We start from the raw sequence: 56,565 nt of genomic DNA, 5'->3' as shown, positions 1-56,565 counted from the left end.
CTGTCGGCCTGGTAATAGGCCAGCGCCAGCCCGTGCCAGCCCTCGGCAAACGCAGGAGCATGATCGGTCAACGCGGTAAAATGCTCGATGGCCGTCTTGACGTCATTGATTTCAAGCGCGTCGCGCCCGCGTTTCAGCAGCAGGTCCACCGCTGCCGATCCGCTTTTCGACCATTCCAGCCGGATCTCCTTTTCCAGCCGGTCCGCCTCTTTCGCGTCCGCCTGAGCCAGATCACGCAGCAACATCTCGCTGCGGTCCGTTTGCTGTGCGCTTACGGTCAATGGCAGGGAAAAGAGGACAAGGGCGAAAAGTGCCGCCACGGTAGATTTGTGTTTCATCTGCGCCATGCTCATAACTTGAGAACAGCTTAGCGCGGGCTGCGAAGAATACCACCCGCAGAGCACATCAAGTGAGGGAGAGCACAGATGAGTGATTACGTCAGCGAAGCGATCAAGGCCCTTAACGAAAAGATGGCAGGCGCCGATTATGATGGCACCGCAAAGTTCAACATCACGGATGAAGGCACGTTCATGCTTGATTCGACCGGTGCCCGTCCCGGCGACGAAGAGGCCGACGTGACGCTTTCGGCGGATGCCGACACCTTCCGCGCGATCTTTGACGGCGAGATGAACCCCACCAACGCCTTTATGTCCGGCAAGCTTGCGATCGACGGCGACATGGGCCAGGCGATGAAGCTCGCCTCGGTTCTCGGCTAGAGGTCCGGCGGCGTGGACCTCTCCCCCGCACCATTCCATGCCGATCTGGCGGAGGGCCCGGCGGGGGCCTGTGCGTACTGGATCCGCGCCGATGACGGGCTGCGCCTGCGTATCGGCCACTACCCGGCCACCGGGCCCGCGCGGGGGACGGTCCTGCTGTTCCCCGGACGCACCGAATACATCGAAAAATATGGTCGCACCGCCGCCGATCTGTCGCGCGCCGGGTACGACACCCTGACCATAGACTGGCGCGGTCAGGGGCTGGCAGACCGGATGCTGACGGATGCGCGCGTCGGACACATCACCCTGTTCACCGACTATCAGCGCGATGTGGCGGCACTGTGCGCCGCCGCCCGCACGCTTGAGTTGCCGCAACCGCTGCACCTTATCGCACACTCCATGGGTGGCTGCATCGGGTTGCGCGCGGTGATGGAGGGCCTTCCGGTCGCATCCTGCGTCTTTTCCGGCCCGATGTGGGGCATCCAGATGTCCCGTCCGATCCGGCCTGCCGCCTGGGCACTGGGTTGGGGCAGCGGTCGGCTTGGGCTGGGGCACATGTTCGCGCCCGGCACCAAACCCGCCAGCTATGTCACCAGCGAACCGTTCGAAGCCAATGTCCTGACCCGCGATCCCGACATGTATGCCTACATGCGCCGCCAGGTGGCCCAGGCACCCGACCTGGGGCTGGGCGGGCCGTCGCTGCAATGGCTGCATCAATCCTTGCAGGAATGCCGGGAGCTGGTCCGGCGCCCCTCGCCCGATCTGCCCTGTCTGACCTTTGTCGGCTCGAATGAACGCATAGTCGATATCGCCCGCATCCGCGACCGGATGCAGCGCTGGCCGCGAGGCACGCTCGAAGTGGTCGAGGGCGGCGAACACGAAGTTCTGATGGAGAGCCCGGAGATTCGCGCCCGGATCATGGCCGGGATCCTGGCGTTGTTCGACACAGCGTCACATCCTGTCAAACCGGCGCAGACCGCCTGATTCGGCGATGAGCTGACCGCGCCGTCAGGGATGCCCGGTCAGAGAACCCCGGCGGCGGCTGCGATGGCGCTGGCCGACGGTCCTGCACATCCTATATTCCCCCCATGCGCGATCCCGTCCTCACCTTCACCGAACGCGGCCTCTACTGCCCTGCCGGCGATTTCCATATCGATCCCTGGCGCCCGGTGGATCGCGCCTTGATCACGCACGGCCATGCCGACCACTCCCGGTCGGGTCACGGTCGTTACCTTGCTACCACCCAGGCGGCTCCGGTCATCCGACACCGGCTTGGCGCGATTGCGCTGGAAACCATCAACTACGGCGAGGTGCGGCGCATCGGATCCGCCGAGGTCTCGTTTCACCCGGCAGGACACATCCCCGGCTCGGCGCAGATCCGGGTGGCCGTCAACGGCGAGGTCTGGGTGGTCTCGGGCGACTACAAGATCACGCCCGACGGGCTGTCGGAACCTTTCGAGCCGGTGGCCTGTCACAGCTTCATCTCGGAATGCACTTTCGGGCTGCCGGTGTTCAAATGGCAGGACCAGGGCGCAGTGGCGCAGGAACTCAACGCCTGGTGGGCCGACAATGCCGCCCAGGGGCTGACCACCCTGCTGGGCGCCTATTCGCTTGGCAAGGCGCAGCGCATGATGTCGTTGCTTGATACCGGCATCGGCCCGATCCTGACCCACGGGGCGGTGGCCGCGACAAACGCCGTGCTGTGCGCCCAGGGCTACGCCTTGCCCGAGAGCACGCAGATCACACCGGATCTCAGGATCAAGGATCATCCCGGCGCAGTGGTGCTGGCACCGCCTGCGGCGCTTGGCACCCCCTGGGCGCGCAAGCTCGGCCCCGCGTCGACCGGTTTCGCCTCCGGCTGGATGCGGCTGCGCGGGGTGCGGCGGCGTCGCGCGGCGGACCGTGGCTTTGTCGTTTCGGACCATGCCGACTGGGACGGACTGCTGACAGCCATCCGCACAACCGGAGCGGAAAACATATACGTCACACATGGATACACCGAGATCTTCGCGCGGGCATTGCGTGAAATGGGCTGGAACGCGCAGGTTGTGCCGACCGAATTCGGTGGCGACGAGGATGACACGACGGCGGATTCGGCATGAGAGATTTTGCGACCCTGTTTGCCACTCTCGACCAGACCACAAAAACAACATTGAAAACTAAAGCCCTGGCTGAATACTTCACCCGCGCCGCCGACGAGGACAAGCTCTGGACCATCGCCCTGTTTTCCGGGCGTCGACCCAAACGCGCCGTCACCACAACGCAACTGCGCGAATGGGCGGCGGAAAGCGCCGGTGTGCCGCTTTGGCTGCTCGAGGAATCCTATCCGATCGTTGGCGACCTGGCCGAAACCATTGCCCTGATCCTGCCACCTGCGGAAACCTGCTCAGACCTTTCTTTATCTTATTGGATCAACTGGTTGCGCAGTCTTTCCAATGTATCACCCGAGGATCGGAAGATGCTGATCCTCACGGCCTGGAACCAGCTCGAGACCACAGAACGGTTTTTGTTCAACAAGCTGATCACCGGCGGTTTCCGGATCGGCATCAGCCAGAAGCTCATGACCCGTGCCCTGGCACAGGCCACCGGCCAGGACGAAGCCAGCCTGGCGCATCGGCTCATGGGGGGCTGGACACCGGAGAGCACGAGCTATCACGCGCTGATCGAGGCCGAGGACAAGGCCGCCGACCTCAGCCGCCCCTATCCGTTCTACCTCGCCCATCAACTGGATGACCTGCCGGAAAATCTGGGAAATCCGGTGGATTGGCAGGCAGAGTGGAAGTGGGACGGCATCCGTGGCCAGTTGATCCTGCGTGGCGGTGGACACCATGTCTGGTCGCGCGGCGAAGAACTGATCACCGACCGTTTTCCCGAACTCGCCCGCGCGCGTGACTTTCTGCCCGACGGCACCGTGCTCGACGGGGAAATTGTCACCTGGGACGGCACGCAGCCGATGTCCTTCAACACCCTGCAAAAGCGGATCGGCCGCAAGACCGTGCCCAAGAAGCTGCTGAAGGATGCACCGGTCATCCTGCTGGCCTATGACCTGCTCGAAGACAACGGTCACGACCTGCGCGACACGCCGTTGGCGCAGCGCCGCGCCCGGCTCGATGCCCTGCTGCAAGACCTGCCGTCCGAAGCCCCCGTGCGCCCCTCGCAGATCATCCCGTTCGACAGCTGGCAGGGCCTCACGCAGGTTCGCACCCGTTCCCGCGACATGCGGTCCGAAGGACTGATGCTGAAACGCCGCGACAGCCCCTATCTGGTGGGGCGCAAGAAAGGTGACTGGTGGAAATGGAAGCTTGATCCGCTGACCATCGACGCGGTGATGATCTATGCCCAGCAAGGCCACGGGCGGCGCGCCACCCTGTTCACCGACTTCACCTTTGCGGTCTGGCAGGGCAACGAGCTCGTCCCCTTCACCAAGGCCTACAGCGGCCTCACCGACGCCGAATTCAACAAGATCACCGCCTGGGTGCGCAAGAATACCCTGCAACGTTTTGGCCCGGTCCGTCAGGTGCGCCCCGAGCATGTCTTTGAAATCGCGTTCGAGGGTATATTCGAGTCGCCACGCCACAAATCCGGGGTCGCCCTGCGCTTTCCCCGCATGTCCCGTTGGCGGCAGGACAAACCGGTGCAGGAGGCCAATACGCTGGAGGATCTGCGCGCCATCCTGGCCGCACATGGCTGAGCCCCCTTGAACCCCGGGACCGCAAGCGCATAGCTATAGGCCAAACAAAGGAGTGAGTGATGACCCTGCCCCGCCCGACCTTCGACGCCAATGCCACCTCTGGCAAGACAGAGTTCGGTGACCTGCCGGAATGGGATCTGAGTGACCTCTACACCAGTCCGGACGCGCCCGAACTCAAGCGCGATCTCGACTGGCTGGAACAGGCCTGCGCCAGCTTCGCGGCCGACTATCAGGGCAAGCTGGGCACGTTGGACGCCGAGGGCTTTCTCACCGCCATCCACAGGCATGAAAAGATCGAAGGCATCGCCGGGCGCATCATGTCCTTTGCCGGACTGCGCTACTACCAGCTGACCACGGACAGCCGCCGGACCAAGTTCCTTTCGGATACACAGGAAAAGGTCACCATCTACACCACGCCGCTGGTGTTCTTCACGCTGGAACTGAACCGGCTGGACGATGCGGTGCTCGACGGCGTCTTTGCCGCCAGCGCCGCGCTTGCGCGTTACAAGCCAGCCTTCGACCGGATCCGCGCCATGAAACCCTACCAGCTGTCGGACGAGATGGAGAAGTTCCTGCACGACATGGGCGTTGTTGGCGACGCCTGGGAGCGGCTATTCGACGAAACCATCGCCGGGCTGGAGTTCGACATCGACGGTGATGCGCTGAACATCGAGGCGACGCTGAACTTTCTCACCGATCCTGACCGCAGCAAGCGCCAGGCCGCGGCCGAGGAGCTGGCCCGGGTCTTTGGCGCCAATATCCGCACCTTTGCCCGGGTGCACAACACCCAGGCCAAGGAAAAGGAAATCATGGACCGCTGGCGCGGGATGCCCACCGCGCAGACCGGTCGCCACCTGTCGAACGACGTCGAACCCGAGGTGGTCGAGGCGCTGCGCGACGCCGTGGTCGCCGCCTATCCGAAACTCTCGCATCGCTATTACAACCTGAAACGCAAATGGCTGGGTCTGGACGTGATGCAGGTCTGGGACCGCAACGCGCCGCTGCCGCTGGACGACCCCAAAACCGTGCGCTGGGACGACGCCCGCGCCACGGTGATGAATGCCTATGCCGAATTTGATCCCCGCATGGCCGAGATTGCCGAACCCTTTTTCACCAAGGGCTGGATCGACGCCGCGGTAAAGCCCGGCAAGGCACCGGGAGCATTTGCCCATCCCACGGTGACGGATGTGCACCCCTACGTGATGCTCAACTACCTTGGCAAACCGCGCGACGTGATGACGCTGGCGCACGAACTTGGCCACGGGGTGCATCAGGTTCTGGCGGCCGGTCAGGGGGAAATGCTGTCCTCCACGCCGCTGACGCTGGCCGAAACCGCGAGCGTGTTTGGCGAGATGCTGACCTTCCGCCGGATGCTGGACAACGCCAAATCCCAGGCTGAACGCAAGATCCTGCTGGCAGGCAAGGTCGAGGACATGATCAACACGGTGGTCCGCCAGATCGCCTTTTATGATTTTGAGTGCAAACTGCACGCAGCCCGGCGCGGCGGCGAGCTGACCCCCGAGGACATCAATGCCCTCTGGATGTCGGTGCAGGCGGAATCCCTGGGCGAGGCCTTCGAATTCATGCCGGGGTACGAGAGCTTCTGGGCCTACATCCCCCACTTCGTGCACTCGCCTTTCTACGTCTACGCCTATGCCTTTGGCGACGGGTTGGTGAACGCCTTGTACGCCGTGTACCAGGAGCAGCCCGAGGGATTTCAGGAGAAATACTTCGACATGCTCAAGGCCGGCGGATCCAAGCACCACAAGGCCCTGCTGGCACCGTTCGGTCTGGACGCGACGGACCCCAAGTTCTGGGACAAGGGCCTGTCGATGATCTCTGGGTTCATAGACGAGCTGGAGGCAATGGAGGAGTAATCCACATACCCTGATTGTCTCCACTCCCGGTCTGTCCGCTTGATTTTCATCCGGACAGACCGATTCGACATTCAACCGGGTATTCATTGATTTCCGGTCATTCAAATCACACGCCAATGGATTGTGCTATTGCCGCGATACAGCGTTAAATAATCAAACTCGCTCACCCCGGGAAAGAATCTCTTTTTCCCGCGTTTATTTTCTTGGTCTCGCGCGAATCCATTTGCCGAACAGCCATGGAGCAGTCCAGAATTTTTTGCATTCCAAGTTCAGTCAATTTCGATGTGAACGGTTGCTTTGGGAAAAACACCGAATGAAAACGGCGTTTTCGGGCGCCCTGGTGCTGTAGTCAGGGAACATCTTATTGTGACGTTGAAATCGCGCAAGAATAAATCTGGTGCCAACATGCGCCGCGACAGGGCAAAACGCTGCCTCGACAAGATTGCCATCACTTCAATTGCGAATCCTTCGAGCCCCGCCGGTTGATTCCCCCACGTTTCTTGAAGGCGCCATCCCGTGCCGAAGCACAGTCCACGCACAGCTTGACCCCCGGCACCGCCACGCGCCGGGCCTCGGGGATTGGCTCTTCACATTCCACACACAGCTCGGCGCTTTCGCCCTGCGGGCCGCGGCGGGCCTTCAGCCGAGCCAATTCATCCTGGATCGACGCTTCGATCTGTTCATTCACCGCGCCATCGCGCGACCATCCGCCTGCCATGACATCTCCTCCTCAGCCCCGAACATAGGTATCTGCCGCCGCTCCGACCAGTGGGGCGAGCTCACATTTCGTGGTGGCGATCGGTCGCGCTGCTGCTCTGGCGGGGGCGCCCGCCGCACGTTCAGTTCCGGTGTGTCGCCAGCAGGTCGGCTGCGGTGCGCAGGTCGTCGTCAAAGAGCGCGGTGGCCTGCTCGCGCTCCTGCGGATCGCGCAGGCGCAGCAGATACGAGGGATGCAGCGTGATCAGCACCGGCTGGCCGTTGGGCGCGTGTTCCACCCGACCGCGCCGGGACATCAGCGCGCCGCGCCGCCCGGTCAGGCTCTCCGCCGCCGTCGCCCCCATCGCCAGCACCAGCCGGGGTTTGACCTGCGCCAGTTCGGCGTCCAGCCACCAGCGGCACTGCGAAATCTCTCCGCTGTCCGGCCGCTGGTGAATGCGGCGTTTGCCGCGCGGCTGGAACTTGAAGTGCTTCACGGCATTGGTGACATAGGCTTGATCACGTCGCAGACCGACCCGACCTGCCACCTGGTCAAAGACCTGACCCGCCGGCCCGACAAAGGGTCTGCCCTGCAGATCCTCGTGATCGCCGGGTTGCTCGCCGACAATCATCAGCGCCGCATCCAACGGCCCCTCGCCCTTGACCGCCTGCGTCGCGCTGCGGTGCAACGGGCAGCGGGTGCAGGCGTCGATGGCGGCGGGCAGACCGTCCTGCGGTCCGTCCCAAGCGGACGTACAACCAGCCAGCTGCGCCTGCACCTGCGCCATGCGGGCGGGCGGCAGGGTCGGCGCCGCCTCGGCCATCGCCCGCGCCCGCGCCGGGGCCTGCGCAATGAGCTCGGGAATCGACGCGGCTTCGGGCAGGTTTTTCCAATATTTCCGGGGCATCTCGGATTGCATCGCCGCGACCTTCAGCCTCGCGGGATTGAAGATGTTGCGGAAATAGGTGATCCAGAGTTGTTCGCTGGCATCCTCGGGCAGATCCGGACGGGCCTGGCCCGCCTGAAAGGACACGGCGCCGTTTGCAAACACCGCCGTGATGTCCGGCGTCACGATCCGCCAGTCCATATCCCCGAACCGACGGGCAAAAAACCCGGCGGTCGGCTCGACCGTATGATGCGTGGGTTCGAACCATGCGGCGAAGGACCGTCTTGGCGCATCCGGCGCGCCGATCTCTCGAAATCGCACAAAGGCCTTCATCTTGTGCTGACAGCGGTGAACATTCTTTTCCATGCCCCGCAGGCGGGCCAGATCCGCATCCCCCCTGTCGGTCATAAGGTGCGGCGCGCCCCGCAGCCGCCACAGGAAGCCGTACAGCCGGGCAAAGCGTTCCGGATCGCGGTGCCAAACCACCGTTTCGGCCATGGCGATGAAACTGCGCGGCACCGTCACCGCGCCGGTACCCCGAGGTCGCTCTAAGTCCGCGAACAGGTGCGGGGCGGATCCGATTCCGCCCCAATGGATCTGATCGGGCGGCACGCCTGCGGCCAGAAACTGCCGGGCGGCCTCGCGCCAGGCCGCCGCGGCACCGATTGCCGGTATGCTCGCGTGGTGCATCAGAACAGGCTCAGCTGTTGCGGCGGCGGGGCAAACCGGGCGCGCAGGTTGGCGCTGTCGGTCAGGGCGCCCGGGCTCCATCCGCCGGCCGTGACAAAGCTGCGCGCCTTTTTCATCGCCGCGCCCATACGCCCCAGATCCTCGTACCGCAGGGTGCGATGACGCCGGGTTGTCAGAATGCGGTTGACCGTCTTGACCCCGAACCCCGGAACCCGCAGCAGCATCTCGCGACTGCCTCGGTTTACGTCGACGGGAAAGAAACCGCGATGCACCAGCGCCCAGGCCAGCTTTGGGTCCACCTCGAGATCAAGATTGCCGTCGGCGGTGACAGAGGTGATCTCGTCCAGCTGGAAATCATAGAACCGCAGCAGCCAGTCAGCCTGATACAGCCGGTGTTCCCGTTGCAGCGGCGGGCGGACAAGGGGCAGTCTGGAAGAGGAATCCGGGATCGGCGAGAAAGCCGAATAATACACGCGTTTCAGTTTGTAGCTGGAATACAGCCGCGTCGACTGCCCCAGCACCGTGGCGTCGTTCGACCCGTCCGCGCCGATGATCATCTGCGTCGACTGACCGGCCGGGGCAAAACGTGGCGGCCGCTTGCCGCCAAACGAGATTTCCCTGGCGGCCTCCTTGCGCAGACGCACATCCGCCATCGCCTTGCGGATCTGCGCGGGCTTCTTTTCCGGGGCATACTGCGCCACCGCGGCGTCGGTGGGCAGTTCGACATTGATGGACAGGCGATCGGCCAGCAGCCCCGCCTCGGCGATCAGTTCGGGTGCGGCATCGGGTATGGTCTTGAGATGGATGTAGCCGCGAAAGTTTTCTTCGTGCCGCAGTTTGCGCGCAATACGCACCATGTCCGACATGGTGGCATCCGGGGACCGGATCACGCCGGACGACAGGAACAGCCCCTCGATGTAGTTGCGCCGGTAGAATTCGACGGTGAGATTGACCACCTCGTCGACGCCAAAGCGGGCGCGGGCGACGTTGGAGGACACCCGGTTGATGCAATAACTGCAATCATAGATGCAGAAATTTGTCATGAGGATCTTCAGCAGACTGATGCAGCGCCCGTCCGGCGCATAGGCGTGGCATATGCCACTGCCCTCGTTTGATCCCAGTCCCGTGCCGTCACGGGAATCGCGTCTTGTCGAGCCGGACGAGGCACAGGACGCGTCATACTTTGCCGCATCGCTGAGAATCGCCAGTTTCTGTTCCAGAGTTTGCACTGCCATATGTTCACTTTACGTTCCACTTTCTCCGGGTGCATTAACATAGATTAAGCGTCGGCAATTTATCGCTGGCCGACCATTCCGTTTCGGGCTGGGCGACTGTGGTCCGCGCCCTTGCAAACCCATCACGCGGAACGGCTGCTTGCGCATGACGCGGCCCGGCAAGCGTGCAGCGCCCGGCAATTGCGGTTGGCACACATTTCCCACCGGCGCGGCACTCGCATGGGGGCAACTGCTGTTACAGAAGGCACCCAGTCCCGCACGTGCATATTGTTTTGCCAATCCATCAGGATTGTACCGCAGACTCCTTGAAATCGGATACGATGCAGAACACCCTGCCCGAGGATACGCTTTTCGAGAAATTCGTATCCGGGACAACAACATGACCGGCTGCGGGGATCGGATGCACAGTACAGGGGTAACCCATGACAAGCCTGACAACCCGAACAATCTGACAGACACAGTGCATTCTCTCTTGCGGCGGGCCATCATCGAGCAGGCCCTCAGACCGGGATTGCGGCTGCCCGAAGACACTGTCGGCGAACAGTTTGGCGTCAGCCGTACCATTGTGCGTCACGCGCTTGTCCGGCTCGAGAACGAGGGGCTGGTGACCACCCGCCGCAACCGCGGCGCCTTTGTTGCCCAACCCTCGCGCGACGAGGCACAGCAGATCTTTGAAGTGCGGCTCTGTCTCGAAAACGAGGTCATCCGCAAACTGTGCCACAAGATGCCCGCTTCTGGTTACGATCAGCTCGAGGCGCATGTACGCAGTGAACACAGGGCCCGCGGCAGGGACGGCCCGGTTTCGATCAGACTTGCGGGCGAATTCCACGTGCTGCTGGCGGAACTGACCGGCAACGCGGTGCTCGCCCGCTATGTGCGCGAGGTGGTGTCGCGCTGTTCACTGATCCTGTCGATGTACGCGCGCAGCCATTCGTCGGACTGCGCGGTGGACGACCATACGCAGATCATCGAAGCGATCCGCCGTGGCGACCACGACCGCGCGGTGACGATCATGGGTCATCACCTTGGCGCCGTTGAACAGCGGGCAGAGCTTGTCCCGCACGCCGACAACATCCGGTCGATCCTGTCACATTACGGAAAGGAGCTCGCGCAGTGAGCCAGACACACCACGAGTTCGATTTTGCCGCCCTGACCGCGCGCGAAGCCTACAAGGTCATGATCGGCACCATCGTTCCGCGCCCAATCGCCTGGGTCACGACGATTTCGCCCGATGGCGTGGTGAACGCGGCGCCCTATTCGTTCTTCAATTGCCTGTCGGCGGATCCGCCGATCCTTGCCCTTGGGGTCGAGAACAAGCCGGATCGCTCTTACAAGGACACCGCCTACAACATCCGGATGACCGAGTGTTTCACCGTCAACATCGTCGACCGGGCCAATGTCGAGGCGATGGCGATTACCGCAGCAGGGTTTTCCCCCGAGGTGGACGAATTGCAGATGGCCGGTCTGACCTCAGCCCCCGGGGTGCGGGTGGCCTGCCCGCGCATCGCCGAAGCGCCGGTGGCGTTCGAGTGCGAGCGTTACCTCGGGATCGCGGTAAGTTCCGAGCGCGAGATCATCCTGGGCCGCATCGTCATGGCCCATATCCGCGAAGACATCATCGACCCTGCCACGCATTATTCCGATCACGCCCGCCTTGATGCCATCGGCCGCATGGGAGGCAGCGGCTACGCCGGGACGCTGGACTATTTCGACTGGCCCACCCCGTCAGCCGAAGAGGTGCTGAGCCGCCCGCAGAAACGCTCTGCGAGCGGCGGCGGATAACCGGCCGGGCGCTGTTGGCAGCCTCAGGTCAATTTGCCACGCAATCCGCGAAATAATGCACCTGCCCATCCGCGCCGACCTCTTGCACCAACCCGTGAATGTCGGTCTCGAAGCCCGGGCATTCATGGGCAAATTCCCGGTTGAACTTCAGGTATTCCACGATCTTGCGATTGAACACCTCACCCGGAATCAGCAGCGGGATACCCGGCGGATACGGCGTGACCAGGCTGGTGGTGATGCGGCCCTCAAGATCGTCGATCGCCACCCGCTGGGTGGTGCGCTGGGCGATGTGCGAAAAGGCATCCGTCGGCTTCATCGCCGGCGTATGGTCACTGAGGTACATGTCGGTCGACAGGATCGCGACATCGTACTTGGCATAGAGCGTGTGGACATGCTGGCACAGGTCGCGCAGGCCCATCCGCTCGTATCGCGGATGTTTGGCGCAGAATTCCGGCATCGTCCGCCACATTGGCTGGTTCTTGCCGTAGTCATCCTTGAACTGCTGCAACGCCGTCAGCAGGGTGTTCCAACGGCCCTTGGTGATGCCGATGGTGAACATGATGAAAAAGCTGTAAAGCCCGGTCTTTTCCACCACCACGCCGTGTTCGGCCAGGTACTTGGTGACGATCGACGCGGGAATGCCGGACTCTTCAAATCGCCCGTCCAGGTTGAGACCCGGGGTGATGATCGTCGACTTGATCGGATCCAGCATGTTGAACCCCGGGGCGATATCGCCAAAGCCATGCCAGGACTCGGTGCCGTCGTTGGCCTGCAGACCCTCGGCATCGGTCTTGCCCAGCACCCAGTCCCGGGTATCGCCGATGCCCTCTTCGCCGGGTGCATCCGGCCCCCAGACCTGGAACCACCAGTCATCGGCGCCGAATTCGTCGTCGACCTTGCGCATCGCCCGACGGAAATCCAGCGCTTCGGCAATGCTTTCCTCGACCAGCGCGGTGCCGCCCGGAGGCTCCATCATCGCGGCCGCGACGTCGCAGCTGGCGATGATGCTGTACTGCGGGCTGGTCGAGGTGTGCATGAGGTAGGCTTCGTTGAAGAGATGCCGGTCCAGCCGGGTGTCCTGACTGTCCTGCACCAGAACGTGGCTGGCCTGACTGATGCCTGCCAGCAGCTTGTGAATCGACTGGGTGGCATAGGTCACCGAATGGCGCGGGCGTTCCCGTTTGCGGCCCATCGCATGAAAGCTGCTGTAGAACGGGTGAAAGGCGGCGTGCGGCAGCCAGGCTTCGTCGAAATGCAGGTTGTCGACATAGCCGTCGAGCTGATCCTTGATCGTCTCGGTATTGTACAGCACGCCGTCATAGGTCGACTGCGTCAGCGTCAGGATGCGCGGCTTGACCGTGTCGGCATCGACATGTGACAGCAACGGGTTGGCGCGGATCTTGGCCTTGATCGCGTCGATGTCGAACTCGCTGCGCGGGATTGGACCGATGATGCCGTAGTGGTTGCGGGTCGGTTTCAGGAACACCGGAATTGCGCCGGTCATGATGATGCTGTGCAGGATCGACTTGTGACAGTTGCGATCCACCACCACCACATCGCCGGGCGCCACCGTGTGGTGCCAGACCATCTTGTTGCTGGTGCTGGTGCCGTTGGTCACGAAAAAGCAGTGATCCGCGTTGAAGATCCGCGCGGCATTGCGTTCGGACGCCCCGATGGCGCCGTTGTGATCCAGCAACTGGCCCAGCTCTTCGACCGAGTTGCAGACATCGGCCCGCAGCATGTTCTCGCCGTAGAACTGGTGGTACATCTGCCCGATCGGGCTCTTGAGAAACGCCACGCCACCGGAATGTCCGGGGCAGTGCCACGAATAGGATCCATCCTCGGCATAATCCAGCAGTGCCTTGAAAAACGGCGGCTGGATGCCTTCCAGATAGCTCTTGGCCTCGCGGATGATATGACGCGCGACAAATTCCGGCGTATCCTCGAACATGTGGATAAAGCCATGCAGTTCGCGCAGGATATCATTGGGCAAGTGGCGGCTGGTCTTTGTTTCGCCGTAGATATAGATCGGCACGTCTTCGTTCTTGCGCCGCACTTCCTGGATAAAGCTGCGCAGCGTGACAACCGCCGGGTCAAGATCTGGACCGGGGCTGAATTCCTCGTCGTCGATCGACAGCACAAAGGCGCTGGCGCGCGACTGCTGCTGGGCAAACTGCGAAAGATCGCCGTAACTGGTGACGCCGAGCACCTCAAAGCCTTCGCGTTCAATCGCTTCGGCCATGGCGCGGATGCCCAGGCCCGAAGAGTTCTCGGAGCGGAAATCTTCATCGATGATGACGATGGGAAAGCGGAACTTCATGTCTTTCTCCTGACCGGTGAACAGCGGTGATCGGTGCGCGTCCTGTTCCGGGTCGTGCTGGTTTTGATCCGTTCCCGTTTCTTTCGTGTCGCCGGTGCGTCGTCAAGACCTGCTGCTGCGCTGCGGCCCGGCAATGACCTCGCCGCCCCCCGGTGTCCGACGGTTCGAGGCCACCGTTCCGGGTGCACGCGTGGAAAACCCGCGAACCGCGCACGACGGGTGCAACCCCTGACCTAGCGTCATGCGCGGAAACCTGCCGCACCGTTTGCCAGCCTCTTGCTTTTGTTTCGGAATCGTCAACAAATTGCCATGCTTTGTATCCAATTCAGAGCCCATAAAAAATAAACATTGAGGAACAGATGAGCGGGATTCTCGCCAAACCTAGCTTGCGCAGGCTGAGCGGCCTTTGCGTCGTGCTTCTTCTCGGCGCCGCCTGTTCAAGGCCGGTGCCGACTGTATCCACACAATCCCGTGCCGGACTTGACCCGGCGCGTCAGGCGCTTGCCATATCCGAAGCGAAGGCGCTGCGCGCCAAGGGCGAGCGTGTCTGGTGTGTGCCGTTTGCGCGCAATGCCAGCGGCGTCGACATTCGCGGCAACGCGGAAACCTGGTGGCACAAGGCGCGTGGCTACTATGACCGGGGCGAAGTGCCCTCGGTTGGGGCGGTGATGGCCTTTGCCGCCACCGGGAGCATGCCGATGGGGCATGTCGCGGTGGTGTCCGAAGTGGTCTCGCCCCGCGAAGTTCTGGTCGATCACGCCAACTGGAACCGCGATCAGGTGTCGTTGAAAATGCCGGTCATCGACGTCTCTGACCGCAACGACTGGTCCGAAGTGCGGGTAAAAAGCCAACCCGCCGCCTTTGGCAGTGTCTATCCGGTCAACGGGTTCATCTATCCCGCAGCCAGGTCCAACGGCCCGGTCTGACGCGGCAGACCCCTGCGAGCCGCAGGGGTCTTTGCACACCTGCGGTCTGTATCAGCCGCGTCCTGGGTCTCGGGACGGGTCAAGACACCGTATTGCGCATAATCCCGATAGAGCGCGCTGTACCGCAAGGTGAATCCCCGCGCCTGCGCAATCGCCTGCATCTCGGCCTGAAGATCCGCCCTGGGTGTAACGTGAAACCGCGCCAGCCAGAGCTGCAAGAGCCTGCGAAATCCGCCCGGCAGTCCGCTCTGCTGGCCGAAATCGACCACATGCAGCGCCCCGCCCGGCCGCAGCTGCCACGCCGCCTGCTGCAAAGCGCCCCGCCAGTCGGGAATCATCGACAGGCTGTAAGACAACACCACGCGGTCAAATCCACCCGGCCCGAACAACGCCGCGCCGTCGAAATCACAGGCGTCCGCCCGCGCCAGCGCCGCCTGCCCCCCCAGCCTGCCCTGCGCCGTCAGCAGCATCTCCTGCGAGATGTCCAGCCCGCAGAGCGCCCGGCCGGGATACCGGTGCGCGATCCGGGCCAGATTGCGCCCCGTGCCGCAGGCGATTTCTAGCACCCGACCCTGCTCTGGCGGATCCAGATCGGCGATCAGGCGGTCGCGCCCCAACAGGTAATACCGCCGGGTCAGATCATACACCCGGCGCTGATAGCGGTAGGTGTGGTCCATCCGCGCGGCATGGCTCATCGTGTCGCTCATGCCCCCTCTCCGCTGAACCGATACAGGTGGAATCCGCCATAAATCGCCGAACGGTCGTTCACAAAGCCACGCCGCGATGCGTCGGCGTCGTACTGCCAGCCCTGCAACAGCGCCGGTGACAGCCGCCCCGGCAGGATATCTGCGGCGCCGCCGGTGCGGAAAATCACCCGTGCTCCGGGTCGTGCGGTTCGGGTGATCTGCTGCCACAGCGCAGAGAGCTGGGTGTCGCTCATCCAGTCCTGGGCATCCAGCAGCACAAAGGCGTCCAGCGATCCCGCCTGCCGCTCGGCCAGAAGATCGGTCATCGACCGGTTGACCACATTCACGCGCCCAGCCCCGCTGGCCACCAGCGGAAAGTTCTGCACCTCCAGATAGGGCGGGACGGACACCGGCGCGTTGGTGTCATAGCGGCGGCCAAAGGCCTGCCAGGCAAAATAGTTTTCATGAATCGGAAAATCGCAGACCAGCTTGCGCACGCGCTCTTTCAGGACCGGCAGAATGTCACCGCTGCCATCGGCGGCCAGCTTGTCATACTGCGCAGGCGGAATGCCCAGCCCGAACAGCGCCGCGCGCCGCCGCGCCATCCAGCGCACCATTCGCGAGTCGAGCACCGGCAGAACGCGGGCGGTGTAGAACCGTTCCTGCTCTGCAAGGCTGCCCGCCGCCAGCAGCGGCGCAAAACGCAGCCCGCCCAGCCAGGACACAAGGTGCACGGCCCCGAGAAAGCGCCCCAGCACCCCGAACCGGTGAAACCCGCGTGCAAACATCGAGATCCGTCGCCGCCCCCACACCCTGCCCTCCCAGAAAGCCCGGCTTTGGGCGTCGAGATGCGGCGCCAGCAGCAGATCGTAGACCCGGATGTTGTCGCGGCGGTCGGCATGGCCGAAGAACGCGTAGAAATCCGCGTGTGTCAGGTGGCGTGCCGCCACCACCTTCAGCCGCCCGAGGGCGACATGCGCGGGTGACAGATCCACCGCCGTGACCGACCCGGGCTGCGCAATCAGATAGGACATGGCGTTGCACGACCCCGAGGCGATGCAGAACAGGTCTTCGCCCGGCCGCAGCGCAAGCGCTGCGAGGTCCACCACCGGATCCTCCCAGATCTGCGGGTAAACCAGCCCTTCGAACATGCGGGAAAACAGGCGTTCCAGCAGGCCGGTGCGGTTCAGGGCGCTGTTCTGGTGCACGGCGGCGCCCAGTTGGCGGGTGATGTCGGGAATATCGGTCATGTTGCTCGGGCCCCCTCTTTGTCCCTGTTGCGGGCTGCGGCGCGGCGCGCTGCGGCCTTGCGGCGGGCCTGCACGGCCTCGCGGGTCCGCATCGCGGCGGCCCAGTCGACCAGATGCAGCTGGCCGTCCGCGGATTCGACCACGGCGGTACAGCTTTCCACCCAGTCACCGGTATTGATATACGCCAGGCCGTGGATCTGGCGGATACAGGCACTGTGGATGTGGCCGCAGACAATGCCGTCGAACCCCTTGCGCCGCGCCTCGTCCGCCAGCACGTCCTCGTATTCGCTGATAAAGTTCACCGCCTGCTTGACCTGCAACTTTGCCCAGTTCGACAGCGACCAGTATTGCCCGCCCCATAGACGCCGGGCGCGGTTCAGCCAGGTGTTCAGCCAGAGCGCACCTTCGTAGGCCCGATCTCCCAGGTGGGCGAGCCATCTGGCATTCATCACGATCGCGTCGAACTGATCGCCATGGGTGACAAGCAGCCGACGGCCGTCGGCGGTGACGTGCGGCGCCGTCTCCATCACTTCGATACCGCCGAAATGGGTGCCAAGGTAGGCGCGCAGCCCTTCGTCATGATTGCCGGGGATGTAGTAGATCCTCACTCCGTCATGGGCGCGCGCCAGAAGTTCCTGCACCACGTCGTCATGGGCTTTCGGCCAGAACCAGCCGCGCCGCAGCCGCCAGGCATCGACGATGTCACCGACCAGATAGATCGTGTCCGCCCGGTTGTGCGCCAGGAAATCCAGCAGCATCCCGGCCTGGCATCCCGATGTCCCAAGATGAACGTCGGATAGGAAAATGGTCCGATGGCGCACAGATCCGTCCACGTCTTGTGTCTGTTGCGCCAGCGTTTAACGGACGCAGGACTCGGAATTGTGACACTGCGCGAAAGTTTCTTCCGTGCACTGGTCGATGACGCCGGTCCGGAACGGGGCGACGGGTCTGCGTCGTCAGCGCGGCAGATAGGTCAGGATGTCCCTGCCCTGCCCGGCCGCGAAATCGCGCGCCAGGGACTGCCAGTCGATCGCGGCGGCGCGGCTCCAGTCCACGCGGCTGCCCTGCGTCTCGGCACACGCGCTCGGCGCGGCGGCCAGCGGCTGCCTTGCATAGTCCACCACGCGACGCCCCTCTGCAAAATCTTCCAGCGACTGCTCCCAGCGGGCGTCCGGCCAAAGCAGGCTCAGACGCCGCGTGCGCGGGGCGTAGTCGGCTGTGAACAGCGTGCCGAACCCCTCGGAATGGCGGTCCTGAAACAGCGGTGGCAGCAGGAACGGCCGGTGCAGCGCGTCAGGCGTGGTGTTCAGCCCGCGCAGATGCGCGTGACGCGCAAAGGTCCGGGTGAACTGCGCCCGGTCGGGTGTGCTGCCGTCGCTTTGATGATTGGTGGCGACGGCACGCGGCATCTGCCGCAGCCCACCGCCGGGGGACAGTTCGACGCTCGCCGTGGCGCCGTCGGCATCGGCAAGCACGATGTTATAGGCCATGTGGGACGGCACCCTTGTCAGCACAGCCACCGCTGTACTCACCGTGTCGCAGGTTTCGAGCACATAGCGCAGGATTGTGGTGATGCCGAAGCCCCTGCCGGTCTCGGAGCGCCCGCCATAGGCCAGGGCCACGCTGAGACCTGCGTCGTTGATGCCGTCCGACAGCCCCCAGAGGAATTCCACCATCCCCATCACCGCCCGTCCGGTCCACTCGCTGCGCAGCAACAGTCCTTCGTTGAGGTCCGGGGACAGGTCGTAGTTGCGCACCAATCGCGCCTCGCCTTCAGCCGAAAGCGCGGCGAGGGAACAGCCGCCAAGGTATCTGGGCGGGCACCATGTCGACAGGAACCGTGCGGGACGATCGCCGCCGCCGACCAGCACGACAAGCTGATCATAGACCGGGGCAATCTCGGGCATGTGCTGAAGCAGCGCGGCACGGCACTCTGGTGCCGAGGGCCCGGAATCGCCGCCCCGCGAGCGGAACCACGCCTCGTAGGCCGGCCAGGAGCGGTTCCAGCGGGCGAGCCATTTCGGCCCGGGGCTGGCTTCGGCCACGGCGTCAAAGGTCAGGGACATCGGGGGGCTCATCGGGCAATTCCCTTGGTTTGCAGGAAAAACGCCAGCATCTCGGCGCTTGCGTCCGGGCCTGCCCCATCGGTGTAGGATCCGGCTGCCTGACCGCCGGACCAGGCATGTGCCAGCCCGTCGACAACCCAGTGGTCCAGCAGCACGCCGCCGCCCGCGCCGGTGACCGTCGCCCGTTTGAAGTCGCGCCCGCCCGTGCTGCCGCTGCTTTCCTCGTGGCGGCTCTGGGACAGGTCGCCGTTCCGGGCGCGCTGAAAGATCCGGGCACCGTTGACCGGATGCACGGTGGTGTCCGCCGTGCCGTGAAAGATGATCGTCGGAACAGTCGGCGACCCCGTGGCTGACGCCGTTGTGTCCGCCCCCGACCCCGCCATCGCCGCAAACGCCGAAGCAACGTCACGCGCCGCCCCCATGGGCAATCCGGAATGCGCCCCGACCGCGGCAAAGACATCCGGATAGGTCTCGCCCAGAATTACCGCCATGGCCGCGCCCGCAGACAGGCCCGCGACATAGGTTTGCTCCGCGGGGACGCCAAGCTGCTGCGCCACCTTTTGCGTCATCCCGGACAGGATCGCCGGCTCGCCGCGGTCGCGCCGCTGATCGCCGGGACTGAACCAGTTCCAGCAGGACTGCGCGTTGCTGCCGCGCGACTGTTCCGGATACAGCACCGCCAGTCGATGCCGGGCGGCCAGCGCATTCATCCCTGTGCCGGCCGCGAAATCTTCGGGCGTCTGCGTGCAGCCGTGCAGCATGACGATCAGGCCGGTCACCTGCTTGCCGTGGCTCTCGGGCACATACAGGCGGTAGTCGCGCTGCCCGGCGGCACAGGTGAAGGTGCCATGCTGCATGTCGGCGCTGGCGCCGCCCGGCGCAGGGCTCGGATGCCCGGCGCCAAGGCCCCGCTGCAGTTTCGCCATCATATCCTGCATCACGTTGCCCGCGGGGGCGGATGGTGCGACATCGCTTCCGCCGGACAGCCCGTGCTGCGCAAGGGTGCGCTGCACCAGATCGCGGGCCGCCGAAAGGCGGTGCGACCAGGTGTCGGTCGTCGCCCCGAGGGGCGTGTGGTCATCGAGCTTTTTCATTCTGGCGTCCTTGTGAACAGTTGCGCACCTTATTTGATGCGGTCGGCAAGTGCCGACTTGACGGCGGCGCTGGCCTGCAGCGCGCCCAGTACCGTGATCGATCCGATCGTTTCCAACGCCAGCTCCGGCGTCACGGCGGCGTCGATCCGTGCCAGCCCCACCACCCGGACATGCAGAACCTCGCCTGCCGCCTTCAGGGCTTCGAGATCCGCCACGCTGTAGTCGCGCAACCCCAGCTCCATCGTGTGGCGCTCGATCGATTGCGTCACCGTGGCGCCGTGGGTGTCGAGGTGGTTGCGGATCGCCGTGCGGATGAAATCGCTGCGGTTGGAATAGAACCCTTCCTGCACCAGCAGGTCGATCCGTCCCAGATCCACAAAGCCGAGGTTGATCGTGATCTTTTCGCTTTCGGGAACCCGGTCTCGCAGCTGCCGTATGTTGCTCATGGCGGTTACTCCATCTGTATGGATGGTATATGGATGCCAAGCGGCAGCTTACAACCCCTTTCTGCAATTGGAACCTTTGCGCCTGCAGAAAGATCCCGACAAAACGACCTGCACGCCTTTCATGCTGTCAATTTAGGCATGCAGGGGGCGGCGCGGGCCGTGTTCGATCACGGAACGACCATTTTCCGTCCGGGACGGGCGGCATGGTTCTGCCGAAGCGTGGCCGATTGAAAACAGGTGGTGGACCGTTGCGGCGCATCGGCATAGACAGCCGCAAAACGGCGGCAGACTCGAATCTGCCCCGAGGCCTCGTGCAGGAGCAACAGTAAACGTGCCACAGGATGTCACCCCGGAGGGGCGCGCAGAGTCGCGCACCCTCGTCAGGCCTATTCAGATTCGCGGGCGGTTTCTCACCGCCGTCGCGCTCAAGGTGGAAAGCGGCCCGCAGGACGCGGCGTTCTACGCCGCGCTGGACGATCTGCTGCGCCAGCGACCGCATTTTCTCGTCGATGCGCCGCTGGTGCTGGATCTCGAAGAAGCTGACGGAGCGATCGGCGCCGACGCGCTGAAACAGTTGGTCGCCGCCCTGAAACAGCGCAAATTTGCCGCCTTCGGCGTCCAGAATGCCAGCCCCGACCAACTGGCGGCCGCAACCGAAGCCGGGCTGATCGCGGTGCCGCCGGGGCGCGACACCCCGCTGCGGGACGACCGCCCCGAACGCCGCCGGTCCTCGGGACGCGGGATATCGACGGCAACGCGGGTGGTGACCACGCCGGTGCGGTCGGGGCAGACAGTTGTCGCCGATCATGGCGACCTGGTGGTGATCGCCCCCGTCGCATCGGGTGCCGAGCTCATCGCGCGCGGCAATATCCACGTCTACGGCACCCTGCGCGGCCGGGCGATGGCCGGGGCGCATGGCGATCGGAACGCGCGGATCTTCTGCCAGAATCTTGACGCCGAACTGCTGGCCGTGGCGGGCCTATACCGGACCAGTGAGAACCTGGAGCACGAGGTCCGCAAGCGCAGTGTGCAGGTTTTCCTCCAGGATGAACGGCTTTGTGTGGAGACACTCGGATGACATCGCAATTGAAACAGGACGACTCGGACACGAGCAAGATCATCGTGATCACCTCGGGCAAGGGCGGCGTGGGCAAAACCACTTCGGCCGCCGCTATCAGCGCCGGGCTGGCGCAGCGCGGACACAAGACGGTCGTGATCGACTTTGACGTCGGTCTGCGCAACCTCGACATGATCATGGGTTGCGAGCGCCGCGTGGTGTTCGACTTCATCAACGTGATCCAGGGGGACGCGCGGCTCAAGCAGGCGCTGATCAAGGACAAGCGGCTGGAGAACCTGTCGATCCTGCCGACCTCGCAGACCCGCGACAAGGACGCCCTGACCAAAGAGGGCGTCGAAAAGGTGCTGAACGAGTTGCGCGAGGAGTTTGACTATATCATCTGCGACAGCCCTGCCGGAATCGAGCGTGGCGCCCAGCTGGCGATGTACTTTGCCGACGAGGCGGTTGTGGTGACCAACCCCGAAGTCTCGTCCGTGCGTGACAGCGACCGGGTGCTGGGCCTGCTCAACAGCAAGACCCAGCGCGCGGAACGCCCCGGGGCCGAGCCGATCAAGGCGCAGGTGCTGCTGACCCGCTATGATGCACAGCGCATCGCCAGGGGCGAGATGATGACGGTGGACGACGTGCTCGAAATCCTGGCGGTGCCGCTGCTGGGCATCGTGCCGGAAAGCACCGCGGTATTGCGGGCCTCGAACGAAGGGGTGCCGGTGACGATGGATGACCCCTCGGCGGCCTCGGCGGCCTATATGGATGCGGTGGCGCGGCTGACCGGCGAGCAGATCGAGATGCGGCTGGACTTTGACCGCCGCCCCGGCCTGTTCGGGCGTCTGTTCGGGCGGACGGCATAACGATGTTCGGTTTTTCGCTCCGCCCCCGCAAGACCCGGTCGGCCCAGACCGCCAAGGATCGCCTGCAGATCCTGCTGGCCCATGAACGCAGCGCCGGCTCCGGGCCCGACTGCCTGCCCGAGCTGCAACGCGACATCCTTGAGGTGATCCGCCGTCACATGAAGATCGACAAGGACGCGGTCGAGATCAAGATGGACCGCGGCGACGAATGGTCGAGCCTCGAGATCAACATCGAATTCCCCAGTACGGGACGGGCCTGACCCCCGGCGTGCCGCACCGCTGTACGGTGCGGCGCCCGCGCATGAAATACCGCCCTGAGAAGGGTTTACCCATCCCGGGGGTGCGGCGGCTGCGCCCCGGGGGTGTCGGCTGCCGGTGTCACTTCACCCGCAGCGGATGGCCGCAGACAACCAGGTCGATCCTGTCCGCGACCGCCCCCAACTTCTGGTTCATCCAGCCGCATCTGTCGCGGTAATCGCGCCCGAGGGCAGAGGCCGGCACGATGCCGGAGCCGACTTCGTTGGTGACCAGAACGACAGGACTGGTCTGCGCCGCGAGGGTAACCAGCAGTTGCTCCAGCGCCGCTGTGACATCGCGTTCCTGCAGCATCAGGTTTGACAGCCACAGCGTCATGCAATCCACCAGACGCGGCCCCTGCCCGTCGCTGCGCCCCAGGGCAGCGCACAGATCCAACGGTTCCTCGATCAGGGTCCAGCCGGGACCGCGCTGGGTGCGGTGGGCGGCGATGCGCTGGGTCATCTCGCCATCCAGCGCCTCGGCAGTGGCGATATAGACCGGCTGACCGCCCCAGGATCGCACTAGGTCTTCGGCAAAGCGGCTCTTGCCGGATCGGGCACCGCCGGTGATCAGGCTGATTTGCGGCATTTTGTACTCCGTCAAGATTTGTTGGGCCCGACCGGGCGCGCGGCGTCCAGAAGGGCCGAGACATCCAGATGCCGCTCCATATGTGCCGCCAGGGCGTCCAGAGTGTCCTCGACGCTCTGCCCGTAGGCCTGCGGCGCGGCGGCGGATCCCATCTGCGCCAGCCAGGCGGCGCGAAAGCGGTCGTCGGCAAACAACCCGTGCAGATAAGTGCCCGCAACCTGCCCGTCCCGCGACTGCGCCCCGTCGAACGCGGTGCCGACCTGTGCAAAGGCGCGCGCGGTGTCCGGCCCCGCCGTGCGACCGATGTGGATTTCATAACCGGAAAGCGCGGTATCGGTGGCCAGATGCCGGGCGGTGACACGCGTCAGGGTCTTGTCGCGCGCCATCAGCGTCTGCACCTCCAGCAGCCCGAGGCCCGCCTCGCCGCCCGGTGCGCCCTCTAGCCCCTCGGGGTCGTCGATCCGCGTCCCCAGCATCTGATAGCCGCCGCAGATTCCCAGCACCTTGCCGCCCCGCCGCAGATGGCCTGCCAGGTCGACGTCCCAGCCCTGCGCGCGCAGAAACGCCAGATCGCCGCGCGTCGATTTCGTACCCGGCAGAATCACGAGGTCCGCATCCCCCGGCAGCGGCCGGCCCGGCGGGATCATCGACAGGCGCACGCCGGGTTCCGCTGCCAGCGGATCGAGGTCGTCAAAGTTGGCGATGCGCGACAGCATCGGACAGGCGATGTGAAACGCGCCGTCGCCGGTCGAGCGGCCGAGATCCACCGCGTCTTCGGCGGGCAGCAGATGCGCGCGGTCAAACCACGGCAGCACGCCGAACCCCCGCCAGCCGGTGCGCGCCGCGATATCGCTGTAGCCGTCGTCGAACAGCGCCACCTCCCCACGGAACTTGTTGACCAGAAACCCCGCCACCATGGCGCCGTCCTGCGGGTCAAGCACCGCATGGGTGCCGACAATCTGTGCGATCACCCCGCCGCGGTCGATGTCTCCGGCCAGGACCACCGGCACTCCGGCGGCGCGGGCAAAGCCCATGTTGGCGATGTCCCCCCGGCGCAGGTTGGTTTCTGCCGGACTGCCCGCGCCCTCGACAATGATCAGGTCGGCGGTCTGCGCCAGAACGGCAAAGCTGTCGAGCACCGGCGCCAGCAACGCCCCGCGCGCGCCGCCAAAGTCGCGCGCCTCAAGGCGGCTGACCGCCCGCCCCTGCACCACGACCTGCGCTCCGGTATCGCTTTCGGGCTTCAGCAACACCGGGTTCATGTGCACGCTTGGCGCCCGTCCGCAGGCCAGCGCCTGCAACGCCTGAGCGCGCCCGATCTCGCCGCCGTCCTCGGTTACGGCGGCGTTGTTGGACATGTTCTGGGGTTTGAACGGAGCCACGGACAGGCCCCGCCTGAGCCCCGCGCGGCACAGCCCCGCCACCAGCATGGATTTGCCGACGTTCGACCCTGTGCCCTGGATCATGATCGCCCGCGCCGTCATGCCGGCCCCCCCCGGCGCAGACAGCCGACGCCGGCACGGGTCAGGCGCGTTTGGCGGCCGGAATCGCGGACAGAGGTGTTGGACCGGGGCTCTGTGTGCACGTCAGTACCTTTCCTGATTCCCGTCCCTTTCCGATCTGATGGCCTGTTGGCGCGCCGGACACAACCGGGCGGATCGCCCAAATCAGCCGTGCGGCAGCACAAACACCCCCTTGGCGCGCGCAGCACGGAACGGTATGTCTCGGCTCCCGGAATCTCACAGGAGGCGCACATGGACACCGCTCAGCGTATCGCACAGACCATCGCGACCGAAATCGCGGCCCGGCCGGATCAGGTGGCTTCGGCGATTGCCCTGCTCGACGGCGGCGCGACCGTGCCGTTTGTCGCCCGCTACCGCAAGGAAGCGACCGGCGGTCTGGACGACACCCAGTTGCGCAAACTGGCCGACCGCATGACCTATCTGCGCGAACTCGAATCCCGGCGCGCCGCGATCGTCGACTCGATCCGCACGCAGGACAAGATGACCGACGCTCTGGCCCGCGCGCTGGCGCAGGCCGAAACCAAGGCCGTGCTGGAAGACATCTATCTGCCGTTCAAGCCCAAGCGCCGCACCAAGGCGATGATCGCGCGGGAAAACGGACTGGAACCGCTGCTCGAGATGATCCTGTCCGACCGCGCCGCGGTTCCGGAGAAACTGGCCGAACGCTATGTCAGCGAGGCCGTGCCCGGCACCAAGGAGGCACTGGAGGGCGCGCGCGACATCCTCGCCGAACGGCTGAGCGAGAATGCCGCGCTGCTGGGTGATCTGCGCAGCTTCATGCACCGCGAGGCGCTTTTGACCGCCCGGGTGATCGCGGGACAGGAAGAAAAGGGCGCCAAGTTTTCCGACTATTTCGCCCATTCCGAACTCTGGTCCAAGGTGCCGTCGCACCGGGCGCTGGCAATGCTGCGCGCCTCGAAAGAGGGCGTGGTCTATGTCGATATCGCTCCGGAACCGGAAACCGGTGCCGCGCGCGCCGAAGGCATCGTGTGCAAGTACATCGGCATCCCTGGCGTCGGTCCCGGAGACACCTGGCTGCGCAAGATCGCGGGCTGGACCTGGCGGGTGAAGCTCAGCTCGACGATGATGCTGGATCTGCTGGGCGACCTGCGCGCCCGCGCGCATGACGAGGCGATCGAGGTGTTCGCCCGCAATCTGAAGGATCTGCTGCTGGCCGCCCCTGCCGGAGCGCGCGCCACGCTCGGCCTCGATCCCGGCATCCGCACCGGGGTCAAGGCGGCGGTGGTGGATGCCACCGGCCGGGTTCTGGCGACCGAAACGCTGTACCCGTTCCAGCCCAAGAACGACCTGCGCGGTGCCGAAGCGGCGATCCTGCGGCTGATCACCCGGCACGGGGTCGAACTGATCGCCATCGGCAACGGCACCGCCAGCCGCGAGACCGAGCGGCTGGTCGCGGATACCCTGTCGCTGTTGCCGAAGGATGTGCAGAAGCCGACCAAGGTGGTGGTCTCGGAGGCCGGCGCCTCGGTCTATTCCGCCTCGGAACTGGCAGCACGGGAATTTCCCGACCTCGATGTGTCGCTGCGCGGCGCGGTGTCGATCGCCCGCCGCCTGCAGGATCCGCTGGCCGAGCTGGTGAAGATCGAACCCAAAAGCATCGGTGTTGGCCAGTACCAGCACGACGTCGACCAATCGCGGCTGGACCGGTCACTCGAGGCGGTGGTCGAGGATGCGGTGAACGCTGTCGGCGTCGATCTCAACACCGCCTCGGCGCCCCTGCTGGCGCATGTCTCGGGGCTGGGGCCGGGACTGGCGGAAGCCATCGTCGCGCATCGTGACGGCGCGGGGGCCTTCAAGTCACGCAAGGAGTTGCTCAAGGTCGCGCGGCTGGGCCCCCGGGCCTTTGAGCAATGTGCCGGTTTCCTGCGCATCCGCGACGGTGCCGAGCCACTGGACGCCTCTTCGGTCCACCCCGAGGCCTATGGCGTCGCGCGCCGCATCGTGCAGGCCTGCGGGCGCGACCTGCGCGCGCTGATGGGGGATCCGTCGCCGCTGCGCCAGCTGCGGGCCGATCAGTTCGTCGATGACAATTTTGGTCTGCCCACGGTGCGCGACATCCTGTCCGAACTGGAAAAACCGGGACGCGACCCGCGCCCGAGTTTCAAGACGGCGGTCTTTGCCGACGGGGTCGAGGATATCAAGGATCTCAAATCCGGCATGGTGCTCGAGGGCACGGTGACCAACGTTGCCGCCTTTGGCGCCTTTGTGGACATCGGCGTGCATCAGGACGGGCTTGTGCATGTCAGCCAGCTTGCCGACAAGTTCGTCAAGGACCCGCATGAGGTCGTCAAGGCCGGCGATGTGGTCCGCGTCCGGGTGACCGAGGTCGACATTCCGCGCAAGCGGATCGGTCTGAGCATGCGCAAGGACGGCGGGTCATCCGCCCGTGAAGACCGGGCCGAGCGGGGACCGAAGGGCGGCAAACCACAGGGCAGAGCCAAGCAAGTGACCACGGCCGCGCCCGCAAAAAGCGACGCGACGGGCGCACTGGGGTCGGCGCTGCTGGACGCGATGAAGCGGCGGTGACGCCCCGAGGGGTCGGCGCGGGGACAAGCTGCGGCGTGGCAGCGCGCCGCCCCCCGGCTATGCGGTCAGCGCGGGTTCCGGCCCCGGATCAGTGCCGACGCCGCACGGTCCCGGGGCGGCCCTCCAGCCGCAACCGGGCATCGTTGCGCGTCTTGCGTGACACGACCCGGCCCTTGGACACCACGGCCAGCCGGTCGGGCCGCAGCCGCACCGCCTCGACCGGATCACCCGCGTCCAGAACCACCAGCGAGGCCACCGCGCCCTCGTGCAGGCCGTAATCTTCCAACCCCATGATCGCGGCGTTCTGCGTCGTCACCATGTCGAAACAGCGCCGCATCTCGTCGGGCGAGGTCATCTGCGCCACGTGCAGCCCCATGAACGCGACGTCGAGCATGTCGCCGGTGCCCAGCGAATACCACGGATCCCGCACACAGTCCTGGCCCCAGCCGACGGTGATGCCGAGGGCCTGCATCTCTTTTACCCGGGTCAGCCCGCGCCGCTTGGGATAGCTGTCATGCCGTCCCTGCAGCACAATGTTGATCAGCGGGTTGGGGATGGCGGCGACTCCCGCCTCGGCGATCAGCGGCAGAAGTTTCGAGACATAGTAGGTGTCCATCGAATGCATCGAGGTAAGATGCGAGCCTGCCACACGGCCCTGCAGACCCAGGCGCTGCGCATGATACGCCAGCGTCTCGATATGACGGCTTTGCGGATCGTCGGTTTCGTCACAATGCAGATCGACCGGCAGGCCACGCTCGGCGGCAATTTCGCACAGATCGCGGACCGAGGTGCGGCCCTCCTCCATCGTGCGCTCGAAATGCGGGATGCCGCCAACGACATTCACCCCCATGTCCAGCGCCCGCAACAGGTTCGCCCGCCCGGTCGGGCTGCGGTACAGCCCGTCCTGCGGAAAGGCCACCAGTTGCAGATCGAGATAGGGTTTCACGAGGCGCTGCACCTCGAGCATCGCGGTGACGGTGTTCAGATGGTCCGGCGTGGTGTCGACATGGCTGCGGATCGCCAGCAGCCCCAGCGACACCGCCCAGTCGCAATAGGTCAGCGCGCGGTTGATCATCTGGTCCACGGTTGCGGTGTCGCGCAACTCGCCCCACAGCGATATCCCCTCGAGCAGGGTGCCGGAGGCGTTGATCCGCGGCGTGCCATAACTGAGTGTCGCGTCGAGATGGAAATGCGGATCGACAAAGGGCGGCGCGACCAGATCGCCTCCGGCGTCGATCACCTCGCCCGCCTGCGCCCCGGCCAACGCCCCGATCGCGGCAATCCGGTCGCCGCGGATGCCGATGTCGGCGTGGGATCCGTCGGGCAGCGTGCCGTCTTTCACCAGTAGATCGAAATCGGCCATCAGCGCTCTCCGCGGTTGTAGGGCACCATCAGGGCGGCCGGCACATTGGCACGGCGCGACATCAGGATCAGCGCCAGTATCGACAAGACATAGGGGATCATCAGGAACACCTGATAGGGCACCAGGGTGCCAAAGCCTGTCTGCTGTAGTCGGATCTGCAGCGCGTCGAAGGCGGCAAACAGCAGGGCGCCAAGCAGCGCGCGCGACGGCGACCAGGCACCGAACACCACCAGCGCGATACAGATCCATCCCCGCCCGTTCACCATCTCGAAGAAGAACGACGAAAAGGCCGAAATGGTCAGGAACGCCCCGCCCACAGCCATCAGCCCCGACCCGAAAATGACCGCCCCCATCCGCAGGGCGGTGACCGACAGGCCCTGCGCCTCGACCGCACCCGGATTTTCCCCCACCGCCCGCAGCGCCAGCCCCAGCGGCGTGCGGTACAAGACCAGCGCCACCACCAGCACGGTAAGAAAGGCAAAGTATGTCAGAGGGGTCTGGGAAAACAGCGCCGGGCCGACAAAGGGCAGATCGGACAGGCCGGGAATTTGCACCGGCTGGAACGGCTCGATGCGCGGCGGCGATGTCACCTGCGGCAGGCTCAGGCGATAGGCATAGTAGGCCGAAGAGGTGGCCAGCAGGGTGATGCCGATGCCAACCACGTGCTGCGACAGCCCGAAGGGCACCGTCAGCACCGCATGCAGCGCGCCAAAGCCCATGCCCGCCAGCATCGCCACCGCCACCCCGCCCCAGAGCGGCAGGCCGGAATAGACCGCGATCCACCCGGAAAAGGCGCCGATCACCATGATCCCCTCGATCCCGAGGTTGAGGACCCCGGCGCGTTCGCAGATCAACTCGCCCATGGTGGCAAAGATCAGCGGCGAGGCGATGCGCAGCACAGCCGCCCAGAAACTGGCCGAGATCAGGATATCGACAATCTCGCTCATCCCCGCAGAACCCTGAATTTGGTCAGCAGGATCGCCAGCACCATGAACAGCAGGGCGCAAGCCAGCAGGATATCGGCAATATATGTCGGCACCTCGGCCGCACGGCTCATGCCATCGGCGCCCACAAAGATGCCGGCAACAAACAGCGCCGAGACCACGACACCCAGCGGGTGCAGCAGCGCCAGCATCGCCACGACGATGCCGGTGTAGCCAAAGCCCGGTGACAGGTCGAGCGTCAGATTGCCCTTGAGCCCGGCCACTTCGGAATAGCCCGCCAGCGCCGCCAGCCCACCGGACAGCAGCGCCGTCTTGACCATGACCGCCCCCACAGGCACGCCGGCGAACCGTGCCGCCTCGGCATTCAGTCCGACCGCGCGGATTTCATAGCCCAGCGTGGTGCGGGTCTGGATCACCCAGATCGCCACCGCCGACAGCAGCGCCAGCCCGAAACCCCAGTGCAGCCGCAGCCCGTCGACAATCCGCGGCAGGCGGGCGTCGCGGGGGATCGCCTCGGATTTCGGCCAGCCCATACCCAGCGGATCCTTCATCGGCCCCTCGAGCAGCAGCGAGATCAGCAGCAGCATGATGAAATTGAACAGCAGCGTGGTGACCACCTCGTCCACCCCCAGCCGGGTTTTCAACAGCACCGGCCCCAGCAGAACCACCCCTCCGGCCAGCAGCGCCCCGAGCCCCATCAGCGGGATCAGCACCGGCCCCGGCAGCGCCAGTCTGGTGCCGATCAGCACCGTGATCAGCGCCCCGGCATAGAGCTGCGCCTCGGCGCCGATGTTCCAAAGCCGGGCGCGGAAGGCGACCGCCACCGCCAGACCGGTAAAAATCAGCGGTGTCGCCCGGTTGAGCGTTTCCAGAAGCGCGAACCTCGAGCCCGCCGCCCCCTTGACGATCAGCCCGAAGGTCGCCAGCGGATCGGCCCCCGCCAGCATGGCAAGCAGCCCTCCAACGACAAAGGTCGCCACAAGTGCCAGCGCAGGCAGCCCGAGCGAGCGGACCAGCGTCGGGCTGGCAATCGCCTCAAGCCGCATGATCGAACCCCTGCCCGGCCATCCACTGACCCAGATCCGCAGGCTTCATGGTGCCACGCGGGAAGCCAGGCGAAAGCCGTCCTTCGGAAATCACGTGGATCACGTCCGACAGGGTCAGGATCTCGTCCAGATCCTCGGAAATCAGCAGCACGGCGGCACCCGCGTCGCGCGCCGCCAGCAGCTGGTTCTGCACATAGGTGACCGCGCCGATGTCCAGCCCGCGCACCGGCTGGTTGGCAAGGATGACTTTCGGCGCTTCTTCCAGCACCCGGCCCAGTATGAGCTTTTGCATATTGCCCCCCGACAGCAACCGGATGCGGGTGCCCGGCCCCGGGCAACGGACGTCGTAAAGCGCGATGAGGTTCTCGGTCCAGCGTTGCGCCGCGCGCCAGTTCATCCAGCCGTCGCGGCTGTGCGGCCGGTTGCCGTAGGTTTCCAGAATCGCGTTTTCCGTCAGGGTGAAATCGGCAATCGTTCCGGTGCGGTGCCGGTCCTCGGGGATGCGCCCGATCTGTGCCGCGATGGCGGCGCGGGGGGACCATTGTGCCACCTCCTGCCCGGCAATCTCGAACCGGCCCTGCCGGGGCGAGACCAGCCCGGACAGCAGATCGGCCAGCGCGCCCTGACCGTTGCCGGAAACCCCGGCAAGGCCGGTGATCTGCCCGGCCCGCAGGGACAACGACACCTCGCGCAGGCCCGGGCGCTGCCCCTGCGGCGCGGTGGAAACGCGGTCCAGCACCAGCAGCGGCGCACCAGGGGTGGCCCTGGAGGGCGCGGGCGGGGTGATTTCCGCCCCGACCATCATTTCGGCCAGCCGGTGCCGGTCGGTCTCTGCCGTCGCCACCGTGCCCACCAGTCTGCCGTGACGCAGCACCAGAACGCGCGCGGAAATCGCCATGACTTCGTGCAGCTTGTGGCTGATGAAGATCACCGACAGCCCCAGGGCGACGGCGCGGCGCAGGGTGACGAACAGCGCGTCGGTTTCCTGCGGCGTGAGCACGGCGGTCGGCTCGTCCAGGATCAGGATCTTGGCGTCGCGGTACAGCGCCTTGAGGATTTCGACCCGTTGCCGTTCGCCCACCGACAGGCCGGCCACCACCGCGTCCGGATCCACCCACAGGCCAAAGTCCTGCGCCAATGCCGCCACCCGGGCGCGCGCCGCCGCCCGCCCGATACCAAGTTTCCAGAAGGGCTCGGTCCCCAGCAGGATGTTGTCCAGCACGCTCATGTTGTCGGCAAGCGTGAAGTGCTGATGCACCATGCCGACACCGGCCCTGAGCGCGGCCCCCGGCTGACCAGGTGGCAGGGGATGACCGAACACCTCGACCTCCCCGGAATCGGCGCTGTAGTGGCCGAACAGGATGTTCATCAGAGTTGTCTTGCCGGCACCGTTTTCGCCCAGCAACGCCATGACCTCGCCGCGGGCAAGGTCAAAGCTGATGCTGTCATTGGCGACAAGCGCGCCAAAGCGCTTGGTGATTCCGCTCAGACGCAGGACCGGATCGCCCTGCGCCACCGCTGCGAGAGCCATCAGATCGAGGTCGGCTCGGAATCGTCGATCTCGACCACCAGGTCGCCGGATTTGATCGCCGCCTCTTTTTCGGCCACCAGATCCAGCGCGCCCTGCGGCACCTTGCCCTCGAAGGTGCCCAGCGGAGCCAGCGAGCATCCGCCCTCTTTCATGAACGAATACACGCCATAGTCCGCCGCCTCGAAGCTGCCTGCGGCGATGCTGGCCAGCGCCGCCTGCAGTGTCGGCTCGAAATGCCAGAGCGCCGAGGCGACCACCGTTTCCGGGTATTCCGCCTGCGTGTCGATGACATTGCCGATGGCGAGAATGGCCTTTTCCTGCGCGGCATCCGACACCCCGAAGCGTTCGGCATAAAGCAGATCCGCCCCGCTCTCGATCATCGCAAACGCCGTTTCCTTGGCCTTGGGCGGATCGAACCAGGATCCGATGAAGCTGACCTGGAAGGTCGCGTCGGGGCGGGTTTCGCGCACCCCGGCCATGAAGGCGTGCATCAGGCGGTTGACCTCGGGGATCGGGAAACCGCCGACCATGCCGATCTTGCCTGTTTCGGTCATTGCACCTGCAACGATTCCAGACAGATACGAGGCATCCTGAATGTAATTGTCAAAGACCGCGAGGTTGGGATAGGCCGGGTCGGCCGGCAGCGACGAGCCCAGCAGGAAAGCGGTGTCGGGATAATCCAGCACCACTTCGCGCGCCTCCTGCTCGACGCCGAAGATCTCGCCCACGATCAGCTTGACGCCGCTTTCGGCATATTCCCGCATCACGCGCGGGTAGTCGGTGTTCGCGGTGTTTTCCGAGAAGGTATAGCTGATCTGGCCTGCCGACCTGGCAGCTTCCGCTGCGGCGTGGATGCGGCTGACCCACTGCTGCTCGACCGGCACGGTGTAGATTCCCGCGACCGACACCGGTTCCTGCGCAAAGGCGCGCAACGGCAGGGTCGTGGCGGCGGCGGTCGCAAGACCTCCCTTGATAAGACCACGGCGGCTGATCGGGCCGGCGTGCGGCAACAAAACACGGTTGGACATGGGAAAATCCTCTGGCTGTCGGAATGGGACGTTTCTTATATCCGTGACCGTAGGGGCGGGATTGAAGCGCGGTCAAGAATGTTGGTTCATTTTTTGATCATTGAATAAAAAAACGCTCGAATTTCAGCTGCGGCACGCCTGAGAAAGCGATGGTCGTTACCGAACTCCGGCGAAAATCCGATGGCCCGGCTGCCTTCGGAGGCGCGCGGCGGGCCGGTCGGCCGGGTTTGCATGCAAACGGTCTGGGCTTTGGCGCACTGGCGGTCTAGGCTCCGGCTGCTGTTGCCTGTTGCCTGTTGCAACGCCGCGGCCCACGACCACCCGAGAAAGGCCCTCCATGCACCTGCGTCATGATCCCCTCTACGCCTCGCGCCGCTCTCCTGTCCTCGCCGACAACATGGTGTCGACCTCACATCCCCTTGCCGCGCAGGCGGGCCTGTCGATGCTGGCACAGGGCGGCAATGCCGTGGATGCCGCGATTGCCACGGCCGCCGCGCTGACTGTGGTGGAACCCACCGGCAACGGCTTGGGATCAGACGCCTTTTGTATCCTGTGGGATGGCGCGGAGCTGCACGGTCTGAATGCCTCGGGGCCTGCGCCGATGGGCTGGTCCCCCGAACGTTTTGCCGGGCAGGACAAGATGCCGTTCCGCGGCTGGAACAGCGTCACCGTGCCCGGGGCCATCGCCGCCTGGGCGGCGCTGTCGGACCGGTTCGGTACACTGGACTTTGCCACGCTGCTGGCACCGGCGGTGGGCTATGCCGAAAACGGTTTCGCGGTCTCGCCGGTCATTGGCAAATTATGGGAGATCGGCGGCGACACCCTGGGCGCCCAGCCCGGGTTTGCCGATGCGTTTCTGCCGCAGGGCCGCGCACCGCGCGCCGGCGAGCGGTTTGTGAATCGCGCCCTCGCCGCCAGCCTGATCCGGATCGCAGAGACCAGGGGCCGGGACTTCTACGAAGGGGCGCTTGCGGAAAGGATCGCCGCCTATGCCCGCGAACACGGAGCCGCATTGACCGGGTCGGATCTGGCGGGTTTTGTCCCGGAATGGTGCGGCACCGTCAGCATGGGGTTTGACGGGGTCGACCTGCACGAAATTCCGCCCAACGGTCAGGGCATCGCCGCGCTGATGGCACTGGGCATTCTGGATCACACACCGGTGCGTGACTTCGGCCCTGACGCACCACAGGCCATCCACCTGCAGATCGAAGCGATCAAGCTGGCCTTTGCGGATCTTCACGCCTATGTCGCCGACGCCAGCCACATGCAGGATGTGACGCCGCAGGCTCTGCTCGACGGCGGATATCTCGCATCACGCGCCGGGCTGATCCGTTCGGACAGGGCCCAGGATTTCGGCTCCGGCGCGCCAAGGAACGGCGGCACCGTCTATCTGAGCACGGCGGATGCGAGTGGCATGATGGTGTCCTTCATCCAGTCGAACTATGCCGGCTTCGGCTCGGGCGTGGTGGTGCCCGACACGGGCATCAGCCTGCAGAACCGTGGCGCAGGATTCTCGCTGCGCCCCGGCCACCCCAACCTTGTGGCACCGGGTAAGCGACCGTTCCACACCATCATCCCCGGATTCCTGATGCAGAACGGCGCGCCGCTGATGAGCTTTGGTGTCATGGGCGGGCCGATGCAGGCACAGGGCCATGTGATGATGACGATGCGCACGCAGCTTTGGGGCCAGGATGTGCAGACGGCGGTGGATGCGCCGCGCTGGCGCTTTACCTCCGGGGTCGAGGTGGCCTGCGAAACCGCCCTGCCGCTTGAGACCCGCGAATACCTGTCGGCGCTGGGCCATGATATTGTGGTCGAGGCACCGGACAGTGCTTTTGGCTTTGGCGGCGCGCAATTGGTGCACCGGCTGGCCTCCGGCGGCTATGTCGCGGGATCCGATCCGCGCAAGGATGGACAGGCCGTGGGGTTCTGAAAACCCGGGGATGCCACCACGCGCCGGGCACGCGGTGGCGCCTGATCAGGCGCCGGTGACGCGCCAGATCACGTCACCGACGTCATCGGCCATGAGCAGGGACTTGCCATCCGGACCGATCGCCACGCCGACGGGGCGGCCATAAGACACCTTTTCATCCTCGGAGAGGAAGCCCCACAGGATGTCGCGCGGCGGCCCGGACGGCTTGCCATCGCTGAACGGCACGAAGATCAGCTTGTAACCGCTGAGCGTCGAGCGGTTCCAGGATCCGTGCTGGCCGATCACCATGCCATCGCCAAACCCCGGCAGCGTGCCTTCGGGCATCCAGCACAGCCCCAGCGAAGCGGTATGGCCGCCAAGCGCGTAATCCGGTGTGATCGCCCGGGCGACAAGCTCTGCATCCTGCGGCACCCGGTCATCCACCGTCTGGCCCCAATAGCAGTAGGGCCAGCCGTAGAAACCGCCGTCGGTGACGCTGGTCAGGTAATCCGGCGGCGTCTCGTCGCCCAGCCCGTCACGTTCGTTCACAACGGTCCACAGCTTGCCCGTCACCGGCTCCCAGGCGGTGCCGACCGCGTTGCGCAGACCCGAGGCAAAGATCCGGGCCTGTTCCGTGGCCAGATCCAGTTCCCAGATCGCCGCCCGGCCCTCTTCGGCCTCCATGCCATCGTCACCGATGTTGGACAGCGACCCGACACCGGCGTAGATCCTGGTGCCGTCGGGCGAGGCAATCAGGCTGCGGGTCCAGTGCCCGCCCGGTTTGAAATCCACCAGTTTGCGGCCCGGACCCGTCAGCGCCGAGGCGCCTTCGGTATAGGGAAAGGCGACGATGCCGTCGGTGTTGCCGACGTAGAAAGTGTCGCCGACAAGCGCCATGCCAAAAGGTTGGTTCTGGCCTTCAAGAAACACCTCGCGCACTTCGGCGACGCCATCACCATTGGGATCGCGCCACAGGCTGATGCGGTTGGCGCTGTTGCCCACGGCCTTGGCGCGTTTCATCGTCGCCAGCATCACCCGGTCCATCAGGCTGGTGGGCGGACGTTCCTGCTGCAACGCCTCGGCGACCAGCACGTCACCGTTGGGCAGCACTTCGATCCAGCGCGGATGCTTCAGCCCCGAGGCAAAGGCGTTGACTTTCAGGCCCTGTGCCGCGGTTGGCGCGTGACCCGGCTCCCAACCCTTTGCCGTGGGCATCTTCAGGGTCATGATGCCCTGCTTCCTGGCTTCGGGGATGGTTGGCGACAGCCCCACCGCCTGCACGGCAGGCGCGCTCATCCGCCGGAGAAGAACCATTGTGCCGCCCACAAGGGCCGTCGCTTGTGCGATGAAATCCATGATATGTCCCGATGATTTGCAAGCGCAGCATAGTGCGCGGACCGACAGGATCAACGGGATTTTGGCCCCTGAACGCCGCAATCCGCCACGGCGCCGGGCCGTGGCGGGCAGATCGCAGGCCGCGTGATCCGGTTCAGCGCAGGCCGGAGCGGGCGATTTGTTCGGCCAGAGTCAGGGTCGCGGCGCCGCGGGCGGCAGCAATCTGCGACGCGCTGGCATCCTCGGGCAACGGCACCGCGATGGCAAAGCTGCCCGAGCGCTCGCCTCCCTCCTGTTCGGGGGCGACAAAGTACTGCCCGGCGATGCGGAACTGCCCCGAAGTGGTGGCGACCATTTCCTCGAAGCGCACATCGACGCGCGCGTCGGAAAAGCCGCGGAACGGCCAGGGTTCCGGCGCAACGGTGGCCCCGGTGATGGCGCCCAGGTCGCGCGCCAGTTGCAGGGTCATCGCGCGCGCCGGCAGGTCTGCCCAAAGTGGCCCCAGCGCCTCGATCGCGCCATCGGGCTGCTGAAGAAATATCTCTTCGGTGGCGGCATAGGTCGGCAGCGTCACCTCGACCACCTCGAGGCTGCGATAGCGCGACGACACCTTGACCGTGGGTTCGATCGCCGGTGTGGCATAGCGGATGTCGCCCCCCGAACAGGCAGCCACGGACAGGGTTGCGGCCACAAGAAGGCCTTTTGGAAAGAGATGAGTCTTCATTACATTACCGTCCCAGGATCAGCGAATTCGGATTGCGTTCGATGGTGCGCGCAAGGCGTTCGATTGCCTCGGCGGCAGACTGGATCTGCCGGATCGCGCCCCGTGTCTCGCGGGTGAAGCTTGAATCGTCGGCATAGGCGGACAGGGTCGTGCCGGCCTGATTTGCCACCGCGCGCAGGTCCGCTGCCAGACGCGGCAGCGTGGCCGAGGCCTGTGCGATCGCATCGGCCGCATCGCGGGCAGAGGCCAGCGTGGCATTGGCGTTGTTGACCAGGCCGCCGTCCTGCATCGCCGTCAGCACGTCCTGCACCGATTGCAGCGCCTCGTTCAGCTCACCGGGGAGCGCCCGCGTGGATTCCTGATCCACCAGCGCATTGGCCGAGGCCAGCAACTGCGTCGCCTGATCCGAAAGCCTGTCGAGCGGGATCTCGTTGGCGTTCTGCACGATGCCGCGCGCCTCTTGCATCAGCGCCGGCAGTCCTTCTGCGGCGGTGGCGACATCGTTCACGGCGGCGGTCAGCTTGCCCACGGTGTCCTGGGTTTCCACATCGCGCAGCAGACGGCTGAGCGTGGCGGAACTGTCCTGCAAGCCGGTCAGCAACTCGGTCACCCGCGTCGGCAGGGCCTGCACATCGGCGCTGGTGGTCACGTCGCTGAGCGAGGCAAGGATGCGGCGCAGTTCCACCGGAACCGCCTGCACATCCTCGTTGGCGATCAACGCCTCGGCGGTGCTCAGCAAGTCCGACACATCCTGCGACAACTGCTCGAGCGGCAGGGCCTCGGCCTTGGCCAGCAACGCGCGGATGTCGGTCATGAGATCCGGCAGGCTGTCGGTGGCGGTGCCGACATTGTCGATGGCGCCGTTCAGTTTTCCGACGGTGTCCTGCTCCTGCAGCGTGGCGATCATGCCGTCCAGCCGGGTGCTGGTGCCCTGGAGGCCGGCCAGCAGTTCGGTCACGCGGGTTGGCAGGGCCTGTACCGCGGCGCTGGTGGTCACCTCGCGCACCGAGGCAAGGATGCCGCGCAGCTCAGCCGGCAGCGCCTGCACATCCGCACCGCCAACCAGGGCATCGGCCTGCGTCAGCAGCGCTTCGGCCGAGGCCAGAAGGTCGGTCACGTTCTGCGACAGTTCGGCCAGCGGCACTTCCTGGGCATTGGCCAGTACCGCGCGGATGTCTGCGACCAGGTCCGGCAGGGTTTCGGTTGCAATGCCGACGTTATCGATGGCGGTGGTCAGTTTGCCCGCGGCATCCTGATCCTCCAGCACGGTGATGACACGGCTCAGTGTGGCACTCGTGCCCTGAAGGTCTGTCAGCAGGGCACTGATCTGGTCAGGCATCGCCTGCACGCCCTCGCTTTCGGCAACACCGCGCACCGCGGCGAGAATGCCGGTCAGCTCGGCCGGGGCCTTCTGCAGTTCTTCGCTGCCGATCAGGGCAGAGGCATTGTCGAGGAAATCGGTGATCGACTGCATCACCTCTTCGATCGGCAGGTCGTTCACCCGTTGCAACACGCCCTGAGCCGTTGCACTGACGTCGGTGACGCTGGCGTCGGCGGTCGGAATGCGCGGCAGCGGTTCGGCTGCACGGTCCAGCGCGGCAACCGCCACACCCGGCAGTTGCACCAGCTCGACCTTGAGGCCGCCGGTAAAGATCGAGGCATTGGTCAGCCGGGCGCGCATGCCCTCTGCGATCCGGTCCTCGAGGTAATTCAACAGTTCTTCCTCGCCCGCCTCGTCACCCAGACCGATCCGGCCCGGATTGATACGGGCGGTGGCGATCAGGCGCACGTCGCTGTCGCCAAAGCGGTCGCTGTCGACAATGCCGTTGATGCCGGTGACCTCACCAACCCGCAGGCCGCCCAGCTCGACGGCGGCTCCGGCGCCAAGCCCCGCCATGTTCTGCTCGAACACCATCGAGACGTCCACGGCCTGACCGTCGCTGGCCACCAGAAAATCATCCCGGGCGGTGTTTTCGTCCGGGAACAGATCATAGACCGCGCCTTCGGTCAGCGGCGTGCCGCCGGAACCGATGTTCTCGAAGGTGATGCCGCCGGAAATCAGCGAGGCCAGCGAGGTGAAGTTCAGCCGTGCCCCGGCTGCACCCAGCGAAAAGCTGAACCCCGAGATGTCCCAGAATCGGGTCGAGGTGGTGACAAAGGCTGTGTAGGGCTCGTAGATCACCGCCTCGGCAGTGACGCCGGTGCCGTCCTCGTTGACAACCGAGTCACCGACGACGCCGACCTCGACACCCTTGTACAGGAACGGGGTACCGGCCCCCGGCAGGCTTTCCTGCGACCGCAGCGTGAAGGTGATGCCTGTGAGGCCCAGCTTCAGCAGCGGTGCGTCGTCAAGGCCTTCGAAGGTTTCCCGCAGGGGCCCCGGCTCGTTATCCCAGTTGCCCTGGATGTAGACCCCCGACAGCACGGTATCGAGCCCGGAGACCCCGCGCGCACTGACTTCGGGACGCACGATCCAGAACTGGGCGTCGTCGTTGATGTAGGGTGCCAGGTTCTTTTCGACGCGGATCGAGGCGATGACCTCGCTCAGGTCCGGGCTGAAGCTGATCTCTTCGACCGTGCCCACCGTAATGTCACGGTACCGCAGTTTGGTTTCGTCGGCCTTGATGCCGGCGGCATTCTCGAAGGACACTTCGATCAGCGGACCCTGATCGTTGTAGTTGCGCCAGGCGGCGGCCAGCGCCACGGCCAGCGCAATGAGCGGAATGAGCCAGATGATCGAGGACGTGTCCCAGAAAGACTTGCGACCCGACTTGATCGGAACCTGTCCGGGCGTGGCAGCCCCGGTGTTTTGCGGAGTGTCAGTCACGTAGTTTCATTCCTTTGGTCCGTTGTGTCCCAGAAGAGACGGGTGTCGAACGCCTGCGCCGACAACATGGTAAAGATCACCGACAGCGCAAAGGTCAGTGCAGCGGATCCGGGATGGATGGATGCTACAACTGACAGCTGCACCAGCGAACTGAGGATGGCGACCACAAACACGTCGATCATCGACCAGCGGCCGATGAACTCGACGACTTCGAACAGGTGGTGACGGCGCGCCGCCGAAATCCCCGAGCCCCGCCGCACCGAGATGGCAAGATAGGCGATGGCGAGGAATTTCCCCACCGGAATCAGCACACTTGCGATCAGGATGATGATTGCGACGCCGATGGATCCATGGTGAATGAGGTCCACCGCACCACCGACAATGGTGCTCTTGGAGTTGCTCAACAGCGTCTGCGTGATCAGCATCGGGTTGGTGTTGGCTGGGATGTAGCAGATCACCCCGGCGAGCCACAGCGCCCAGACCCGGCTCAGGCTGGCGGTGTCGCGCGACTGCAGCGGGCTGCCACAGCGCCCGCAACTTTCGGTGCCCATCGGCCAGACCCGGGCGCAGCGGCGGCAGGCCACAAGGCCGGCCTCGCGCGCCGTCAGACCTGATCCGGATCCTGTTCCAGTGATTTCCATACCGACCATGTGCAGAGGTAGTTGTCATTGATGAGGACGATGATCACCAGCGCGGTGAACATCCAGAAGGCGGGGCCGAACCCGATATGCGCAAGGGAGGCGACCTTGACCAGTGCAACGGCGCACCCGATGGCGAAGATCTCGGCCATGGCCCAGGGCTTGAGCCTCTGGGTCAGGCGAAAGGCCTGTTTGGCATGGGCATAAGGCGTGCGGTCCCCGACGATCGGGATCAGCACATACAGGATCAGCAGCGTGCGGATCAGCGGAATGATGATGATCATTGCGGCCACGGCGATCGACAGGAACACCATCGGCCCGGACTGGAAGCTCGACGCCGAGTCGAGGATTGATGCCTTGTTGCCGAAACCGGCGGCATTGATTGTCAGGAACGGAAAGAACATCGCCGCCACAACCAGGATGATCACCGACAGGGTCAGCGCGATGATCTTGAGCCCGGCCTTGCGCTTGGGCGCGATCAGCACGGTGTGGCAGCGCGCGCAGACCGCGCGCTCGCCGACCTTGGGCATTTGCGCCACATACAGCGCGTCGCACTGCGGACAGGCCATCAGCGCGTCCAGCGGAAGATCGCCCGCGAACGCCGTACGCTGCGATGTCGTCTGATCTGTATCCGTGACGCTCATCCCGACGAATGCACCTGCTGACCGATCCCTGCCCCCGCTAGGAGCTTCTCGGTGTTTCTACCGGGTTGCTCCATGAAAGGTAACAAATTGTTTGGCGCCGCCCGGATCAAGCCGGAAGTGTGGCGAAAAGACGTGTTCCCTTAGGTCAATCGGGCCTGTTTCCGACAGAAATCCGGCCCGAAGCACCCTGTGCCGTGGTCTGGCCCCGGCAGGGCACCGCACGTTATGTGCCGTGTCTCGTCCCGTCTCAGCCCAACAGGCTGCCAAGCGCCTCTACGACCATCGCGTGATCCTCTTCCGAGGCCAGTCCCGAGACGGTCACAGCCGCGATCACCCGTCCCGATGTCAGGCGGACCGGAAAGCTGCCGCCGTGCACCGCGTATTCCTGCGGGTCCAGCCCGTGCTCTGCGCCGGGAACCAGGATGCCTTTGGCCTTGAACGACAGCCCGACGGCAAGCGAGGCGCGGTGGTAGCGCAGGGTCACATTCGATTTGCGGCGCGCCCAGTGGTCATTGTCCGGCGTGGCACCGGACAGCGCCGCATGAAACAGAGTGCTGTCCGGCGTGCGGATGTTCACCACGATCGGCCGGCCTTCGGCCCTGCCCTTCTCCACCAGAAGACACCCAAGCTTCCAGGCCTGCGCCTCGTCAAAGCCGGTCAGGCGCAAACGCGCCTCCTGTCCGGCGATCTCTTCAAGCTGTTGCACCGTCATTCCGAAGATCCTTTCAACACCTGGCCCGGTTCAGCGGGCGCCGACTGTTGCGGCCATGCCTAGCAGCGCGACAGCAAAGCGAACAGCCCGCATCGCCCTGTGCCCTCGGCAAGGCACCCCGCCCCCCTGGCTTCGGAGCGCCATGCAATATCTGCAGGGCACCTATGTGCACTGCCGCATTGTCGCCCTCGCCACAGGCATTATGGTCTCATTCTGCATTGCAGCATGACCCTCTCGATGGAATTCCGGTATGTATGAAGAACGCCGCACCCGCTGGACGATCCTTTCGCTTGCGCTGGGGGCGTTTGCCATCGGGGTTTCGGAATTTGCCGCCATGGGCCTGCTGCCCTATTACGCGCTGGATTATGGCGTGCCCGAACCCAGCGCCGGCCACGCAGTCAGCGGCTATGCCCTGGGCGTGGTGATCGGCGCACCGGTGTTGGCCGTGCTCGGCGCCCGGGTTCCGCGCAAGATCTTTCTTGCGGCGCTGATCGGCTTTTTCGGGTTGGCCAACCTGCTGTCGGCGTTCATGCCGGGGATGATGGCGCTGACCGGGACGCGGGTGCTGGCCGGATTGCCGCACGGCGCCTATCTGGGGATCGCAATGCTGTTCGCCGCCGACATGCTGCCCAAGGGGCGGCGCGCTGCCGGTGTCGCGCAGGTGCTGATGGGGCTGACCCTGGCGAATGTGGTCGGGGTTCCCGCCGCAGAGGCCATCGGTCAGGCATTGGGCTGGCGCAGTTGCTTCATCATCGTGACGGCGCTGGCATTGCTGAGCACGGCGATGATCCTGAAGTTCGCGCCGCTGGAACGGCCTGATGCCGCCGCCAGCCCGGTGCGCGAACTGGGCGCGCTGCAAAACCGAGCAGTCTGGCTGACGCTGCTGGTGGGCGCGATCGGCTTTGGCGGTGTGTTTGCGGTCTATTCCTACCTCTCGGCGGCCATGATCGCCACGACAAATGCCCCGGCCTGGGCGATCCCGCTGACGCTTTCGGCTTTTGGCATCGGAGCCACGGCCGGCAACGTGGTGGCCGGGCACCTGGCGTCGTGGTCGCGGTTCGGCGGTGCTCTGGTTCTGCTGTTCGGGATGATGGTCGTGCCGCTGGTGTATACGGCGGTGATGGGGAACTGGCCACTGATGGTGCTGAGCATCCTGTTGCTGGGCACCACCGCCGGGCTGGTCATTCCGCTGCAGATGCGGCTGATGGATGTGGCCGGCGACGCAGACACTCGCGGCGACGCTGAACCACGCGGCGTTCAATTTCGCCAATGCTCTGGGCCCGTTCCTTGCGGGGCTGGCGCTTTCGGCGGGCCACGGCTGGGGATCGACCGGACTGGTCGGGGCGGCATTGGCGGGTGCCGGGATCGTGGTGCTGGCGGTGGCCTATGCCGAGTCCCGTCGCTCTCCGCATGCGCTCTGCGCCTGACGCCGCCCGGCTGCGTCACCACGACCCGCGGTCCGGGCTCACCGGCGCCCTGTTCCGCCCGTGATCAAGAGGCGTGCGGGATCGTCAGGGTGCTGTCCCGGTCCCAGCTCAGCCAGACTTCGCCGTTTTCCGGCAGATCCGGCATGTCCCTGTCCCGCGCGACAACCTTGAAGCTCTGGCCGGCCCGTTCGGCGATGCAGGTGGCCATGGCGCCGGCAAAGATGCGCTGGCGCAGCACCGCGGGAATGGCATTGATCCCCGCGCCCCGGGGTCTGTCGGCACTGAGGGTCAGGCTTTCGGGACGCACGGCAAACGCCTCGAACACCCCCGGGCGAACGGGCAGCTCGATGCGGGTGCCGTCGGTCAGGACCAGATGCGTCCCGTCGGCGTGTCCCTCCAGAAGGTTGGCGTCGCCGAGGAACCCGGCGGTGAACAGGTCCTGCGGCGCGTTGTAGACATCGCGCGGCGGCCCCGACTGAACCACCCGCCCGGCCCGCAGGATGCCGATCCGGTCTGACAGCGTCATCGCCTCTTCCTGATCGTGGGTGACAAAGATCGTGGTGATTCCGATCTCGCGCTGGATACGCTTCAGTTCGATCTGCATGTCGATGCGCAGAGCCTTGTCCAGCGCCGACAGCGGCTCGTCCAGCAGAAGCACCCGCGGGTTGGTGACGATTGCGCGGGCCAGAGCGACGCGCTGGCGTTGTCCGCCCGAAAGCTGATGCGGGCGCCGGTTTCCGAGGTCGCCCAGCTGCACCAGCTCCAGCGCCGCGCCCACCCGCCGCCTCTCTTCCGCCGCCCCGACCCTGCGCACCCGCAGGCCAAAGCCGATGTTGTCCGCGACGGTCATGTTGGGAAACAGCGCGTAGTTCTGAAACATCATGCCGACATCACGCTTTTCCACCGGCACCGCGCTGACCGGCTGACCACCGATGCAGACCGCGCCGCGGTCGGGAAACAGGAACCCGGCGATGGTGCGCAGCAGCGTGGTCTTGCCGCTGCCCGACGGCCCCAGAAGCGCGAAAAAGCCGCCATCAGGGAAATCCATCGTCACATCGTCCAGCGCCGTGAAGGTGCCGAAGGTCTTGGTCAGGTTGGTCACATCGACATGCGCCATCAGCGGTCTCCTCCGAATTTGGAATAGCGGGCCGCAATCAGCATCACCGTCATCGACAGCGTGATGATGATGGTCGAGATCGCATTGATCTCGGGGGTGAACCCCTTGCGGATCGCGGTGTAGATCAGCACCGGCAGGGTGCTGTCTCCGGGTTCACTGAGGAAATAGGAGACCACGAACTGGTCAAAGCTGACCGCAAAGGCAAACAGGGCCCCGGCGACGATCCCCGGCGCGATCCACGGCAGGGTGACGCGGCGGGTCACGGTCCAGGCATCCGCCCCCAATGCCCGCGCCGCCTCTTCCAGCGTCGGGTCGAAGGTGGCAAGCCGGGCCGTCACCACGACAATGACATAAGGGATCGCCAGCGCGACGTGACCGATGATCACCGCGGGCGTCCCCCGCCCGAGGCCGACGCCGAAAAAGAAGATCAGCATGGCGGTGCCGGTGATCAGCCAGGGTATGGCAATGGGCGGGAACAGCAGCACCTGCAGCAGCCGCTTGCCGCGAAATTCGTGGCGGAACATCGCGATCGACGCCATGGATCCGAGGGTTGTGGCAATCGCCGTGACGCACAGCGCAATCAGCACCGAGCGGGCGGCGGCATCCAGTATTTCCTGATTGTCCGCAAGCCGTGCATACCACTGCGTCGAAAACCGGAACGGCAGCTGATAAAATTCTGACGCATTGAACGACATCGCCGCCATCACCAGGATCGGCGCGTACAGAAAGAACAGGACCGCGCCCAGCCAGATCAGGCCAAGGGTCCGGTATGCCAGCGCGCTCATGTCTGCGCCTTTCGCAGGATCGGGCTGGCCAGCGCCAGGATTCCCAGCACCACCGCCAGCAGGACAAAGGACAGCGCCGCACCCAGCGGCCAGTTGAACACCGCCACAAACTGATCCTCGATCACCGTGCCGTAATAGGTGCCGACGCGGCCCCCCAGAATGCGCGGCTCCATGAAGGATCCGACCACCGGCACAAAGATCAGAACAGCGCCCGCCAGCACCCCCGGCAGCGCCAGCGGCAGGATCACCCGCGCCAGGATGGTCAGCTTGCCCGCCCCCATCGAGCGCGCCGCGTCGATCAGGCTGTCGTCGATCGCCTGCAACCCGAGGTAGGAGGTCAGGATCACGTAGGGCAGGTACGAATGCACCAGGCCGATCACCACCGCCGCGGTCGAGAACATCAGGTTCACATCCACCTCGAACGGCAGGATCGCATTCAGGCTCCGTTCCAGCACCCCGTTGCCCCGCAACACGATGGCCCAGGAAAAGATCCGCACCAGCGAGTTGGACCAGAACGGCAGGATGACCAGCAGAAACAGCGTCTCGCGCGCCCGCCCCCGGATCACCTTGGCCAGCACATAGGCGCAGGGAAAACCGACCAGAACCGAGACCAGGGTGACCATCAGACCCAGCTTGACGGATTTCCACAGCAAGGTGGCATAGACCGGATTTTCCCAAAAGGCGCGGTAGTTTTCCAGACTGTAGTGCCAGTCGGTGTCGCCAAAGGGCACATCCGACAGGACCGAAAAGTAGAGCATCGCCGACAGGGGCAGAAAGATCGCCACCGTCAGCCACAGATAGGCGGGGGACAGCAGGCCCAGAACGCCCAGCCTGCGCTGTCCAGCGGGATGAATGGCCATCGTTGCCCCCTGCCCCACCGTTTACTGCGCGGCCTTCAGGGCCTGCCACAGCTCGAGATAGGCCTTGCGGTTTTCCTCGCTGACCGGACGCTGGAACTGCACCCGGGCCACAACGTCGGGATCACCCAGCACGCGCTTGTTGAACGACTCGTCCGGCAGCGCCGCGGCCGCGGCACCGTTCGCAGAGGCAGGCGCGCCCTCGGCATCCCATTTCACATAGAACGCGGGATCAATCATCCAGTCGATGAACGCCAGCGCCGCCTCTTTGTGGGTCGAGGATTCCGGAATCGACAATCCGTCAAGCCAGGCGATGGCGCCTTCCTGCGGCACCACGAACTGGACCGGCAGCCCCTTGGACTGCGACCGCGCGGCGGAACCGGACCAGATTGTCGCCACCTCGAATTCGCCCGAGGCCATGAATTGATTCCAGTCGTTCTCGGACCCCCAGTAGGTCTTGATCTGCGGCATCAGCGCCGCCAGTTTTTCCCGCACGGCCTCGAGATCCTGAATGTCGTTGATGTCCTGTCCGGTGGCGATGGCGGCGAACTGCACCGCCTCGAGCGCGTCGTCGCGGATCGACACCTTGCCCTTGTATTCGGGATCCCAGAACACCTGGATCGTGGTCGGGATGTCCTTGACGTCATTGGTGTTCACCGCAAAGGATGTCAGCCCCCAGGTCCAGGGCACCCCATGCAGCGCGCCACCGGGGTTCAGGTCAGGATTCTGCGCCATGTTCGCCGGGATACCGGCAAAATTCTTCATCGGCGCCGGGTCGATGGCGGCGATGAGCCCCTCTTCCTGGGCCTGCGTCGTGAAGGCGGCGTTGATCAGAACCACGTCATAGGCCCCGGGATTGGTGCGCATCTTGGTCAGCATTTCCTGTTCGGAATTGAAATACTCATGCGTGACGCTGTGGCCCGTCGCTTCGGCAAAGGCCTGTGTCGCCCAGCCCAGATCGGTGCCGTAGCCCTGCCAGTTCAGAACGCGGATCTCATCGGCCAGGGCCGGGGTCGCCATCAGGGCGGCGGTGCTCAGAAGGGCAGCAAGTTTCATTGGGGTTTCCTCCGTGTTGGAACGTTTCTTCTGCAATCGGTTCAGGGGACAAAGGGTGTTTCAAGCTGGCCGAGAACCTCGGCCCGGGTCGGCGCGGTGGCAGGACCGTGGCGGGTCGTGGACAGGGCGGCGGCGATATTGGCGTAGCGCGCGGCCCGCAGCGCATCGCCGGTGCGCGACAGCTCGGCGATGAAACTGCCGACATGGGTGTCCCCGGCCCCATTGGTGTCGACGGCCTGCACCTCCAGCGCGGGAATGTGCGTTACCTGTCCGCCCTGCGCCAGATAACAGCCCCGCGCCCCGTCCCGCAGCACGGCGCCGCCGTCGGGACGGCCCCGCGCCAGGCACAACGCCACCTCGGGGGCCGGCATCGTTCCGGCGATAACCCGGGCCTCGTCCAGGTTCGCGCTGATCCAGCGGGCCCGTCCGACCGCGACCGCTAACAGCGCCGGGTCCAGTGCGGCGACCACCGGCGAAGGGTCGAAAACCAGGTTTGGCAAATCGGTTCTGGCCAGCCAGTCCCCCAGAGCCCTGCGCGACCCGCGGTAGTGCAGCGCATATCCCGACAGCAGCGTCCAGCCAAAGGGCTCTGTTGCAACCGCGTCGATCTCGGATGCACTCAGGTGGCCTTCGGCGCCGGCGGCGGCAACAAAGGTGCGTTCTCCCGCGGCGTCGATCATCACCGTGCAGCAGCCCTGATCACGGGCAGGGTCACGCTGGCGCAGAATCTCGATCGCGTGTCGCTGCAACCCCCGCGCGACCACATCGGCAAAGGGACCGGTGCCGAGACTGCCGCCATAGCTGACCTGCATGCCGGCCTGACGCGCGGCGACCATCGCGTTGAATCCGCCGCCCGGCGCGATCTCGAAGTCGGTGACGATGGCCTCCTGCCCCGGCCGGGGCACGGTTTCCACCCGGTAGATCAGATCGGCGATGACGCCGGACATCTGCAACAGCCGTGGCGTCGTCGCAGGAGTCATGACGCGCTCTCCGCCGGAAAGCCCGGCGCGGCCCCACGCCGCATTCGCAGCGCCACAAGGTCGGCAGCCAGGGCATCAATGGGCAGGCAGTTCTCGGCCATCAGGGTTGCGCGCACTTCCGGTGGCACCCCCTGTGATCCGCAACAGGCCCCGGCCATGGCCCCGGCGATGGCACCGATGGTGTCGGTATCGTCGCCGATATTGGCAGCGATCAGGGCGGCACCCCAGGGCGCACCGCCCGCCATCCGCACAAGTCCAAAGGCTGCCGCGACCGACTGCGCCGATGCAACCGATGTGCCGACAGTCGCTGCGAACACTTCTTCGGTCGCGCCGCTGGCGGCCAGATCCAATGCGGCGCGGATCCTGCCCGCCACGTCGCCGTGGCCCGTGGCATGGCCGCGCTTCTGGCCCAGCATCGCCGCTTGCAGTGCGCGCGGTACGGCCTGTTCAAAGCTGGCGCCATCTATCCCCAGGCTGACAACCATCGCAACGGCCGCAGCGGCCGCGATGGCTTCGCCGGTGTTGTGGGTCACCTGGCAGGTTTCTGTGACGTGATCGACGAGGCGCCCCACATCGCCGTGCGGCGTGGCGATGCCGGCCGGAGCGATGCGCATCGCGGCGCCATTGGTGGTGCCGTTGCGCCCGGTTTCCGAAACCGGCGTTCCGGCCAGCATCGCATCCAGCGCCGCCCTGGACGACGGCCCGAGCAGGTCGCGCAGGCCACGGGCGCGCACGTCTCTTTCCCACGCAAGCAGATCGCGGCTCCAGCCCCGGGCATCGAAGCGATCCGGTGCGGCCAGCAGGCGATGCGCCAGCAGCAGCGTCTGTTCGGTGTCATCCGTCACCTGCCCGGCGCGCAGCCCGTGCGACACCGGATGATCCGCGAACGGCGCGACAAAGGTGGTGATGCGACCGTAGCGCGCGCGGATCACCTCCCGCGGCAACGTCTGCGACGGCATCCCCAGCGCATCGCCTGCCGCCAGGCACAACAGCGTGGCGCGGGCGCGGTCCGTGGCCGGGCTGAGGACATCCTGCACCATGCTAGAACTCCATGTGCAGGGCAAACAGGTCGGGGTCGAGAATGCTTTCGACAAACTCGATCACCGCTCCGTCCGCGCCGCGGGTCAGGCGCCGCAGCCGCAGCATCGGCTGCCCGTTGTCGCGTCCCATGAGGCGCGCATCCTCCGGAGCGAGACTGGTCAGAACATTGGCCCATTCCTCGCCGCTGGTGCCGATGAGACCGTGCGCCTTGAGCGTGGCATCCAGCGAACCGTCCCGCAGCCCGGAGTCGAGCACATCCGCGAGCGAGGACCGCCAGGGGATGCGGCTGCGTTCCAGCGAAACGCCCTGCCCGGTGCTGTCGCGAAAGCGCAGCCGGTCGACGCAGAGACAGTCCGCCCCCGCCGCAAGCGGGCCATCGCTGATTTCGCAAGCACGGCGCTGCAACGCCAGCACGCGCGACGACAGCCGGTCCCCCGAGGACGCCAGCGCCACAGACCAGCCGGCGGCGCTGTCAATCGGGGTGCCACCAAAGGTGACAAAGGATCCGATGCCGCTTCGCGTGGTGATCAGGCCCTTGTCGGCAAGGATCTCAAGCCCCTTGCGCACGGTGTTCCGGCTGACCGCAAACCTCCGGACCAATGCATTTTCGCTGCCAAGGGCATCGCCCCGCCCCAGCTGGCCAGAGCGGATTTCAGCCTCGAGCGTATGTGCGATGACTGCCGATTTCGAGGCGCCGATCAGACTCACGTCACTCTCCTGTTCAGTCTTGTTGTGAACAGGTTTGAACAGGTTCAAAAATATGTCAACCAAATTCTGGTCCGTTGCCTGTGACCGGCGTGGCCAGCCGCGGCCGCTATGGCAGAAACCGGGTGATCAGCCACAGCGCGCCCAGCAATACCGGCTGGTGCAGCAGATAGATCATCAGACTGTGCCGCCCGGGCCAGGCCAGCCACTGCCACTGCCACCGGGACACAGACGGCACCACCGGGCGCAGCTGCAACCCGGCGACAGTTCTGGCACTAAAAACCCCCAGCAGGACCGGCGCGAACCACGGCACCAGCGGGATGAAGTCAAGGGACGGACGCGGGGCCGAACTGAGCCCTGTCCACTTCATCCACACGGCATCGAACGGCGGCGCCGTCAGCGCCTGATCGGCAAGAACGATCAGCAGCGCACCTCCAAGGGACATCCAGACGGGCAACCGCAGAAACGGCAGCGCCAGAACGCTCGACACGGCGATAGCGTGCAGGATGCCAAAGAAGACATACTGTCCGGGCACCGCCAGAAAGGTTGCGAGGCTGATCGCCGCCGCAGCACCGGCCAGCACGACAAGCCGTCGCGCAAAATTGCGCCAGCGCCGATGCCCTTGCTGCGCCAGCACCAGGCTGACACCCGACAGGAACAGAAAACTGCCCGCCACACTCCGCGCAAACACGGCCCAGCCCCCGGACAGCGTTGTGCCCGGCGCGGCCAGACCAAAGATCTCGAGATCCCGCACCAGGTGAAACAGGATCATGCCCAGCAGCGCCGCGGTTCGTGCCAGATCCACCACCAGCAATCGCGGCATTGGCCCCGGTGGCGGCACGCGGGTGGCAACTGGCGCCACTGACGGTCTGCCCGCGCCCGTCACGTCGGCCGGATTCGCAACGCGACCGCAATCTCCACGCGGTCGCAGCCGCACCGCAAGGTCACGGTGCAGGGTTTCGCCAGCGGATCCGCCTGTCGCATATGTGCTAGACCTCGCCTTCGGCGACCCGGCGCATGTCAGCTTCGAATTGACGGCGCAGATCGCGGCGCATCACGGCGGCGCGGTTGCGCCGGTTTTCGATATCGGTGCGCAGCTCAAGTTCCGGCACCATTGCCGGCCGTCCGTCGTCTCCCATCGCCACCATGGTAAAATAGCACGAGTTGGTGTGACGCCGGGCGCCACTGCGGATGTCTTCGGATTCGACCCTGATGCCAATCTCCATCGAGGTGCGTCCGGCGTGGTTCACGCTGGCCCGAAAGGTCACCAGCTCGCCCACATTGACAGGTTCCTTGAAGACAACCTGATCCACCGACAACGTCACGGCATAGCGCTGCGAAAACCGCGAGGCACAGGAAAAGGCGACACGGTCCAACAGGTTGAGAAGCGCCCCGCCGTGTACCTTGCCGCTGAAATTCGCCATATCGGGCGTCATCAGCACCGTCATTTCGAGCTTGCGGGGGTCCATATCGTGCCGTCCTTTCGGTCATTGGATCGCTGACAACCATAACCGCCGCCGCCACTTACGCAATCTTGGAGCCAACCGAACTGCCGCCGCGCAGAACCGGAAGCAGCGGGTGCCATGCATCCGGATAATTTGCCGGATAGCGGCGTGTCTCAGCCCTGGACCTGCACCGGATTTTGCAGCGCCGCCCGCGGAGGCGCGAGCGACTGCGGTGCCAGCAAACGCTTGACGTTTGCGCGGCGGTGCGGTGCAAACGGTGCCGTGCGCGATCCCTCCGGGCCGCAACGGAAATCAAAGGATGACGTCTTGGATCTTTCGCCACTGCCACACTGGCTGGAACAGGACGGGCGCTGCGCCGCTGCGATGGCTCTGGATGGCGGGGAGATGGCGGCTCTGGGGGTCGCCCTGCCCCCGGCCCTCGACCGCGCCGTCGCCAAACGCAGGGGGGAATACCGGGCCGGGCGGACCTGCGCCCGAAGGGCGATGCAACGCCTGTCCCCGGCGCCAGCCGCCGCGAACATCGACGCCAGCGAATGGCCTGAGTTCGGCCCGGACCGCGCGCCCGTGTGGCCGACAGGCGTGACCGGCAGCCTGACCCACAGCGCGGCGGTCGCCCTATGCGTGGCAGGTCCGGCACGGCAGTTTGCCGGACTGGGCATCGACATCGAACTTCCCGTCCCGGCGCAGGAAGGGCGGCGCCTGGCACCACGCATATATTGTCCCTCCGAATTCGAACCACTGGCGGGCACGGACTGGGCCGAGGTGGGCTTTACCCTGCTGTTCTCGTCCAAGGAAGCCATCTACAAGGCGATCTACCCTACGGTGCAGCGGTTCGTCGATTTCCACCAGGCACGGCTGTTGTCCCTGTCCGGCGACAAGTTGGTATTCGCGCTGTCAGACGAGCTGTCGCAACAACTGGGGCACCAGCACAGGTTGTATGTGCGCGCGGCACGCTGGCAGGGGCATATCCTGACCTTCTGCGCCCTTGCGGCACGCGGGACTGATGCGAACACCGGTCCATAATGGCCGCGGCGGAATTGTCCGGCATCCCGCAAGATCAGTCTGTTTTCATGGCATTTCCAGCTATTCCGATGCATCCGCCCACATAAATTCAAGACATTTTTCGGCGTTAATTTACCGAAAAATCTTGGCGCTGCGGGCAAAAAAAGTTGGACTTTGAGACGCCAGTGACGAATAACTTGTGCAGGCGATGACGTAGCGGAAGACAAATTTTTCAACCTTAAGGTTTCCTGAACGACTTTTTTCAATACGACAAGAGGTGATACAATGGCGACTGCAGCACTCTCCAAAGAAGATGAAAAGACCGCAACCGCAGTAGAGGCTCGACACGGCAAGGTTGCCGAAATCATTTCGTCCTCGGTAAAATGGTCGGCTGCGGGTGGCGTGGTGCCGGTGCCGTATCTGGACCTGCTCGCCATTGGCGCGGTCCAGGTGCAGATGGTGCGCAAAATCTCGGCCGCCTACGGAATGGAAGCAGACGAACAGACCCTCAAGGCGCTGATCACGTCGCTGTTGGGCACCCTCGCGCCCGCCGCCGTCAGCACCAGCCTGCTGGGATCCTCGGTCAAGCTGATCCCGTTCAGCGGCACGCTGATCGGCAGCGCGGGCATGGCCGCCTTTGCCGCCGCCTCGACCTATGCCATCGGCAAGGTCTTCGTGCGCCACTTCGAAGGCGGCGGATCCATGCTCGATTTCAGCGTCGAGGCGATCAAGAAAGACCTGCAAGAGGAGTTCTCGTCCGCGAGAGCCAAATAGGCCGCCCTCTTGATGCACCCGGTCGTCGTCATAACCTACCTTAGCCTCTGTGCGATTGTGGGGCTGTTCGGTCGGGACCGCGCCCTGGGGTTCGGCGGCTCGTTCCTGATTGCAATCATCCTGACGCCGCTGATCATGGCCATCATGCTTTTGCTGACCCAGCCCAAGCATTAGTTGTCCACATGATCAGAAAGGCCTTCCAAACCGCGCGTCCAGACGGGCTGGGCGAAAAACTTCTGAGGCTGATGGCCTCGGGAAGCGGAGCCCGGACCAGGACGCCGGGCTTCGGGCTTTTGCGGCTGTGGTCCTCCGTCGGAAAGCCCGGCCTGCTCAATCTCGGGCTGGTTGCCGTCCTGTCCGCCACCTGCGGCACGGTGGTGCTGTACCTGCTGAACGCCGAGGCGCGCGAGGTCGAGTATCACGGCTATTCCCGGATCATGGCCTTCGGGTTTCTGCTGCTGCTGGTCATCTACCGCTGGGCGCAGAATTACCTGATCCGCGAGGCGACGCAGGCCATCGAACTGGCGCTGCACGACCGCAGGCTGGCGACCTCCGAGGATGTCCTCAGCCTGTCGCTTGAGGATATCCAGGCCGTTGGCCTGCGCACCGTGATGGATGGCGTCGGCGCGCACTACTCCGCCTTGTCGCAGACTCTGGTGCCGATCATTGCGGGCGCCGAAGGGATGATCCTGCTGCTGTTCATGTTCGCCTATCTGGTGTTCCTGTCACCTTTGGCGGCGCTGCTCACCACTGTCGTCGTGGTGCTGACGGTCGCGGGATTCCTCAGCAGCCGCAGTCTGCTCGACGACGACATGCGGCGTGCCACTCAGGCCGAGGAGTCCTACCGCGAGATTACCGAAGGGCTGGTGCGCGGCGCCAAGGAACTGAGCCTGAACCCGGAGCGACGCCACGATTTTCACATGGATGTGCAGAACCGGTCGGCGAAGCTGGCGGAAAGCCGCAGCAATGCCGCGGCACATTTTGCCGGCATGCTGGCCACCGGCAATTCCGCGTCCTACCTCATGGCCGGATCGGTGGTGTTCATCATGCCGCTGGTCTCTCCGGACTCTTCGGGCGACATCTCGCGGATCATGATTGCGGTGATCTTCCTGTTGGGACCGATCAGCGCCGTGGTACAGACCTTCCAGCAGGTGACGACGGCACAGTTCGCGCTGTCGGAAATTGATGCCTTCCAGGCGCGGGTCGCCGCTCTGGCGGCACCGGACCTTCAGGTCGCGACGACAGAGGCCGCGCCGCCGTTCCAGACACTGGAACTGGAGAACCTCAGTTACCGGCATGGCGGCGAACAGGGCTTTGCGATCACCGACATCGATTTTGCCCTGTCGCGCAACGAAATCGTTTTCATGACCGGCGGCAACGGGTCGGGCAAGACCACGCTGCTGCGGGCGCTGACCGGGCTGTATCCGCGCCGTTCCGGCGACATCGTGCTGAACGGCGACACGGTTCCGCTGTTTCCGCAGCAATGTTACCGCAATCTGTTTTCCACCGTCTTTGCCGATTTCCACGTGTTTCCAAAGCCATACGGCCTGGACGACGCGGGGCTCGAACGCTTTGCGCACTGGCTGAACGAAATGGGCATCCGTGACAAATTCGGCCCCGACCTGCGCACCATAGACCCGGGAGCACTCTCCACCGGTCAGAAAAAGCGGTTGGGACTGGCGCTGGCGCTGGCCGAGGACCGTCAGGTTCTGATCCTGGACGAATGGGCCGCGGATCAGGACCCGGAAACCCGGCGGCGGTTCTACCGCCAGATCCTGCCGGCGCTGCGCGATTCGGGAAAGACCATCCTCGCGGCGACGCATGACGAACAGTATTTCGACTGTTGTGACCGAAGAGTCCACATGGCGTCCGGACGCCTGCACCGTGAGGGACAAGATGACCCCAGCTGACCGGCCCCGCGCTCCCGGACTCTCCCCCCGCCGCAAGACACGCCTGCGGCACCTTACCAATGGTCTGAGCTTTGCGATCCTGATCGGCATCGTTGCCTTGGTGCTGTTGTGGGATCTGATGGTGCACACCACCCCTGTGGGCCATACCAGCGTGGTCTGGCACCGGGTGTCCTGGAGCGACAGGATTTCCGAGGGGCCGCTTGAGGAAGGTGTGCATGTCATTCTGCCGTGGGACAAGTTCTATACCTACGACGTGCGCCTGCAAACCTTTGACCAGGTCTACGAAGTGGTCTCGAGCGACGGCCTGCACATGGAGATCACGCTGACCTTTCGCTGGCGCGCGGTGAAAAACAACATTGTCGAGCTCAATACCAACGTGGGTCTCAACTACCTGCAGACGCTGCTGGTGCCGGTGGTCGGGTCCGTCGCCCGCGAGGTGATCTCGCGGCACGAAGCGGAAAAGCTGTACAGCGTATTGCGCGACGAGGTGCAGACCGAGATCTACGAACGTGTGGTGACGCACGACTACCCCAACGGCATCGGCCGGCACGAGACGCAGAATGACACCGCCGATCTGGTGGTGCTCGAAGACACGCTGATCAAGAGCGTGCGCCTGCCGAGGGCCCTGCAGGAGGCGATCGAACTGAAGCTCGAACAGGCGCAACGGGTCGAGGAGTACAAGTTCCGGGTCCAGACCGAACGGCTGGAGAGTGACCGCAAGGAGATCGAGGGCCACGGCATCCGCCGGTTTCAGGAAATTGTCTCTCCGGCGATTTCCGAGAGCTATCTGCGCTGGCGCGGGATCGAGGCGACACTGCGACTGGCGGAATCCAACAATGCCAAGGTGGTGGTGATCGGCAATTCCGAGACCGGTCTGCCGCTTATCCTCGACACCAGCACACAGGGCATGGACCTGACCCCGCAGAAGCCCTCGACGAACACCGGCCCGCTGCTCCCGCCTCTGAAAATGGACATCACCGAAACCGGTGACGGTCAGATCGTGACCCAGCGCCCGAACCCCGACGGTGCCTCCGGCCACCTTGAAAACGGCGAAGTGTCCGGGGAGTCCGTCTTTGCCCCGGTTGAACAGCTGAGAGGCCCCTCCGCGGCAACCGAGCCGCAGCCCGATCCTCAGCCCGACAGTCCATGAGACGGCGATGCGCGATCTGATCTGTCTGCCCTATGCCGGTGGCGGCACTTCGATTTTCCATCCCTGGACGCAACAGGCGGGTCCGGGGTTGCGGGTCTGTCCGGTCTGCCTGCCGGGGCGCGAAGGCCGGATCGGCGAGACACCCTTTGCCCGGATGTCCCCCCTGCTCGACTGGCTGGAGACGCATCTGGAAGCTTCGTGGCAGCGGCCGCATATCCTTTTCGGTCATTCCATGGGTGGCATCGTCGCCTATGCGCTCTGCCTGCGCCGGATGCGGTTTGGCCGGACGTTGCCACAGGCGCTGGTGGTGTCGGCCTGTCGACCACCGCCCCTGCGGCGCGATGTGCA

The 56,565-nt window shown here is 64.9% G+C and carries 53 protein-coding genes and 1 pseudogene (2 of these 54 cut by a window edge); 21 read left to right on the top strand and 33 right to left on the bottom strand.

Going from position 1 to position 56,565, the window contains the following annotated elements:
* Positions 1-338, bottom strand: partial view of a tetratricopeptide repeat protein gene (locus FOY53_RS09085; protein ID WP_246107339.1) — the 5' portion only. Its footprint begins 217 nt before the window's first position; 338 of the gene's 555 nt are visible here — the first part of the coding sequence; its start codon is at positions 336-338; the stop codon falls past the left edge of the window.
* Between the two features lie 87 nt (positions 339-425).
* On the opposite strand from FOY53_RS09085, the gene FOY53_RS09080 reads away from it, so the two are divergent.
* The 5 genes from FOY53_RS09080 (at position 426) to FOY53_RS09060 (ending at position 6,284) form a co-directional block, all read left to right on the top strand.
* Positions 426-716 (top strand): SCP2 sterol-binding domain-containing protein, encoded by a 291-nt coding sequence (locus FOY53_RS09080; protein ID WP_146587962.1) that lies wholly within the window; start codon positions 426-428, stop codon positions 714-716.
* Positions 717-728: 12 nt separating this feature from the next.
* Complete coding sequence (locus FOY53_RS09075) at positions 729-1,700, top strand: alpha/beta fold hydrolase (RefSeq protein ID WP_146587960.1); 972 nt, start codon at positions 729-731, stop codon at positions 1,698-1,700.
* A gap of 104 nt (positions 1,701-1,804) precedes the next feature.
* Positions 1,805-2,818 (top strand): ligase-associated DNA damage response exonuclease, encoded by a 1,014-nt coding sequence (locus tag FOY53_RS09070; protein WP_146587958.1) that lies wholly within the window; start codon positions 1,805-1,807, stop codon positions 2,816-2,818.
* Complete coding sequence (locus FOY53_RS09065) at positions 2,815-4,407, top strand: ATP-dependent DNA ligase (protein WP_146587956.1); 1,593 nt, start codon at positions 2,815-2,817, stop codon at positions 4,405-4,407. Before FOY53_RS09070 ends, FOY53_RS09065 begins: the two co-directional genes overlap by 4 nt.
* A 56-nt stretch (positions 4,408-4,463) precedes the next feature.
* Positions 4,464-6,284, top strand: a complete 1,821-nt coding sequence (locus FOY53_RS09060; RefSeq protein WP_439332538.1) for a M3 family oligoendopeptidase — start codon at positions 4,464-4,466, stop codon at positions 6,282-6,284.
* Positions 6,285-6,732: 448 nt separating this feature from the next.
* On the opposite strand, the gene FOY53_RS09055 is transcribed toward FOY53_RS09060, so the two are convergent.
* The 3 genes from FOY53_RS09055 to FOY53_RS09045 form a co-directional block, all read right to left on the bottom strand.
* A complete protein-coding gene (locus tag FOY53_RS09055) occupies positions 6,733-7,002 on the bottom strand; it encodes a DksA/TraR family C4-type zinc finger protein (RefSeq protein WP_146587952.1) in 270 nt (89 codons plus the stop codon).
* A 121-nt stretch (positions 7,003-7,123) separates the two neighbouring features.
* Positions 7,124-8,557 carry a UdgX family uracil-DNA binding protein gene (locus tag FOY53_RS09050; RefSeq protein ID WP_146587950.1) on the bottom strand — a complete coding sequence of 478 codons (1,434 nt, stop codon included), beginning with the start codon at positions 8,555-8,557 and terminating at the stop codon, positions 7,124-7,126.
* Complete coding sequence (locus tag FOY53_RS09045) at positions 8,557-9,792, bottom strand: putative DNA modification/repair radical SAM protein (RefSeq protein WP_146587947.1); 1,236 nt, start codon at positions 9,790-9,792, stop codon at positions 8,557-8,559. Before FOY53_RS09045 ends, FOY53_RS09050 begins: the two co-directional genes overlap by 1 nt.
* Positions 9,793-10,252: 460 nt before the next feature.
* Between FOY53_RS09045 and FOY53_RS09040 the strand changes: the two genes are divergently transcribed.
* Positions 10,253-10,909 carry a GntR family transcriptional regulator gene (locus tag FOY53_RS09040; protein ID WP_246107338.1) on the top strand — a complete coding sequence of 219 codons (657 nt, stop codon included), beginning with the start codon at positions 10,253-10,255 and terminating at the stop codon, positions 10,907-10,909.
* Positions 10,906-11,574 carry a flavin reductase family protein gene (locus FOY53_RS09035; protein WP_246107337.1) on the top strand — a complete coding sequence of 223 codons (669 nt, stop codon included), beginning with the start codon at positions 10,906-10,908 and terminating at the stop codon, positions 11,572-11,574. Before FOY53_RS09040 ends, FOY53_RS09035 begins: the two co-directional genes overlap by 4 nt.
* Before the next feature lie 28 nt (positions 11,575-11,602).
* Here the strand turns inward: FOY53_RS09035 and FOY53_RS09030 are convergent, their stop codons facing one another.
* Entirely contained in the window at positions 11,603-13,894 is a 2,292-nt protein-coding gene (locus FOY53_RS09030; RefSeq protein WP_146587943.1) for an arginine/lysine/ornithine decarboxylase, read from the bottom strand.
* A gap of 359 nt (positions 13,895-14,253) precedes the next feature.
* Between FOY53_RS09030 and FOY53_RS09025 the strand changes: the two genes are divergently transcribed.
* Positions 14,254-14,820 (top strand): CHAP domain-containing protein, encoded by a 567-nt coding sequence (locus tag FOY53_RS09025; protein WP_146587940.1) that lies wholly within the window; start codon positions 14,254-14,256, stop codon positions 14,818-14,820.
* On the opposite strand, the gene FOY53_RS09020 is transcribed toward FOY53_RS09025, so the two are convergent.
* From FOY53_RS09020 to FOY53_RS08995, 6 genes are all read right to left on the bottom strand, one after another.
* Complete coding sequence (locus tag FOY53_RS09020) at positions 14,787-15,527, bottom strand: class I SAM-dependent methyltransferase (protein WP_146587938.1); 741 nt, start codon at positions 15,525-15,527, stop codon at positions 14,787-14,789. The two genes, FOY53_RS09025 and FOY53_RS09020, sit on opposite strands and share 34 nt — an antisense overlap.
* Positions 15,524-16,756, bottom strand: coding sequence for a BtaA family protein (locus FOY53_RS09015; protein ID WP_146587936.1), 1,233 nt, complete (start codon positions 16,754-16,756; stop codon positions 15,524-15,526). Before FOY53_RS09015 ends, FOY53_RS09020 begins: the two co-directional genes overlap by 4 nt.
* Positions 16,753-17,577 carry a UDP-2,3-diacylglucosamine diphosphatase gene (locus FOY53_RS09010; protein WP_146588158.1) on the bottom strand — a complete coding sequence of 275 codons (825 nt, stop codon included), beginning with the start codon at positions 17,575-17,577 and terminating at the stop codon, positions 16,753-16,755. The genes FOY53_RS09015 and FOY53_RS09010 overlap by 4 nt, the downstream gene beginning before the upstream one ends.
* Before the next feature lie 135 nt (positions 17,578-17,712).
* Positions 17,713-18,822 (bottom strand): C45 family autoproteolytic acyltransferase/hydrolase, encoded by a 1,110-nt coding sequence (locus FOY53_RS09005; protein WP_146587934.1) that lies wholly within the window; start codon positions 18,820-18,822, stop codon positions 17,713-17,715.
* Positions 18,823-18,830: 8 nt separating this feature from the next.
* Positions 18,831-19,916 carry an extracellular catalytic domain type 1 short-chain-length polyhydroxyalkanoate depolymerase gene (locus tag FOY53_RS09000; RefSeq protein WP_146587932.1) on the bottom strand — a complete coding sequence of 362 codons (1,086 nt, stop codon included), beginning with the start codon at positions 19,914-19,916 and terminating at the stop codon, positions 18,831-18,833.
* A 29-nt stretch (positions 19,917-19,945) separates the two neighbouring features.
* Positions 19,946-20,362, bottom strand: coding sequence for a ribbon-helix-helix domain-containing protein (locus tag FOY53_RS08995; protein ID WP_146587930.1), 417 nt, complete (start codon positions 20,360-20,362; stop codon positions 19,946-19,948).
* A 331-nt stretch (positions 20,363-20,693) separates the two neighbouring features.
* Between FOY53_RS08995 and minC the strand changes: the two genes are divergently transcribed.
* From minC to minE, 3 genes are read left to right on the top strand one after another with little or no spacing between them, the layout of a single operon-like run.
* Positions 20,694-21,440 carry a septum site-determining protein MinC gene (minC, locus tag FOY53_RS08990; RefSeq protein WP_146587928.1) on the top strand — a complete coding sequence of 249 codons (747 nt, stop codon included), beginning with the start codon at positions 20,694-20,696 and terminating at the stop codon, positions 21,438-21,440.
* Positions 21,437-22,288 carry a septum site-determining protein MinD gene (minD, locus tag FOY53_RS08985; protein WP_146587927.1) on the top strand — a complete coding sequence of 284 codons (852 nt, stop codon included), beginning with the start codon at positions 21,437-21,439 and terminating at the stop codon, positions 22,286-22,288. Before minC ends, minD begins: the two co-directional genes overlap by 4 nt.
* Positions 22,289-22,290: 2 nt before the next feature.
* Positions 22,291-22,548 (top strand): cell division topological specificity factor MinE, encoded by a 258-nt coding sequence (gene minE, locus FOY53_RS08980; protein WP_146587925.1) that lies wholly within the window; start codon positions 22,291-22,293, stop codon positions 22,546-22,548.
* A 118-nt stretch (positions 22,549-22,666) separates the two neighbouring features.
* On the opposite strand, the gene cobU is transcribed toward minE, so the two are convergent.
* Positions 22,667-23,173, bottom strand: coding sequence for a bifunctional adenosylcobinamide kinase/adenosylcobinamide-phosphate guanylyltransferase (gene cobU, locus FOY53_RS08975; RefSeq protein WP_146587922.1), 507 nt, complete (start codon positions 23,171-23,173; stop codon positions 22,667-22,669).
* Positions 23,174-23,184: 11 nt separating this feature from the next.
* A complete protein-coding gene (locus FOY53_RS08970) occupies positions 23,185-24,657 on the bottom strand; it encodes a cobyric acid synthase (protein WP_146587920.1) in 1,473 nt (490 codons plus the stop codon).
* A gap of 270 nt (positions 24,658-24,927) precedes the next feature.
* Between FOY53_RS08970 and FOY53_RS08965 the strand changes: the two genes are divergently transcribed.
* Positions 24,928-27,243, top strand: a complete 2,316-nt coding sequence (locus FOY53_RS08965) for a Tex family protein (RefSeq protein WP_146587918.1) — start codon at positions 24,928-24,930, stop codon at positions 27,241-27,243.
* Between the two features lie 88 nt (positions 27,244-27,331).
* Here the strand turns inward: FOY53_RS08965 and FOY53_RS08960 are convergent, their stop codons facing one another.
* Genes FOY53_RS08960 through FOY53_RS08940 form a run of 5 tightly spaced genes read right to left on the bottom strand, consistent with a single transcriptional unit; the run spans position 27,332 to position 33,155 of the window.
* Positions 27,332-28,606 (bottom strand): amidohydrolase family protein, encoded by a 1,275-nt coding sequence (locus FOY53_RS08960; protein ID WP_146587916.1) that lies wholly within the window; start codon positions 28,604-28,606, stop codon positions 27,332-27,334.
* Positions 28,606-29,553 (bottom strand): ABC transporter permease, encoded by a 948-nt coding sequence (locus FOY53_RS08955; RefSeq protein ID WP_146587914.1) that lies wholly within the window; start codon positions 29,551-29,553, stop codon positions 28,606-28,608. Before FOY53_RS08955 ends, FOY53_RS08960 begins: the two co-directional genes overlap by 1 nt.
* The gene (locus FOY53_RS08950; RefSeq protein ID WP_146587912.1) at positions 29,550-30,596 is read right to left on the bottom strand and encodes an ABC transporter permease; all 1,047 of its coding nucleotides are present in this window, start codon (positions 30,594-30,596) and stop codon (positions 29,550-29,552) included. Before FOY53_RS08950 ends, FOY53_RS08955 begins: the two co-directional genes overlap by 4 nt.
* Complete coding sequence (locus tag FOY53_RS08945) at positions 30,586-32,127, bottom strand: ABC transporter ATP-binding protein (RefSeq protein ID WP_146587910.1); 1,542 nt, start codon at positions 32,125-32,127, stop codon at positions 30,586-30,588. Before FOY53_RS08945 ends, FOY53_RS08950 begins: the two co-directional genes overlap by 11 nt.
* Positions 32,127-33,155: a BMP family protein gene (locus FOY53_RS08940; RefSeq protein ID WP_146587908.1), complete on the bottom strand. Its 1,029-nt coding sequence runs from the start codon at positions 33,153-33,155 to the stop codon at positions 32,127-32,129. Before FOY53_RS08940 ends, FOY53_RS08945 begins: the two co-directional genes overlap by 1 nt.
* Positions 33,156-33,492: 337 nt before the next feature.
* Here FOY53_RS08940 and FOY53_RS08935 point away from each other — a divergent pair, with 337 nt between their 5' ends.
* Complete coding sequence (locus tag FOY53_RS08935; RefSeq protein WP_146587906.1) at positions 33,493-35,088, top strand: gamma-glutamyltransferase family protein; 1,596 nt, start codon at positions 33,493-33,495, stop codon at positions 35,086-35,088.
* Positions 35,089-35,133: 45 nt separating this feature from the next.
* Here FOY53_RS08935 and FOY53_RS08930 read toward each other — a convergent pair whose 3' ends face one another.
* The 6 genes from FOY53_RS08930 to FOY53_RS08905 all read right to left on the bottom strand — a co-directional run bounded on the left by FOY53_RS08930 (position 35,134) and on the right by FOY53_RS08905 (position 41,947).
* Complete coding sequence (locus FOY53_RS08930; RefSeq protein ID WP_146587904.1) at positions 35,134-36,423, bottom strand: PQQ-dependent sugar dehydrogenase; 1,290 nt, start codon at positions 36,421-36,423, stop codon at positions 35,134-35,136.
* 133 nt (positions 36,424-36,556) lie between these two features.
* The gene (locus FOY53_RS08925; protein WP_146587902.1) at positions 36,557-37,126 is read right to left on the bottom strand and encodes a PqiC family protein; all 570 of its coding nucleotides are present in this window, start codon (positions 37,124-37,126) and stop codon (positions 36,557-36,559) included.
* 4 nt (positions 37,127-37,130) lie between these two features.
* Complete coding sequence (locus FOY53_RS08920; protein ID WP_146587900.1) at positions 37,131-39,953, bottom strand: MlaD family protein; 2,823 nt, start codon at positions 39,951-39,953, stop codon at positions 37,131-37,133.
* Positions 39,950-40,594 carry a paraquat-inducible protein A gene (locus FOY53_RS08915; protein ID WP_246107335.1) on the bottom strand — a complete coding sequence of 215 codons (645 nt, stop codon included), beginning with the start codon at positions 40,592-40,594 and terminating at the stop codon, positions 39,950-39,952. Before FOY53_RS08915 ends, FOY53_RS08920 begins: the two co-directional genes overlap by 4 nt.
* Entirely contained in the window at positions 40,558-41,235 is a 678-nt protein-coding gene (locus FOY53_RS08910; RefSeq protein WP_146587896.1) for a paraquat-inducible protein A, read from the bottom strand. Before FOY53_RS08910 ends, FOY53_RS08915 begins: the two co-directional genes overlap by 37 nt.
* A 247-nt stretch (positions 41,236-41,482) precedes the next feature.
* Positions 41,483-41,947 (bottom strand): heme-degrading domain-containing protein, encoded by a 465-nt coding sequence (locus FOY53_RS08905; RefSeq protein WP_186766555.1) that lies wholly within the window; start codon positions 41,945-41,947, stop codon positions 41,483-41,485.
* 250 nt (positions 41,948-42,197) lie between these two features.
* On the opposite strand from FOY53_RS08905, the pseudogene FOY53_RS08900 reads away from it, so the two are divergent.
* Together FOY53_RS08900 and FOY53_RS24065 are read left to right on the top strand one after the other, a co-directional pair.
* Positions 42,198-43,124 (top strand): annotated as a pseudogene (locus FOY53_RS08900) (MFS transporter); the annotation flags it as partial.
* A gap of 31 nt (positions 43,125-43,155) precedes the next feature.
* Positions 43,156-43,374 carry a hypothetical protein gene (locus tag FOY53_RS24065; protein ID WP_342784072.1) on the top strand — a complete coding sequence of 73 codons (219 nt, stop codon included), beginning with the start codon at positions 43,156-43,158 and terminating at the stop codon, positions 43,372-43,374.
* Positions 43,375-43,438: 64 nt separating this feature from the next.
* On the opposite strand, the gene FOY53_RS08895 is transcribed toward FOY53_RS24065, so the two are convergent.
* From FOY53_RS08895 to FOY53_RS08855, 9 genes are all read right to left on the bottom strand, one after another.
* Positions 43,439-44,491 carry an ABC transporter ATP-binding protein gene (locus tag FOY53_RS08895; RefSeq protein WP_146587894.1) on the bottom strand — a complete coding sequence of 351 codons (1,053 nt, stop codon included), beginning with the start codon at positions 44,489-44,491 and terminating at the stop codon, positions 43,439-43,441.
* The gene (locus tag FOY53_RS08890) at positions 44,491-45,276 is read right to left on the bottom strand and encodes an ABC transporter permease (RefSeq protein WP_146587892.1); all 786 of its coding nucleotides are present in this window, start codon (positions 45,274-45,276) and stop codon (positions 44,491-44,493) included. The genes FOY53_RS08895 and FOY53_RS08890 overlap by 1 nt, the downstream gene beginning before the upstream one ends.
* Entirely contained in the window at positions 45,273-46,136 is an 864-nt protein-coding gene (locus FOY53_RS08885) for an ABC transporter permease (RefSeq protein WP_146587890.1), read from the bottom strand. The genes FOY53_RS08890 and FOY53_RS08885 overlap by 4 nt, the downstream gene beginning before the upstream one ends.
* Before the next feature lie 21 nt (positions 46,137-46,157).
* Complete coding sequence (locus FOY53_RS08880) at positions 46,158-47,189, bottom strand: ABC transporter substrate-binding protein (protein WP_146587888.1); 1,032 nt, start codon at positions 47,187-47,189, stop codon at positions 46,158-46,160.
* Positions 47,190-47,230: 41 nt separating this feature from the next.
* Positions 47,231-48,169 carry a PfkB family carbohydrate kinase gene (locus FOY53_RS08875; RefSeq protein WP_146587886.1) on the bottom strand — a complete coding sequence of 313 codons (939 nt, stop codon included), beginning with the start codon at positions 48,167-48,169 and terminating at the stop codon, positions 47,231-47,233.
* Positions 48,166-49,209 carry an ADP-ribosylglycohydrolase family protein gene (locus FOY53_RS08870; protein ID WP_146587884.1) on the bottom strand — a complete coding sequence of 348 codons (1,044 nt, stop codon included), beginning with the start codon at positions 49,207-49,209 and terminating at the stop codon, positions 48,166-48,168. Before FOY53_RS08870 ends, FOY53_RS08875 begins: the two co-directional genes overlap by 4 nt.
* Position 49,210: 1 nt before the next feature.
* Positions 49,211-49,918, bottom strand: coding sequence for a GntR family transcriptional regulator (locus tag FOY53_RS08865; RefSeq protein WP_146587882.1), 708 nt, complete (start codon positions 49,916-49,918; stop codon positions 49,211-49,213).
* Between the two features lie 106 nt (positions 49,919-50,024).
* Positions 50,025-50,738 carry a heparan-alpha-glucosaminide N-acetyltransferase gene (locus tag FOY53_RS08860; protein ID WP_146587880.1) on the bottom strand — a complete coding sequence of 238 codons (714 nt, stop codon included), beginning with the start codon at positions 50,736-50,738 and terminating at the stop codon, positions 50,025-50,027.
* Between the two features lie 166 nt (positions 50,739-50,904).
* Complete coding sequence (locus tag FOY53_RS08855) at positions 50,905-51,384, bottom strand: acyl-CoA thioesterase (protein WP_146587878.1); 480 nt, start codon at positions 51,382-51,384, stop codon at positions 50,905-50,907.
* Between the two features lie 303 nt (positions 51,385-51,687).
* On the opposite strand from FOY53_RS08855, the gene FOY53_RS08850 reads away from it, so the two are divergent.
* The 6 genes from FOY53_RS08850 to FOY53_RS08830 all read left to right on the top strand — a co-directional run.
* Positions 51,688-52,404: a 4'-phosphopantetheinyl transferase family protein gene (locus tag FOY53_RS08850; protein ID WP_186766554.1), complete on the top strand. Its 717-nt coding sequence runs from the start codon at positions 51,688-51,690 to the stop codon at positions 52,402-52,404.
* 264 nt (positions 52,405-52,668) lie between these two features.
* Positions 52,669-53,157 (top strand): YcjF family protein, encoded by a 489-nt coding sequence (locus tag FOY53_RS08845; protein ID WP_146587874.1) that lies wholly within the window; start codon positions 52,669-52,671, stop codon positions 53,155-53,157.
* Positions 53,158-53,169: 12 nt separating this feature from the next.
* Positions 53,170-53,331 (top strand): hypothetical protein, encoded by a 162-nt coding sequence (locus FOY53_RS23045; RefSeq protein ID WP_186766553.1) that lies wholly within the window; start codon positions 53,170-53,172, stop codon positions 53,329-53,331.
* A gap of 8 nt (positions 53,332-53,339) precedes the next feature.
* The gene (locus FOY53_RS08840) at positions 53,340-55,067 is read left to right on the top strand and encodes an ATP-binding cassette domain-containing protein (protein ID WP_146587872.1); all 1,728 of its coding nucleotides are present in this window, start codon (positions 53,340-53,342) and stop codon (positions 55,065-55,067) included.
* Complete coding sequence (locus FOY53_RS08835; RefSeq protein ID WP_186766552.1) at positions 55,054-56,217, top strand: prohibitin family protein; 1,164 nt, start codon at positions 55,054-55,056, stop codon at positions 56,215-56,217. Before FOY53_RS08840 ends, FOY53_RS08835 begins: the two co-directional genes overlap by 14 nt.
* A gap of 7 nt (positions 56,218-56,224) precedes the next feature.
* Positions 56,225-56,565: the beginning of a thioesterase II family protein gene (locus tag FOY53_RS08830; RefSeq protein ID WP_146587868.1), read on the top strand. 373 nt of this gene lie beyond the right edge of the window; 341 of the gene's 714 nt are visible here — the first part of the coding sequence; the start codon lies at positions 56,225-56,227; the stop codon falls past the right edge of the window.

It is taken from the genome of Puniceibacterium confluentis (assembly GCF_007923445.1).
GTDB classification, from domain to species: domain Bacteria; phylum Pseudomonadota; class Alphaproteobacteria; order Rhodobacterales; family Rhodobacteraceae; genus Puniceibacterium; species Puniceibacterium confluentis.
The sequence above is the reverse complement of the archived record's forward strand: the minus strand, read 5'-3'. Positions and strand labels throughout refer to the sequence as shown.

What these genes read in the sequence shown, in the direction of transcription:
- FOY53_RS09080 (WP_146587962.1), top strand. Translation starts at nt 426, where the DNA reads ATGAGTGATTACGTCAGCGAAGCGATCAAGGCCCTTAACGAAAAGATG.
- FOY53_RS09070 (WP_146587958.1), top strand. Translation starts at nt 1,805, where the DNA reads ATGCGCGATCCCGTCCTCACCTTCACCGAACGCGGCCTCTACTGCCCT.
- FOY53_RS09065 (WP_146587956.1), top strand. Translation starts at nt 2,815, where the DNA reads ATGAGAGATTTTGCGACCCTGTTTGCCACTCTCGACCAGACCACAAAA.
- FOY53_RS09055 (WP_146587952.1), bottom strand. Translation starts at nt 7,002, where the DNA reads ATGGCAGGCGGATGGTCGCGCGATGGCGCGGTGAATGAACAGATCGAA.
- FOY53_RS09050 (WP_146587950.1), bottom strand. Translation starts at nt 8,557, where the DNA reads ATGCACCACGCGAGCATACCGGCAATCGGTGCCGCGGCGGCCTGGCGC.
- FOY53_RS09045 (WP_146587947.1), bottom strand. Translation starts at nt 9,792, where the DNA reads ATGGCAGTGCAAACTCTGGAACAGAAACTGGCGATTCTCAGCGATGCG.
- FOY53_RS09030 (WP_146587943.1), bottom strand. Translation starts at nt 13,894, where the DNA reads ATGAAGTTCCGCTTTCCCATCGTCATCATCGATGAAGATTTCCGCTCC.
- FOY53_RS09025 (WP_146587940.1), top strand. Translation starts at nt 14,254, where the DNA reads ATGAGCGGGATTCTCGCCAAACCTAGCTTGCGCAGGCTGAGCGGCCTT.
- FOY53_RS09020 (WP_146587938.1), bottom strand. Translation starts at nt 15,527, where the DNA reads ATGAGCGACACGATGAGCCATGCCGCGCGGATGGACCACACCTACCGC.
- FOY53_RS09015 (WP_146587936.1), bottom strand. Translation starts at nt 16,756, where the DNA reads ATGACCGATATTCCCGACATCACCCGCCAACTGGGCGCCGCCGTGCAC.
- FOY53_RS09005 (WP_146587934.1), bottom strand. Translation starts at nt 18,822, where the DNA reads ATGTCCCTGACCTTTGACGCCGTGGCCGAAGCCAGCCCCGGGCCGAAA.
- FOY53_RS09000 (WP_146587932.1), bottom strand. Translation starts at nt 19,916, where the DNA reads ATGAAAAAGCTCGATGACCACACGCCCCTCGGGGCGACGACCGACACC.
- FOY53_RS08995 (WP_146587930.1), bottom strand. Translation starts at nt 20,362, where the DNA reads ATGAGCAACATACGGCAGCTGCGAGACCGGGTTCCCGAAAGCGAAAAG.
- minD (WP_146587927.1), top strand. Translation starts at nt 21,437, where the DNA reads ATGACATCGCAATTGAAACAGGACGACTCGGACACGAGCAAGATCATC.
- minE (WP_146587925.1), top strand. Translation starts at nt 22,291, where the DNA reads ATGTTCGGTTTTTCGCTCCGCCCCCGCAAGACCCGGTCGGCCCAGACC.
- cobU (WP_146587922.1), bottom strand. Translation starts at nt 23,173, where the DNA reads ATGCCGCAAATCAGCCTGATCACCGGCGGTGCCCGATCCGGCAAGAGC.
- FOY53_RS08970 (WP_146587920.1), bottom strand. Translation starts at nt 24,657, where the DNA reads ATGACGGCGCGGGCGATCATGATCCAGGGCACAGGGTCGAACGTCGGC.
- FOY53_RS08965 (WP_146587918.1), top strand. Translation starts at nt 24,928, where the DNA reads ATGGACACCGCTCAGCGTATCGCACAGACCATCGCGACCGAAATCGCG.
- FOY53_RS08960 (WP_146587916.1), bottom strand. Translation starts at nt 28,606, where the DNA reads ATGGCCGATTTCGATCTACTGGTGAAAGACGGCACGCTGCCCGACGGA.
- FOY53_RS08955 (WP_146587914.1), bottom strand. Translation starts at nt 29,553, where the DNA reads ATGAGCGAGATTGTCGATATCCTGATCTCGGCCAGTTTCTGGGCGGCT.
- FOY53_RS08950 (WP_146587912.1), bottom strand. Translation starts at nt 30,596, where the DNA reads ATGCGGCTTGAGGCGATTGCCAGCCCGACGCTGGTCCGCTCGCTCGGG.
- FOY53_RS08945 (WP_146587910.1), bottom strand. Translation starts at nt 32,127, where the DNA reads ATGGCTCTCGCAGCGGTGGCGCAGGGCGATCCGGTCCTGCGTCTGAGC.
- FOY53_RS08940 (WP_146587908.1), bottom strand. Translation starts at nt 33,155, where the DNA reads ATGTCCAACCGTGTTTTGTTGCCGCACGCCGGCCCGATCAGCCGCCGT.
- FOY53_RS08935 (WP_146587906.1), top strand. Translation starts at nt 33,493, where the DNA reads ATGCACCTGCGTCATGATCCCCTCTACGCCTCGCGCCGCTCTCCTGTC.
- FOY53_RS08930 (WP_146587904.1), bottom strand. Translation starts at nt 36,423, where the DNA reads ATGGATTTCATCGCACAAGCGACGGCCCTTGTGGGCGGCACAATGGTT.
- FOY53_RS08925 (WP_146587902.1), bottom strand. Translation starts at nt 37,126, where the DNA reads ATGAAGACTCATCTCTTTCCAAAAGGCCTTCTTGTGGCCGCAACCCTG.
- FOY53_RS08915 (WP_246107335.1), bottom strand. Translation starts at nt 40,594, where the DNA reads ATGGAAATCACTGGAACAGGATCCGGATCAGGTCTGACGGCGCGCGAG.
- FOY53_RS08910 (WP_146587896.1), bottom strand. Translation starts at nt 41,235, where the DNA reads ATGAGCGTCACGGATACAGATCAGACGACATCGCAGCGTACGGCGTTC.
- FOY53_RS08905 (WP_186766555.1), bottom strand. Translation starts at nt 41,947, where the DNA reads ATGACGGTGCAACAGCTTGAAGAGATCGCCGGACAGGAGGCGCGTTTG.
- FOY53_RS24065 (WP_342784072.1), top strand. Translation starts at nt 43,156, where the DNA reads ATGTGGCCGGCGACGCAGACACTCGCGGCGACGCTGAACCACGCGGCG.
- FOY53_RS08895 (WP_146587894.1), bottom strand. Translation starts at nt 44,491, where the DNA reads ATGGCGCATGTCGATGTGACCAACCTGACCAAGACCTTCGGCACCTTC.
- FOY53_RS08890 (WP_146587892.1), bottom strand. Translation starts at nt 45,276, where the DNA reads ATGAGCGCGCTGGCATACCGGACCCTTGGCCTGATCTGGCTGGGCGCG.
- FOY53_RS08885 (WP_146587890.1), bottom strand. Translation starts at nt 46,136, where the DNA reads ATGGCCATTCATCCCGCTGGACAGCGCAGGCTGGGCGTTCTGGGCCTG.
- FOY53_RS08880 (WP_146587888.1), bottom strand. Translation starts at nt 47,189, where the DNA reads ATGAAACTTGCTGCCCTTCTGAGCACCGCCGCCCTGATGGCGACCCCG.
- FOY53_RS08875 (WP_146587886.1), bottom strand. Translation starts at nt 48,169, where the DNA reads ATGACTCCTGCGACGACGCCACGGCTGTTGCAGATGTCCGGCGTCATC.
- FOY53_RS08870 (WP_146587884.1), bottom strand. Translation starts at nt 49,209, where the DNA reads ATGGTGCAGGATGTCCTCAGCCCGGCCACGGACCGCGCCCGCGCCACG.
- FOY53_RS08860 (WP_146587880.1), bottom strand. Translation starts at nt 50,738, where the DNA reads ATGCCGCGATTGCTGGTGGTGGATCTGGCACGAACCGCGGCGCTGCTG.
- FOY53_RS08855 (WP_146587878.1), bottom strand. Translation starts at nt 51,384, where the DNA reads ATGGACCCCCGCAAGCTCGAAATGACGGTGCTGATGACGCCCGATATG.
- FOY53_RS08845 (WP_146587874.1), top strand. Translation starts at nt 52,669, where the DNA reads ATGGCGACTGCAGCACTCTCCAAAGAAGATGAAAAGACCGCAACCGCA.
- FOY53_RS23045 (WP_186766553.1), top strand. Translation starts at nt 53,170, where the DNA reads ATGCACCCGGTCGTCGTCATAACCTACCTTAGCCTCTGTGCGATTGTG.
- FOY53_RS08840 (WP_146587872.1), top strand. Translation starts at nt 53,340, where the DNA reads ATGATCAGAAAGGCCTTCCAAACCGCGCGTCCAGACGGGCTGGGCGAA.
- FOY53_RS08835 (WP_186766552.1), top strand. Translation starts at nt 55,054, where the DNA reads ATGACCCCAGCTGACCGGCCCCGCGCTCCCGGACTCTCCCCCCGCCGC.